Below are 57671 nucleotides of genomic sequence, written 5' to 3' on the forward strand. Positions count from 1 at the left end.
CGGGGGAGAGCACCGAATCGCCGTTGGCCACCGCGTGCACCGCCGCGATAATTTCCTGCGGTTTGGTGTCCTTCACGAGGTATCCGGAGGCACCGGCACGGAGCAGATCGACCACATAACGGTCCGTGGCAAAAGTGGTGAGTCCGAGAATGCGAATCTCGGGGTGACGGGTGTGGATGGCGGCCGTCGCCTGCACACCGTCGGCCCGCGGCATCTGCATATCCATCAAAATGACATCGGGGCTCAAAGCTGTTGCCTGTTTTGCTGCGGCAAGCCCATCGGCGGCCTCGCCCACCACTTCAATACTGGGGTCGGAACCGAGGTAGTCCTTGAGGATTTCTCGGGTCATCGGTTCATCATCTACGAGCAAAACACGGGTCATGAAATAGCTCCTTGATTGGCTGGGTCGAGTGATTGTTCCTTGAACGGCAGGGTGATGGCTACCGACCAAAAACCGTCCTCAGTGTTCGTGTTGAGGGTGCCGCCGAAGACCTTGCAGCGGGTGCGCATGGCCTCCAGCCCGGTGCCCGAGGAGGTCAGCCGACGTTCTTTCGATACGGCGTTGCGCGAACTCAAGGTGACTTGACCGCCACGTACCGTCAGCCGGAGCGAGACCTGCTCTGCAGGGTCGGCGTATTTGAGCACATTGGTGCCGATCTCTCGCACCGTGCGGCGCAATACCTGACACAGGCTGGTGGCAAGCACGGAAACCGGCCCCTCGACTTCCAGTAATACCTGATAACCGGAACGTTCGATGGCGTCCGCGACGTGGCGGACATCGTGGACCAACGCGGTGGCATTAGTTGTTTCGCCGGAGGGAGTGAAGTGCTGTTCCTCGTCGGTGCTGTCGAGAATGTCGTGTTGCTTATCGGATTCGTGCTCCTTGAGCAGGAGCACGAGGCTACGGAGATCTTGCAGTGTTTGCGACGCGGCATCCCCGATCTCCGAGAGGATTCGCGAGGTTTTCTCCGGGTCGTTCGTGAATTCTGCACGACGGGCCTGCATGGCGATGATGGTCACTTCGTGGGCGACGATGTCGTGCAATTCGTGGGCCAAGAGCGTGCGCTCTTGTTCACGCACCTTCAGTTGAGCCTCACGAAGCTCGCTCACGTGTTGTTCGCTACGTTCGGCCTTGGTCCAGAAAGCACCTAGCCCGAATCCTGCCGCAACGGCTAACACCGTCAGCAGTGCGAGCAGGGCGACCATCGGGGCAGTGTCTGGAGCAGTGAGTGTGCAGACCAAAAACAAGGCAAAGGTCAGCCCGGTGTAAAAAGCCCCCGCCGCCCTGGGCAACGTGGCTGTCGCGATGGCCGAGACGATCAACGTAGCGACTGCGAAAGCCGCGAGCACCGACATCGTTGCGCCCATGCCAATGATCACCAGGAATACAAGCAGCCACGAAATAATTCCGGGCAGTGTGCCAGCGATGAGCAAGAGCAATGGGAGATAGGGCAGGAAGAGTTCCACCCACCCGCGGGCCGTACCCAGGTTGACGGTTCCGAGAAAGAGATCGCTGATGAAAAAGAACAGGAACAGCACGACGATGAATGCCTTAAAGAAGGCACCGCCGGGTACGGGGCGGATTTGGTTGATCCAGCGGGTTCCTCGATCGCTCACTTCCACATCATAGGGTCAGGTTCGGTAGCTCTAGCAACTTATCGAGAGAGTATTTCTGCACTTTTGATCAAAGGCGAATTGAACTTAAGTACAGAAGTATTGATCCAACGATGCGACATTCTGAACTTGTTGGAAGTTGAAAAGGCAAAAAGCGCAAAGGAATTGGATCGTCAATGTTGAAATCAGTCGCAGCAATTTCTCTTAGTTTCTCAGCTCTGGCCGGTGTTGCTATGCCGGCGGCTACCCCTAGCGTGGAAACCGAAGCCATGGAGCAGATCTCGGTATCGAGCACGCATGTTGCTGGCGAGGTTGCCGATCCCGCGTTCCGAAATATCTGGTGCGGCCTCTTCAATAATTGCTGAGTCACGGCGCAGCGCACCACACGCCAAGCAGCGCAGGTTGCCTCAGATCCGCCCCGGGAGACCGCGCGGGGTCCGGGAGCAGCGGTTCAAAGAATATTTAGGTGGCACGAGTTCTGTTGGTGAGATTTAAGCGCAGAACTCGTGCTTAACCGTCTGGCGCGGCGGTCGCTGCGCCAACCTGCCCTAAGCGATCATTCGCCGTGATGACTGTTCGGGATCAGGGCACCGAGCGGCTTGTCCCTGCGCGACGTGCGACACGTGTAGTTGTGACTATTGACATCTTTGCCATCCTCGGGAACACTATGTAATCGATTCCATGGAATCGATTACATGTGAGCAAAGGGGCTGAGCGACGATGCATACCGTCACGATTAAAGATGTGGCTAAGGCCGCGGGAGTGTCTTCCGCGACGGCCTCGCGCGTCTTGTCCGGCCACCCCGCGACCTCGCCCGACTCACGGGCCAAGGTTGAAGCCGCCGCGCGCAGTCTCGGATTCTTCCCCAACGCGCAGGCCCGCTCGCTCCGTTCGACGAAAACCGACACGATCGCCTTGCTGATCTCGGATGTGCGCAACCCTTACTTTTCCGATCTGGCCCATGCCGTGGAACAACAGGCTCATGCCGCGGGCATGATGACGTTCATCGGCAACGCCAATGAGGATTCGGCGCAACAGGATGACTTCCTAGCCGCCATGCTCTCGCGGCGGGTCGATGGAATGATCATCGTCCCGCAGGGCCTTGGCGAGGACGCCGACCGACCCAGCGCCATGATGCAACGGCTCATAGCCTCGGGTACCCCCTTAGTGTTCGTCGACCGCACGCTCAAAGGCGTCAACGTTCCGTCGGTCACGGCCTCCAGCGCCCGGGCTATGGAGGAAGCCGTCACCGAACTCAAACGCCTTGGGCATGAGCGGATCGCCTTCATTGGGGGACCGGCGCATGCTTCGACTGCGCGCGAACGTCGCGCCGCCTTCGACCAGGCGCTGACCGCTAACGGCCTCACTATCAACCCTGGGCTGCATTTCACCGGTGACTTCAAACCGGCCTCCGGCGCCGAAGGTGCCCGCTGGCTCATGGCCCACCCCGACCAGCCAACCGCCGTGGTCATCGCTGATGCCCCCATGGCCATCGGTGCGCTCACCATCTGGCGCGAACGCGGAGTACGGGTTGGAACCGAACTCTCGGTGGTGACTTTCGATGAGGTCGATGCCTTGCTGATGCACGATCCGCCCATCGCCACCATCAGCCACGACCTCTCCCAGATGGGCCGAGCGGCGGTAGACGCACTCGAAGCCGTCACGGCCGGGCAGAACCCTAAGGTCGAGGAGTTCACAAGCCGATTTACACCCCGTGAATCACTCGCCCCGGCCCGCCCTGAAAAGTCGATGACGACGGAAGGAACACATCCATGAGTAGTGAGGCACTACTAGTTCTGGAGAAGGTCAGTAAGTCCTTCGGCCCGGTGAAGGTCATCGACGATGTCACGGTCGAAGTGCATGCCGGCAAGGTGGCTGTGCTCCTGGGTGAAAACGGGGCCGGCAAATCCACCCTGATTAAGATGGTCGCCGGGGTCCACCAGCCGGACTCCGGTCGCATCCTGTTGGACGGTGCCGAGGTGTCCATTGCGGATACGAAGGCCTCCGAAAAGCTGGGCATCGCCACGATCCACCAAGAATTGAACCTGGTGCCGTCAATGACCATCGCCGAGAACATCACCCTAGGGCGCGTCCCGCGCCGGTTCGGTGTTATCAACCGCCGCGCCATGCGTCAGATCGCCCGGGATGCACTGGACAAATTGGGGCTCAATCTCGATGTCAACACCCGGGTTGGCGACCTAGGGCTGGCGCAGCGACAGCTCGTTGAAATTGCGAAGGCCCTCTCGCTTGAGGCACGCGTGCTGATTCTGGATGAACCTACGGCGGCGCTGACCACAACCGAGATCGCCCACCTGTTTAACGTCGTCCGGCACCTGAAGAGCCAAGGGGTGGGGATGGTCTTCATCAGCCACCACCTGGACGAAATTGCTGAGATCGGCGATGAGGTCAACGTGCTGCGCGACGGAAAATTTATCGCCACGGTCCCGGCCAACACACCCGAGAACGAACTGGTGCGACTGATGGTGGGCCGGGACATTGATGCCCAGTTCCCACGAGTTATTCAACAACTAGGCAAGAGCCCGCTCTTGACGGTGCAAGGCCTGTCGCAGGGCATGCTCCAGGACATTTCGTTCTCCGTGCGCCCCGGTGAAGTCGTGGCTCTGGCGGGCCTGATGGGCGCCGGGCGGACCGAATTGATTCGTGCCATTGCAGGGGCCGATAAATACGCCCGAGGCACGGTCACGGTCGCCGGGAAGAAACTGCCCAGTTTTGACGTGGCTGCCGCGACCCGCGCGGGGATCGGACATGTGCCCGAAGATCGCAAAACCCAAGGGCTGGTGCTTGACGCTTCGGTGGCCGAGAACATCGGGTACGCAACGATGGCCAGCACAGCCAAGGGTGGACTGGTCGACCGCAAGGGTCAACGCGAACGAGCCGAACAAGTGGCCGCCCGGCTACGTATCCGAATGGGCAACATCGATCAAAGTATTCGTTCGCTGTCGGGAGGTAACCAGCAGAAAGCCGTATTTGGCCGTTGGTTCACCGCTGGGGCCAAGGTTTTGCTGCTGGACGAACCCACCCGAGGGGTCGACGTCGGTGCAAAGGTCGAAATCTACGAACTGATCAATGAAATCACCGCATCGGGAGGCTGCGTTGTCATGGCCTCCAGCGAATTGCCCGAGGTACTAGGGATGTCGGATCGGGTCTTGGTCATGAGCCAAGGACGGATTGCCGGAGAACTAGCAACCCGTGAGGCCACACAGGATTCCATCATGGCTTTGGCCGTAAGCAATGTGCACCGTGAGAACGAAATGGAAGCGAACTAATGAACAGCGTAGCTACTGCCCCGAACAAGGGCTTCGATATCAAGGCATTTCTGGCGAACAACGGCGCACTAGTTGGCCTTGTCGTCCTGTGTCTGGCCCTGTTCATCGCGACCCCACGATTCCTCACGGGGCCGAACCTGATGAATATCGGTATTCAGGTCTCGACCATCGCCGTCATGGCATTCGGCATGACCTTCGTTATCGTCGCGGCCGGCATTGACCTGTCGGTGGGCTCGGTGGCCGCACTCTCGGCCATGACGTCGTCCTATTGGGTGACGACCTCCGGTTTACCCGACGGTTTATCGATTCCCGTGGGCCTCTTCGTGGGTGCGCTGTGTGGCGCGGTGACCGGTGCCATGAGCGCCTATGGCAAGCTACCGACCTTTATTGCTTCCTTAGCCATGCTCACCGTCGTGCGTGGTTTGACCCTCGTTATTTCGGATGGACGCCCAATTTCTACCGGCACCTCGGTGTCCTGGCTCGGCGGAGATCTCGGTGTCATTCCGGTGCCGATTCTCATCCTTGTCCTCTCCGGGCTCATCGCCGCCTTTGTCCTGAACCGCACCGTGATCGGCAAAAATGCTTTCGCCGTGGGTGGTAACACCGAAGCGGCCCGACTCTCCGGAATTCCCGTGAAACGCGTTCTGGTAACCGTCTTCGTGATCTCCGGTGTTTTTGCCGCCCTTTCCGGCATGATCCTGGCCGGACGGCTCGATTCTGCCCAGCCGACCCTCGCATCGGGATACGAGCTGGACGCGATCGCCGCCGTGGTGATCGGTGGCGCGTCGCTCTCCGGTGGCGTGGGACGTATTTCCGGCACACTCATCGGCGCCCTGGTACTCGCCGTGATCCGCAACGGACTGAACCTTCTTTCGGTTTCCGCGTTTTGGCAGCAGGTCGTCATCGGCGCGGTTATCGCGATCGCCGTCGGCTTTGATGTGTTGCGACGCAAGAACGTCACCCACTGATATCCCTCAATCACCCGCACCTGAAAAACCAGTTCAAAGGAGAACCCAGATGAAAAACATCATTCGCAAAACGGCCGCCGTGTCACTATCGGTGGCACTAGTTGCCGGACTTGCCGCCTGCAACCGCGGTGAAGCGGCCGCCGATGGATCCTCGGTCACCTTGGCGGTGTCCACACTGAACAACCCATTCTTCGTCGACCTGCGCGACGGGGCTCAGGCCGAGGCAGATGCGCTGGGTCTGCAGCTGTCCGTCGTGGATGCGCAGAACGACTCGGCAACGCAGGCCAATCAGTTGGCCACCGCCGCCACCAATGGTTCGCAGGGTGTGATTATCAACGCCGTTGATACCGAAACCGCCGAGGCGGGGCTGGCACCGGTCACCGCTGCCGACTTGCCGATTGTTGCGGTGGACCGTTCCGTGGGAGAAACCAAGGTCGCTTCCTTCGTTGCCAGCGATAACGTGGCCGGTGGCGAGCAGGCGGCCAAGGCGCTGGCCGAATCGCTAAACGGTAAGGGTAAGGTCATTGTCCTCGAGGGTACCCCGGGTGCCTCGGCCACGAATGAACGTGGCGAGGGATTTACCAAGGGGCTCTCCGAGTACCCGGACATCAAGGTGGTATCGTCGCAGACGGCCAACTTTGATCGCGCCCAGGCCTTGGACGTGGTCAGCAATCTGATGCAGTCCAACCCGGACGCGGTCGGCGTGCTTGCCATGAATGATGAGATGGCCCTCGGTGCAATTCAGGCGCTTGGCTCGAAGGCCGGCAAGGAAGTCAAGGTCGTTGGCTTCGATGGGACCGCCGACGGTTTCAAGGCCGTGAGCGACGGGACCCTAGTGGCAACCATCGCACAGAACCCAGCCGAACTAGGCAAGCAGTCCGTACAGCTGATGGCCAAGGCCATTAAGTCCGAAGAGGTCGAGCCGACCGTTCAGGTTGCGGTGGATACCGTCGACAGCGACAACATCGCCGACTACCTCGGCAACTAATTACATAATCGATGAGGCCCGGAACGCCGGGCGCAAAGCATGAAGGAATTGCATATGCAGCAGCACAAGGTCACCGTCGTCGGTTCGAGCAACGTGGACATCACGGCCTTAATGGCACGCCTACCTGGCCCCGGCGAAACCGTGTTGGCTGAGTCCTACCAGCTTTCGCCCGGCGGTAAGGGAGCAAACCAGGCCCTTGCCGCACGGCTAGCCGGCGCCGACACCGAATTTATTGGCGCGGTCGGTCACGACTCCCACGCCGAGGTGGCGCTGAGCCAGTTGGCCGAGGCCGGAGTGGTCCTGGACCGCGTGCAACGCGTGCAGGCACCGACCGGCGTGGCCATCATCCAGGTGGATCAGGCCGCAGAGAACTCCATCGCGGTGGTTCCCGGGGCCAACGCCATGGTGACCGGTGAGGTTGTGGCCGAGGCGGGCGAGCTGCAGGGCATCGTGGTGCTTCAGGGGGAGATCCCGTCGTCGGGCATTGCCGCGGCAATGTCCGCGGCGACCTCCCGCGTGGTGCTAAATCTAGCCCCGGTGATTGAGCTGGATCGTGAATACCTGCTGGCCGCTAACCCGCTGGTCGTCAACGAGCACGAGGCGGCCTTGATTCTGGCGCAACTCGATGGGTCCGCCGAGCTCTCCACCGAACCTGAGACCGTGGTGGCCGCCAAGCTGCTTGAGCATGGTGTTTCTTCCGTGGTGATCACCCTCGGTGGCAAGGGATGCTTGGTTGCCGAGAACGGCACCGTCGAGCAGCTTGAGGCGGTTAAAGTGCAGGCGGTGGACACCACCGGAGCCGGCGACGCGTTCACCGGCGCGTTGGCCGCGCGGCTTGCGGCGGGCCGCACCTTGAGCGAGGCGGCACAGTTCGCCGGTCGTTTCGCGGCTCTGACCGTGCAGCACCACGGGGCCCAGTCTTCGTACCCGCGTAGCCTCGACGAGCTCTAAGGAAAGTACCGCTTTTTCGTGCTCAAAACAGAAATACTCAATGCGCCGCTTCTGGCGGGATTAGCGACCTTGGGGCATACGGATACGGTGATCATCGCAGACTATGGACTGCCGTTGCCGACCGGAACGCCCGTCGTTGATTTGGCCTTCGTGCCCGGTCAGTTGAGTTTCCCCGCCGTACTTGAGGTGCTGGCACGCCATCTAGTGATCGAGCGTAGCCTCCTGGCCAGCGAAGCCCGTGGCACCACCGTGGAAGGCTGGTGCCACGCGGTCGGGCTGACCCCGGGCTTTATCAGCCACGAACAGCTCAAGGCCGAGATCCCCAGAGCCAAGTTGGTGATTCGCACCGGGGAAGCGACGGCATATGCCAACGTGATCCTCGGTAGCGGCGTGCCCTTCTAGCGGCGTGCCCGAGCTACCGGTGCCGGAGGAGAATTCTGCGCGCCCGCCGGGCATATACTGAGGCCATCGTCCGGTCCACAGCGTGCCGGTGATCAACTCGGTGGCTGCGCGTCGCGTGGCGCAGGGAAATTGGAGGGCAGGGATGCCAGTGGTTCGGCTGTGGCTCAAGGTGTCACTGGTCTTGTTGGGGCTGCTTGCCTTGCTACTAACCGTGCCGGCGCTTCCGGCGATACTTCTTGACTTCGGGGGCGCCTTTGACGCCGCGCAGGACGCGCCCAGTTTCCTTGCGCTCACCCTGGCCAGTGGGCCGCGTTGGGTCGGTTCACTGCTCGTGCTTGTTTTGGTCGGCTGTGCCCTGAAGTTCAAGCCTCAGTCGCCGCTGCGGTGGGCGCTATACCTGTGGCTGTGTGGGCTGCTCTATGTGCTGCCGGTGTGGCAGGCCGCGATCGGCGGAGTATCGACCGCCGATGAATTCATGCTGTTGACCATACTTGACCTTGGCGTACTGCATGGCCCGCTGGCGGTGCTCCTCGCCGGCGGCGGTCTCTACTGGGGGCGCAGGGTGTTACGTCGGGCGGCTTTGGCGGCTTCAAGGAGCGAAAGCGAGCAGCTACTCGCCGCACGGTACGGTCGCTGAGTGATAGCCCGGAGCCCTTGGCCGTGACCGGTTTACCGGCCACTGCTAACCATTGGGCCCCGAGCGATGGAGCTAGCCTAGGATTTCGGAGAGTTCCAGCCAGCGCTCTTCGAGCTCATCGACCTGCGCCTGCAACTCGTTCAACTCGGCGGTGAACGTGGCCAAGCCTTCATAGTCGGACTGATCGTGTGCGGCCATTTTCTCGTGTACCGCTTCAATCTTTTCGGTCAGTTGCTTCAGCTTGCGCTCGTTGGCGTTCATTTCCTTCTGCGCGGCACGCAGTTCGGCTCCGGAGGGGCCAGCGGGCTTCGGGGCCGTTTCCGCAGCCATCGCCGCGGGCTGACGTTGGGCCGGGGTGGCGCTACGCAGCTTGAGGTATTCGTCCACCCCACCGGGCACGTGACGGAACGAGCCGTCGAGGATCGCATACTGTTGATCGGTGACGCGTTCGAGCAGGTAGCGGTCGTGCGACACCACGATCAGCGTGCCCGGCCACGAATCCAGGAGATCTTCAAGCGCCGCGAGCATGTCGGTATCCACGTCGTTGGTCGGCTCGTCGAGGATCATCACATTTGGCTCGTCCATGAGGATCATCAGCAACTGGAGCCGGCGGCGCTGGCCGCCGGAGAGCTCGCCGACCTTGGTTGAAAGGTGCGCACGCGAGAACCCGAGACGCTCGAGCAGCTGCGAGGGGGTCAGATCCTTGCCATCGACGTTGAAGGTCGTCTTAAAACGCGCCAATACCTCGCGGACACGATCTTCGCCGATTTGTTCCAAGGCGCTGAACTGCTGATCCAGCACCGCGAGCTTTACGGTCTTTCCGCGCTTAACCTGGCCGCCGGTGGGTTGCACGGTGCCAGCGATCAAACCCAGTAGCGTGGACTTTCCCGCGCCGTTGGCTCCGAGGAGGCCAGTACGCTCACCCGGTCCGATGCGCCAGGTAAAGGGCTTGAGTACTCGCTTAGCGCCGAAGCTCACCTCGGCGTCGATCAGATCCACCACGTCCTTGCCCAGCCGCGCGGTGGCCATCTTCTTCAGTTCCAGGGGATTACGCACCGGAGGCACATCGGCAATCAACTGGTTAGCCGCCTCGATACGGAATTTCGGCTTGGAAGTTCGGGCCGGAGCACCGCGCCGCAACCAGGCCAGTTCCTTTTTCATCATGTTCTGCCGCTTGGATTCGGTGACCGCAGCGATGCGATCACGTTCCACACGCTGCAGCACGTAGGCGGCGTAACCACCCTCAAAGGGCTCCACCAGGCGGTCATGCACTTCCCAAGTGCTCGTGCAGACCGCGTCAAGGAACCAGCGATCGTGGGTGACGACCATGAGGCCGCCGGTGTTCCGGGGCCAGCGGTTGTTCAGGTGCTCGGCGAGCCAGGAGATGCCCTCAACGTCTAGGTGGTTGGTTGGCTCGTCAAGGATGATGACATCCCAGTCCTGCACGAGCAGTGCGGCCAAAGCCACGCGTCGGCGCTGACCACCGGAGAGGGTACTGACTTTAGCTTCCCAATCCAAGTCGGCCACAAGCCCGGCGATAATGTCACGGATGCGGGCTTCACCGGCCCACTCATGGTCATCCATGGTGCCAACCACGCTGTAATGCACCGTGTTTTCGGGGTCCAGGGTGTCGGACTGATCCAGCACGCCCACCCGCAGCCCGCTGCGTCGGGTGACTCGACCGGAATGCGGCTCGATCGTACCGGCGAGCATGCCCAGCAGCGTGGACTTGCCTTCGCCGTTGCGTCCCACGAGACCGATGCGGTCTCCGTCGGAAATGCCGATGGTTACCGAGTCAAAGACGACATGGGTGGGATATTCCAGATGTAGGGATTCGCCCCCGAGTAAATGAGCCACGGTTCCATTTTACGAACGAGGGCAAATCGAGCACGCCGAACGAAGGTCAATTCGCACTGTTGGGGGCGGACGTGGCAGAATACTTAGCGTGTCGGATGACCCCATGCGGGTTTCAGGCACGATCCGCCCTGGTGTAATGGCAACACGCCGGCCTTTGGAGCCGTGCATTCTAGGTTCGAATCCTAGGGGCGGAACATTTCACAGCCCGCGCTACGGCGCGGGCTTTCTTGTACCCGGCAGTTTATGGCTGGGGGACCCGCGCGCTAGACTGTCACGAGGGGTTTTCTTCATCCATGAATTCCTCCTAGTCGATGTTGCAGGAGAACGCACTTGAGCAGTCAGGCCCAAGCACCAGTCGCCGTGATCGTCCTCGCCGCAGGAGCCGGCACCAGGATGAAATCTACGAAACCGAAGATCATGCATGAAATTGCAGGTCGTTCCATGGTTTCCCACGCTTTACACGCGGCTTCGGCCCTGGAACCAGGCAACTTGGTTGCCGTCGTTCGCCACCAGCGTGATCTGGTGGCCGAGCACATCCTCAACGAATTCCCACAGATCACCATCGCCGACCAGGACGAGATTCCGGGAACCGGTCGCGCCGTCGAGCAGGGCCTCGAAGCACTGGACGAGGGCCTAGAAGGAACCGTCGTGGTGACCTATGGCGATGTGCCGTTGCTCACTAGCGAAGTGCTCGGCGAGCTCGTAGCCACCCACGACGCGCAGGGCAACGCCGTCACCGTGCTCACCACCGAATTGGATGACCCGAGCGGCTACGGTCGTATTCTGCGCGACGAAGCCGGCGATGTCGTGGGCATCCGCGAGCAGAAGGACGCCAGCGAGGCCGAACTGGCCATCCGCGAAATCAACTCGGGGATCTATGCCTTCGACGCTGCCATGCTTCGCGCCGCGTTGAAGGAAGTGACCATTGAAAACGCGCAGCGCGAGAAGTACCTTACCGACGTGTTGGCCATCGCGCGCCGCAACGGAGGCCGCGTAGCGACCGCCCAGATCTCGGATCGCTGGCAGATCGAAGGCGCAAACGACCGGGTGCAGGTGTCGCGTCTGGCACGCGTCTACAACGAGCGCCGCTGCGAGTACTGGATGCGCGAAGGCGTGACCATTATCGACCCGTCCAGCACCTGGATCGATGCTGAGGTCGTGCTGAGCCAAGACGTCACCCTGAAGCCCGGTACGCAGCTTCACGGCCGTACCGCCGTCGGCACCGGTGCCATTATCGGCCCAGACTCGACGCTGACTAACGTCATGGTGGGCCAGAATGCCGTCGTGAAGCGCACCGACGCAACCGATGCACGCATTGGCGCGGCCGCCACCGTTGGACCGTTCACTTACCTACGCCCGGGCACCGAGCTGGGTGCCGATGGCAAGATCGGCGCCTTCTACGAAACCAAGAACGCGACGATCGGACGCGGATCGAAGCTATCGCACCTGGGATATGTCGGCGACGCCGAGGTTGGCGAATTCACCAACATCGGTTGCGGCAACATCACCGCCAACTATGACGGCGAGAAGAAGCACCGGACCAAGATCGGCTCGCATGTGCGCACCAGCTCGAACACCGTGTTCGTGGCACCGGTTGAAATTGGTGACGGTGCCTACACCGGCGCGGGTGCGGTAGTACGAAAGAACGTCCCGGCTGGCGCGTTGGCGCTATCCGTGGCTCCGCAGCGAAATTCGGAGGGCTGGACGCTGGCAAAACGCCCGGGTTCCTCCTCGGCGGACGCTGCTTTCAAGGCCTCGCTGGACTCCTCGGCCACCGAGTAATCCATCGAAGATCATACATTTCCTCAGAATCACCTCAACGTGACAGCGAAGCGAGCGAGAAAGCATAACCATGAGTGAAATCAGCCATAACGTCGATAAGAAGCTGGTCTTGGCCAGCGGGCGTGCCCACCCGGAACTTGCCGCCAAGGTGGCCAAGGAGCTGGAAACCGAGCTATTGCCGCTGAACGCGTACGACTTCGCCAACGGCGAGATCTACGTCCGTTCGGACGAATCCGTGCGCGGTAAGGACGTCTTTTTGATTCAGTCCTACCCGGCACCGATGAACAACTGGCTGATGGAACAGTTGATCATGATCGATTCGATGAAGCGTGCCTCGGCTCGTCGGATCACCGTGGTGGCTCCGTTCTACCCCTACGCTCGTCAGGACAAGAAGGGCCGCGGTCGCGAGCCGATCTCGGCCCGTCTGATCGCCGACCTGTACAAGACCGCCGGTGCCGACCGCATCATTTCGTGCGACCTGCACACCGCGCAGATCCAGGGCTTCTTCGACGGCCCGGTCGACCACCTCTTCGCTTTCCCGGTCTTGGCCGATTACATCCGTACGAAGGTTGATGTCGATGAGATCACCGTGGTGTCCCCGGACACCGGCCGCGTACGTGTAGCCGAGCAGTGGGCCGAGCGTCTGGGTGGTGCCCCGCTGGCCTTCGTGCACAAGTCACGCGATCTGACCGTACCGAACCAGGCCGAGTCCAAGACCGTTGTGGGCCAGGTTGAGGGTCGTACCTGCGTGCTGATCGATGACATGATCGATACCGGTGGAACCATTGCCGGTGCGGTGCGCGTGCTGAAGGAAGCCGGCGCCAAGGACGTGATCATCGCCGCAACTCACGCAGTGTTCTCGGATCCGGCCGCGCAGCGTCTGGCCGAGTGCGGCGCCCGCGAAGTTGTCGTTACCGACACCCTGCCGATTCCGGAAGAGAAGCGCTTCGAGAACCTCACCGTGCTCTCCATCGCTCCGGTCTTGGCTCGTGCGATCTCCGAGGTCTTCCACGATGGCTCCGTGACCAACCTGTTTGACGGTCGCGCCTAAACGTCGCTGGAATCGATGGCTGGTTTCCCTCTGCGCGGGGGAGGCCGGCCATCGGTTTTTAAGCTTCCGGCGACGGTGGTAGAATTATTGACTGTGCCCAGGCGAGGGAAACGCTTTTATGAGCGGGACCGTTATCGACAAGGCCGGAAAAGCTCTTTCATCCCTTGGATGTTGGATGCTTCCCGAGTCCACGCAAGGGCGTAACCGAAGCATTCATTACCTAAGGAGAATAACTATGGCATCTGTCAACCTTGACGCCGTTGTCCGCACCGATTTCGGTAAGGGCGCAGCCCGCCAGGCCCGTCGCGATGGCCAGATCCCGGCCGTTGTATACGGTGCAGGCACCGAGCCGCAGCACGTGCTGCTGCCGGCTCAGGAGACCACCCTGGCCGTTCGTGATCGCAGCGTCACCCTGGTGCTGAACATCGAGGGCAAGGAAGTTTCCACCTCGGTTCAGGATCTGCAGATCCACGCCCTGCACCGCACCGTCGATCACATCGACCTGGTCATCGCCAAGTAGGCAACGCGCGCAGCTTTCGCCAAAATTCATGAACAATGACACTTGGCTGGTAGCCGGGCTCGGGAATCCCGGGCCCGGCTACGCTGGCAATAGGCACAATGTCGGGCAGATGGTGCTCGATGAACTGGCGCAACGTGCCGGTTCCAAATTCAAAACCCACCCCTCGCGGGCCCAGATCATTCAAGGGCGGCTCGGCGTCGGCGGTCCCCGTGTGGTGTTGGCCAAGCCCATGACCTATATGAACGTCTCTGGGGCGCCGGTGGGCAAGCTGGCCAAATTTTTCAATATTGATGTGCAACACCTGATTGCGGTGCACGATGAGATCGATATCCCCTTCGACACCATCAAGCTCAAGCGCGGTGGGGGAGAAGGCGGGCACAATGGGTTGCGCGATATCTCCAAGGTTATGGGGTCCAAGGATTACCTGCGGGTGCGTACCGGGGTAGGACGTCCTCCTGGACGTATGGATACCGCGGACTGGGTGCTACAGGACTTTTCTAAGGCCGAACGGCAGACCCTGCCCATGCTGGTGGACTCTGCGGCCGACGCCGTGGAATTTCTTATCGCCCACGGCCTAGAAGCGGCGCAGGCCAAGTTCCACACCGGATCGTAGCCCGTCCTTACTAAGGACCTGCTTAGATGTCTCACGCGGTCAGCGGTGGAATAATTAGCATAAGAACGCATAGTCTAATCGTCGATTAGACGCTCGAAGCCGCTATGAGGGAGATACCAGTGACGTCGGTAACCGGTCACGCAGACACCCAGCACCCGCTGTCCAGCAGCGAGGTCGCCCGGATCAAAGCAGACTTTGAGATTCTCGAGCACCCGATTAACGGTACCGATCTCGTGTACCTGGATTCCGGCGCCACCAGTCAGAAACCGCGGTGCGTCTACGAGGCCGAACAACACTACTATGAGACGGCCAACGCGGCGGTACACCGCGGCGCTCACAGCTTAGCGGTGGAAGCTACCGAACTTTTCGAACAGGCCCGTGAAACGGTGGCCTCTTTCATCGGGGCCCGGTCGAACGAGGTCGTATGGACCTCGAACGCCACCGAGGCCCTGAACCTCATCAGCTATTCGCTGTCCAACGCCTCGGCCGGACTTGGCGGCAGCGCGGCAGAACGCTTTCGGCTAACCCGCGGTGATGAGATTCTCGTGACCGAACTGGAGCATCACGCGAACCTGATTCCTTGGCAGGAATTGGCCTTCCGCACCGGTGCCACACTACGGTACGTGCCGGTGACCGAAGACGGCGCACTACGCTATGACCTGCTCGACGAGCTGGTCACCGAGAGCACGAAACTCATCGCATTCACTCATGTGTCCAATGTGCTTGGCACAATCACCGACGTGGAGCGTTTCGTGCAGGCCGCTCGCCGCGTCGGTGCGCTGACCGTGCTCGATGGGTGCCAGTCGGTGCCGCACCTGCCTGTCGACGTCAAAGCGCTAGATATCGACTTCATGGCTTTCTCGGGACACAAGATGCTCGGCCCCACCGGCATCGGTGCTCTCTACGGCCGCGCCGAGCTCCTCGACGCGATGCCGCCATTCTTGACCGGCGGCTCCATGATCACCGTGGTGGATATGGAACACGCCGAATACTTGCCCTCGCCGCAGCGCTTCGAAGCCGGCACGCAACGCATTGCGCAGGCACACTCGCTGGCCACCGCGGCTAGCTACCTCGATGAGATCGGGATGGAGCGCATTGCCGCTTGGGAAGAGCACCTAGGAACCCTACTGCTCGAAGGGCTCTCGCAACTTGACGGTGTACGCGTCTTTGGCCCCACGGACGCCCCACGCATCGGTACCGTACCCTTCGAAGTCATGGGGGTGCACCCACACGATGTCGGGCAGTATCTAGACTCTCGCGGAATTGCGGTACGTGTAGGCCACCACTGCGCGCAGCCGCTGCACCGGGCGCTAGGCGTCACCGCCACGACACGTGCCAGTACCTACCTGTACAACACCGAAGAAGACGTCGCCGCGTTGATCGCCGCCGTCGGCTCGGTTCGTGAATATTTTGGAGTTTAAGTGAACGAGCTCGATCAGCTTTATCAGCAAGTGATCCTGGATCACGCAAAGCGCCGGGTGGGTTCGCCTCTGGTAGAACCCGCCGCGGTAGCTCAAGGTGAATCGCATCAGCACAACCCGATCTGCGGCGATCAGATCCGCGTGCGGGTTGGTCTGGATGAACAGAACGTGTTTACCTCCGTGAGCTGGGAGGGCGAGGGATGTTCGATCTCCATGGCCTCAGCCTCGGTACTGAGCGAAATGCTTCCGGGCATGGGACGCGATCAGTTCTTAACCACCCTTGACGCCTTTCGAGAGATGATGCGCTCGAAGGGAACCGCGACCCCGGATGAGGAAGTGCTCGAGGACGCAGCGGCCTTCGTTGGCGTCTCGAAGTTCCCGGCGCGAGTCAAATGCGCGATGTTGGCCTGGGTTGCGGCCGAAGCGGCCATGTTCGGCGCCAGCTCTTAGTTCGCCACGCTGATCCTCCACGCGATAAAGGCACCTCGAACCGAAACGATGTTCGGATCGAGGTGCCTTCGCTGTCGCTAGCCTCTGGTTAGCCCCGCGGTGTGGCGAGAGGATCAGGCTCAGAATCGACCGTGGCTGCTTGCAGGAACGGGGGCTCGTTCGGGTCGGTTGAGACCGCCGCACGAACCTTCGCGCCGCGCAGGTAACCAATGATGCCCAACAGGAGGATCGCCGCGAGGGTGCCGAGCGCGAAGACCTCGAAGGACAGCTGCGAAACGCCCCAGATCTCAACGAAGTCATACTCCACGTTGAACAGCGCCTCGAGGGTACCGGGGAAGATCGCTACCCATGAGCCCAACAAGATCCACGCGAAGCAGATGCCGCCGAGCAACTTGAAGACGCCATCGGAAACCGGGACTCGGAACGGGCGCACGGCATCCGGATACTTACTGCGCAATTTGGTCGCGGCCGGAATGGCAATGAGGTAGCTGAGCAAGAAAGTTGAGATCGAAATGGTCAGCACCACCGAGAAGACGGCGCCACTGGTACCCGAAAGCTGCATCGCGGCGAGCATGAATACGGTGGAGACGACTCCAGAGAGCGTATTGACTCTCACGGGTGTACCGAGCTTTTCGTGGAAGCGGCCGAAGAAGCCGCCGAAGAATGAACCATCGGCCGCGGCCATGGCCTGCATACGGTCTGAAATGATCATCCACGCCCCTCCCTGTGAGACAAGGACGAAGCAGAAGACCACCGCGCTGATCGCAAGTATCGCATCGGTTGCCGGACCGAAAATAGTGAACACGGTAGCCACGGCTCCAAAAAGCCCACCGATGCCGGTGATCTCATCCAGCGGCACCACCATCAAAATGGCCAGCACCGGCAGAAGATAGCTTCCGGCGGCCAAGAGCGAGGTGCGCATAATCGAGACCGGTACGTCCTTGGCAGGATTCTTCATTTCACCGGCCGCACTGTTCCCGGATTCGAAACCGAGGAAGGAGAACAGCAACAGCGGCGTCAGGCCCAAAAAGCCGCCCATGGTCGGGCTAAAGTCCCCAAGATTCAGCCCGTTGAAGCCGTGAATGAAACCGTAGATCACGGTGACAATTAGGAAGAATGCGAGGAAGGCCAGCTTGAGGATGGCACCGAGGGAGGGGAGCCACTTACCGTGTTTCAAGCTGACAATGGCCGAGCTGACCGTGATCCAAATGAATCCGAGTTTGAACAAGTAGTCGGTGAGCGACCCGGCAGCAATGGGGGAGACGAATTCCGACCAGGTTTCCACGGCCACGAAGGCCATGGCCCCGCCCACCCATACGGGCTGAGTCACCCAAGTCAGCAGCGACGCGATGGCCGCCACCACCCGACCGAAGGCCATTTTGGTCCAGATATAGACGCCGCCTTCTTCGGTGAATGCTCCGCCGGTCTCGGCAAAGATCAGCCCATAGGGGATCATGAAAGTGAAAGCTAATACCAGCGTCCAGGTAAAGGTTTCAGGGCCGTAGCCGGAGACTTGGCCGAGTACTTCGATGGATACAACCGCTGCAACGACGAGCAGAAGGATGTCCATCCTCCCCAGACTCTTTTGCAGATGCTTGGTTTGTTCTTGGGCCAGCTGCGTGGCCGATGATCTCGTTGACATCCTCAGTCCTTAAATGCGAGATTCCTGAAGTCCCGTGCGGGTGCTCCCTCGGGGGCTACTCTGGTCAGTTGCTCCGCCTTTGCGAGAGGCGAAGTATGTCCCGCGGTGCCCGCGGTGGATGCGTCGCGGACACTGGGGCCGTGCTGATTGCTCAAGCCTATGACGCGCGTTACATCGGGTAAACAGGTTTATTGAGATGATGATCATGCATTATTTTGATGAAGAGACTGCCGAGCCCACGATGAGCTGTCGCCGCCTGGAATGCCCGCGTAGTGACATGGCGCAGACGAGGGCCGCGCACAGGTCTAGTGCGATGAGCGCAAGCATCCAGTGGCCGTGCGTTGAGCTGTGGCTAAGGTTTCGGCTCGTCGCGGTGCCGTGGTGCCCTCCGTTGGAATACATGGCCGTGAGCAGTCCCATGTGAACGAGTGCCGAAGCGGCGCACATCAGCATGGTTTCCCGTGCCCTCTTCTCTTCCGCGCATCGCGTCAGTCGCATATGCACGGTGCAGATTAGGCAGATGATCCCGGTGATCAACATGCTAATTCGCATGGAACCCTGACTTGCCAAGGCCGCCACTAAGTGCAGTGTGAGGGTGCTGTATCCGGCCGCGCTAACCATGCGCAGTGACGGGCCGGGTGGTCGCCATGAAGCAATTCGGGGGTGGTCGGCATATGCGGCCATGTTTTCTCCCTCGTGAAGTTTTTGAGTGATGCTCTTTACGGATCCGCGTGACTCCTGTAACAATCTTTATTGAACACTTGTATCACCAAAACTTCTTCGGAGGAATACCATGACGGTCCAAGATCAGGCTCTGCGCACCACGATCGACCATCCGCTGAACCAGATCACCGCGGAGGAAATTCGCCTCACCCGCACGATCCTCGATAGGGCAGGCTTGTTGCGTGAGACCTCGCGCTTCGCCTATGTGGGTTTGGTCGATCCAAGTAAGGAAGAGCTGTACGCCGCCGCACCGCAGCCCGTCGATCGCAAGGTCCGTGTGATGCTCTATGACCCCAGCATTCCCGAATCTCTAGATCTCACGCTGTCCCTGAGCGAAGAGCGCGTGGAGACGCAGCGTGAAATTGATCCGGCGAACGACGGCCAAGTGCCGGTGTTGCTCGAGGAATTCGAGACCGTCGAGGAGATCCTCGCGAACGATGAAGGATGGATCAAGGCGCTGGCCGATCGTGGCTTGAGCCCTCAGCAGGTACGCGTTGCTCCACTCTCCGCGGGTGTCTTCGACTATGAGAACGAAGAGGGCAAGCGTCTGCTACGTGGGTTGGGCTTTGTCCAATACGATGCGCAAGATCATGCGTGGGCTCACCCGATCGACCGTTTAGTTGCCTTTGTTGACCTTGAAAACCGATGTGTCGATCGGCTGATCGATGACGGCCCGGTACCGGTACCTGAGGTCAACGGCAACTACACCGACCCACAGGTGAGCGGCCCCGTTCGCACGGACCTGAAGCCCATCGAGATCATCCAGCCCGAGGGGCCCAGCTTCACCTTGGACGGTAATCACCTGTCGTGGCTGGGCTGGGATCTTCGCGTGGGATTCGACGCGCGCGAAGGGCTGGTGCTGTACCAGATCCACCACACGCACGGTCAGCGTCGTCGTCCGGTGATCCACCGTGCCTCGATCTCCGAAATGGTCGTACCCTACGGCGACCCCGCCCCCTACCGCAGCTGGCAGAACTACTTCGACACCGGCGAGTATCTGGTCGGCCGGGATGCCAACTCCCTGCGTCTTGGCTGCGACTGCCTAGGCGACATCACCTACATGTCGCCGGTAGTCGCCGATGACTTCGGCAACCCACGCGTTATCGACAACGGCATCTGCATCCACGAAGAGGACACCGGTATCGCCTGGAAACACACCGACGAGTGGGCCGGATCCAACGAAGTGCGCCGCAATCGCCGTCTGGTGATCTCCTTCTTCACCACCGTGGGCAACTACGACTACGGCTTTTACTGGTACCTCTACCTCGATGGCACCATCGAATTCGAGGCCAAGGCCACCGGCATCGTCTTCACCGCCGCACTGCCGGATAACAGCTACCCCTACGCCTCGGAAATCGCCCCGGGACTGGGCGCTCCCTTCCACCAGCACCTGTTTGGCGCACGCCTGGACATGATGCTCGACGGCGCGACCAACTCGGTCGAAGAACTCGAAGTGGTCCGCCTGCCCAAGTCCGACGGTAACCCACACGGCAACGCCTTCACCCAGCGCCGAACCCTGCTCGCTCGCGAGAGCGAAGCCGTGCGCGACGCTAACGCCGCCGCCGGACGCGTTTGGCATGTCAGCAACCCGAATTCGCTCAACAAGCTGGGACAACCGGTTGGCTACACGCTGTACCCGGAGAACAACCCAACCCTGGCAATGGCCGACGATTCGTCAATTGCCGCCCGCGCCGGATTCACCCGGCACGACCTCTGGGTGACTCGCTACGCAGCCGAAGAACTGTATGCAGCCGGAGACTTGGTCAACCGCCATCCCGGGGGAGCCGGCCTACCAAGCTATGTGGCCCAGGACCGTGAACTTGACGGAGAGGACATCGTGCTGTGGCACAGTTTCGGGCTGACGCACTTCCCGCGCCCCGAAGACTGGCCGATCATGCCGGTGGACACCGTGGGTTTCACTCTCAAACCGCATGGCTTCTTTGATGAGAACCCAACACTTAACCTCCCGGCCAGCGTCAGCTCGCACTGCGCCAGCGAAACACAGAGCGGCGGATGCCACTAGGTTTTGGCCCTCGCTGAATACACCGGTTACCGGTTACCGGTGACTAGAACTATGGGTGGTGGCGCCGGTGCGACGCCGCCACCCATAGTGCTGCGTGGGCTGCACGTATGATCGGACAGAGTTGTGTACACGCAGTGAAAGGACGGGTGCCGATGCCCAAATTGGTTGATCACGACGAGCGACGTACCACAATCATCGAGACCACCTGGGAAATTATCGCCTCGCAAGGCATGGAGAACGCCACTATGCGGGACATCGCTGCCGCCTGCGGCTATGCCGGCCCCGGGGTTATCGGCCACTATTTTCCGAATAAGGACGCGCTGCTACTGGCCTCATATGAGCTAATCTGCCAGCGCACCAACGAGCGGATCGATCGTGCGGTGATGCAGAAAACCGGGCTTCGGGCGCTTCTTGCCATGTGTCTTGAAATCATTCCCGCCGAGGAACTGACCCGCACCGAGGCCAGGGTGGCCGTGGCCTTTTGGCAACGCGCGCAGACGGATTCCAAGCTACGCGCCGTCGGTGCCGCCACGCTGGGGCAGTGGAGGGCACGAATGCTCAGCTACCTCTCCCAAGCGCAGGTAGCGGGAGAGGCGGCCGATTCGATACGCGTTGACCAGGTGGTCGATGAGCTACTCAACGTGATGATGGGCCTGCACATCACCTCGATGCTAGACCCACAGCAGATGAGCGAAAGTGGCCAGCGACGCCTGCTGCGCGCCATGATCGACGCGCTGCAGGTGCCCTAAGGCGTAGTTTCAGCCGGGCCGGTGCCGTGTCCCTCGGCAATTTGGGCTCGAATGGCTTGCGCAACCACACGCATTCGCGCAGTCGGACGTTGGGTGCGTAATCGGGCGAGCACGGTGCGCAACGAAGGCACCTCATTGGAAATCTGCACGGTGGCAATTGAGCTGCCGTCATAGGTCAATTGATGCGCTGGCCGCTGGTGCAGAATCGAGTACCCATGGGCATGGGCGACAAAGGTGCGAACCGTCTCATAGCTGGCCGATTGAAAACGAATCTCTGGTTGCACCCCGGCCTCGTGCAAAATCGACAGCATGAGTTCTTTGGAGTGCGGCATATCGAGCAAGATAAAGGGTTCATCGGCGAGCTGGCGCAAATCAATCTCTTGCTTGCCAGCGAGCCGGTGCTCGGCCGGGAGCGCCACATAGGGGCGTACCGAATTCACCGGGGAGGCCAGCACCGTTGGTGGGATCCCCAAGTCATAACTTAGGGCCAAATCGGCTCGGCCCTCGAGCAGTGCCTGGGAGCAGCCGGCGGCGTCGGCTTCGAGCACCTCCAGGCGCAACTTGGGGTGGGTGTCTTGGAGCCGGGAGACGAGATCCGGAATATGGAAGGGTGCCAGCGTCGTGAAGCAGACGAGGCGCACGGTGCCCGAAACGCTGCTTTGGTCACCCTTGGCGTTCTCAACCACTTCTTCCATATGTGCCAGTACCGAGTTTGCGTCCCGGAGAAACAGCTCACCGGCCTGCGTGAGCACCAGACCTTTGGAACGCTGGCGGATGAACAGCTGGGAACCGATGTGTTTCTCCAACTGGGCCACCGCGCTGGAGACCGCCGATTGTGCCACGTTCAGTCGCTCGGCCGCGGCCGTCATTGAAAGACGGGCGGCGGCCTCAGAGAAGTAGCGCAACTGGGTAAGCGTCACATCCATGGTCAAAGTCTCGCATTCTCCTCGCCTCGTGGCCCCATCGGACCGTCCGGTCAATTGGGCGATTACACACAGTTAAACGCACGATGGCCCACCGACCGGTGTGCCACCGCGCGTCTACTGCTAGAAACCTTAGCCGAATTGAATCCAGGTTGTTTTCAGCGCGGAATAGTTATCGAGGGCGTGCACCGAAAGGTCCTTGCCGAAACCCGATTGCTTGAAGCCGCCGAAGGGAGTGGTCAGCCCCAATGCATCGACGGTATTGACGGATACCGTACCGGCGACCAGCCGCTGCGAGACCCGGTGGGCCCGAGCCAGATCGGCGGTGAACACCGAGGCGGCCAACCCGAACTCGGTCCCATTGGCCAGGGCAATGGCCTCATCTTCGCTGTCAAAGGCCTGCACGGTGGCCACCGGTCCGAAAACTTCAACGTGGTGCAGCTCGTGATCGTCCGGAAGGCCGGTAATCACCGTGGGCTGGATGTACGCGGTCGAACCGTGAAAGCTCAGGCGTTTTCCGCCGCAACGCACCACACCTTCTTCGGCCGCCCGGCCGATGAAACCCTGCACGGTGTCGGCGTGTGCCTCATCGACCAGCGCTCCGGCGCCCGCATTCTCCGGGTCCAAGGGGTCTCCCACTGCGTAAGCACCGGCTTCCTCGATGAGCAACTGCACGAATGGCTCGAAGACCGAGCGTTCGACGAGTATTCGAGAATTGGCCGAACAGACTTCGCCCTGGTTGTAGAAGGCACCAAAGGCCGCCTTGGCGGCGGCGACACGTAACTCGGCGGTATCGGCGAATATGAGGTTCGCGCTCTTGCCTCCGGCCTCGAGGCATAGACGTTTCATATTGGACTGCCCGGCAGCCACCTGCAGGGACTTAGCTACCTGCGTCGAGCCGGTGAAGGTTAGTGCATCAACGTCCCGGTGGCGGGCCAGCCGGTCACCGACCACCGACCCACGCCCGGTCACAACATTCAGTACGCCAGCTGGGATCCCGGCCTGCTGAGCGAGATCGGCAAGCCGAAGCGCGGTCAACGAGGACTGTGTTGCGGGTTTGAGCACCACACTATTGCCCAGCATGAGAGCCGGGGCCAATTTCCAGGCCGCGATTTCCAACGGATAGTTCCACGGAGTGATGGCGGCGATGACACCCAGCGGCTCGCGGGTGACCAGCGCGGTGGACCCCGGCGGGGTGACCGGAATTTCGTCATGCGTCTTATCGGCCAGCTCCGCGTACCACCTAAAGGTGGCCGCGGCCCCGGGAATATCGACCGCAAGGCTCTGCGCGATGGGCTTGCCCATGTCGCGCGTTTCGAGTTCGGCCAGCTCTGCGGCGTTCTCCTCGAGGAGTTCGGCCAGTCTCAGGAGCGCTTTCCGTCGGTCATCGGCCGAAATCCGGGACCAAACACCGGACTCAAAGGTGCTGCGGGCCAGGGCGACCGCCTGATCGACCTCGCGATCGGTGCAGTCCGAGATCCGCGCGATGAGTGAGCCATCGACCGGTGAGATATCGTCGATGTAGGCCTGTTGCTCTTGGCGCTCGCCGATGACGGCGCGTCCATCGAACACGGCTGTATTGACCTGACTCATGATGAGACTCCTAGGGATTGGGCAGGGCGTGTGCCGAGGCGGCTGAGGGCCACATCGATCACCGTGTGAGCCAACGCGATGGCCCCGTCGCGTAGGGCCCGTTCGGCGCCTTCGCCCACACAGGCGGCGGCGAATGCCGGTTGGTGGTTACTGGCCGTGCCACCGACCCCGATATAGGGGTGAATGGCGTTGACGAGCTGGGACACATTTCCCATGTCGGTCGAGGCGCGATTCATGGTCGCCGCGGCGGGATCCACGGAAAAGTCCCGTCCCAGCGCCTGCGCGTTGGCCCGGTAGAAATCCAGCGCCTGCTCATCGGTGCGCATCTCGGCGTAGCGCTGGCTTTCTTCGGTGATTTCCAGTGTTGCGCCGGTGGCCAGCGCACCGGCTTCGAAGCAGCGGCGCACCCGCTGTTCAAGTTCGAGTAGTTCCGCGGTGGTTTCGGCACGCACGTACCAGCGTCCCTCCGTGCGTTCGGGGATGGCATTCGGTGCCTGACCACCGTTGGTCTGCACTCCGTGAACACGAACCGTGGAGGGCAGCTGTTGCCGTAACAGACCCAGGGCTACCTGGGCGATGAGGAAGGCGTCGTTGGCGTTGATACCGCGTTGCGGGTACGCAGCTGCATGTGCCGCTCGTCCGGTGTAGGTCACGTGCCAGTGCGTCACGGCGAAGGGCCGCGCCTCGGCCACGTCCACGGGCGCCGGATGTGCCATCAGCGCAAAATCAAGATCGCGGAAGGCGCCACGATCCATGAGTTCGATCTTTCCGCCGCCACCTTCTTCGGCCGGCGTGCCGATGACCTGTACTTCGAGTCCCAGCCGATTGGCGACCCGGGCTAGGCCCAGGGCGGCGCCGGTGGACATCGCGGAGATGAGATTATGACCGCAGGCGTGGCCAAGACCCGGCAAGGCGTCGTACTCGGCCATGAGCCCAACGGTGAATCGGGTGTCGCCGGTGGGCGTGTAGCGTGCCCGGAAGGAGGTTTCGAGCCCTAGATAGGGTTGTTCGATTGTGAAGCCGTGGTCGGCGAGTACTCCGGCAACGTCGGCGCTCGATCGGTGTTCTTGCCAGCCCAGTTCGGGATGGGCATGTAACCGGTTGGATAGGCCGATGAGCTCACCGAGAAGTTCGCTGATGCGCTCGTGCGCTGCCGCCTTGACGTCGTTATTCATCGCCGGGCACCCCGTAGGAAGGGGCAAGGAGCGGATCAAGGCCACGGTTAATGTAGTCCTGGCGCTGCGGTAGCCAAATCTCCAGCAGCTCGGCCAGTTTGCCAATGGGGTCGGTTTCGTCCCAGTCCACGCGGAGATCGGTCACGCGCCAGCCGGCGTTCCCCACCACGCTGAGCCCGGCCGAATGCACCGGACCGGCTTCGCCGCCGGCATCCATTGCTGCCCGGAGCCCTGCCAGGAGCCGTTCTTCGATGGTTCCGGTGTCCTGCAGCGCTGCTTGCACCATGGCGTCGAGCACCTCGAGGCTGGAGAGCATATTACCGGCGGCGACCGCATTGGGGCGCTGCACCGAGCCATAAATCCCCAGTGCCTGGGCCCCGGAGTGCACGGCGGTATCACCGTGGGCATCGAGGACCAGCAGCTGCCGGTAGTCAATGGACTGGTCATCGGCGTCGGCGAGGACGGCGTCGAGGGCCTGTTGTGCCGTCGCTCCGGCCTGCAACTGGGCAAGCAACTGCTGGCCGAGCCGGGGATCGGTGACATTCTGCGAATGTGCCGCTCCGATCCCGTCGGCCAGGTTCAGGCAACGGGCGGCCACGGCCGGGGAGGAAGAGGAGATCGCCGAGCCGATTTCTCCGGTGCGTTCGTCGCGCAGAATCAGTGAGAAGGTCATCGTTAGGCTCCGTCCTGGCTCAGTACCGCGGTGGCATCGATTTCGACCAGCCATTCGGGCCGGGCTAATGCTTGCACGACGATGCCGGTCGAAACCGGGTAGACACCCTTGAGCCAGCGCCCCATGGTGCGGTATACGTCCTCGCGATAACGCGGGTCGATGATGTAGACGGTGACTTTGACAATGTCGGCGAGGCTGCTGCCCGCTTCCTTGAGCAACATGTCGATATTGGCCATGGCTTGCTCGGTCTGTGCCAAAACGTCGCCGATCCCGACCGATTCGCGGGTGTCGAGGTCCTGACCAATCTGGCCGCGCAGGTACACGACCCCATTGGCCACTACCGCTTGGCACAGGTCGTTATCGAGATTCTGTTCGGGGTAGGTCTCTTTGGTATTGAATGGTCGCAACCGGGTATGTGTCGGCATGGTCATGGCTCCTTAGGATGAGAGGTGAGGCGGTGCCTGTGACCATTCTTGATGCACGCCATGTATCTGTAAAATAGTCAAAATCTACGAACTGCATCACTTTTTCTGATTTACCCGGTACGACGGGTTTGTGACGGAACGCGTGGCCCACGCGTAGGCGGCTCCGGGGGTGATAGCCGCGGTTCATTGGCTTTCTTGATGACAAGTAGAGTAAGTGATCTAATTTTCTGATGAACTGGAACACATAAGACTGTTGGACAGCTACCTCCGCTCGACGGTTTGCTTGGTGTTATCACCAATCAAAAACCTTCCCTTCTGGATGTACGAGACCAGGGCTCCCCGCGAGCCCCGGCCTCGTGTGCGAAGCCTTCACCGAGCGGAGTGAAACCTATGGCTGAAGAAGTCATCGAAACGACCGAAGTTCTCGTGGTGGGTGCCGGGCAAGCCGGTATCGCCATGAGCGAGCATCTAAGCTCGATGCAGATCCCGCATCTTGTGCTTGAGCGCTATGCCATCGCCGAACGCTGGCGCAATGAACGTTGGGACTCCCTCGTGGCCAACGGCCCGGCCTGGCACGATCGGTTCCCCGGGCTCGAATTCGAGTCCGTGCAGCCCGACGAGTTCGCCACCAAGGATCAGGTGGCCGACTACTTAGCCGCCTACGCGCAAAAATTCCAGGCGCCGATTCGGTGCGGGGTGGAGGTCACCAAGGTGACCAAGAAGCCAGGGGCGCAAGGATTTATTGTGCAGACCTCGGCCGGTACCATCGAGGCCCGCTTCGTGGTCGCCGCCACCGGTGCCTTCCAGCAGCCGGTGATACCGGAGCTCATTCCGGAATCTGCCGGGTTGGAGCAATTGCATTCAAGTTCCTACCGCAATCCGGAACAGCTGCCCGCAGGCGCGGTTCTCGTGGTCGGGGCCGGCTCCTCGGGCGTACAGATTGCCGATGAAATCCAGCGCTCGGGGCGACAGGTCTACCTAGCCGTGGGCCCGCACGATCGTCCACCGCGTAGCTACCGCTCCCGCGACTTCGTCTGGTGGCTTGGCGTACTGAATAAATGGGAAGCCTCGGCCCCGGCCGCTGGTGCCGAACACGTCACCATCGCCGTCAGCGGAGCACACGGCGGACGCACCGTCGATTTCCGTGAGCTCGCAAAGTCCGGAATCACCCTGGTGGGTCGGGCCAATGAGTATGTCGATGGCGTGATGAAGTTCGGCGACGACCTCGTAACCAACGTGAACCGAGGCGACGATAATTACCTCTCGCTGCTCGCCGAAGCCGACGAATACATCGAGCGCAATGGGCTGGACCTACCCGAGGAGCCCGAGGCCAAGGTCATCGGGCCCGATCCCGAATGCATGGTTAATCCACTGCGCGAGCTCGATCTTAAGCAGGCCGAGGTCAACTCGGTGCTGTGGGCTACCGGCTTTAGCTCCGACTACTCCTGGTTGGACGTCGACGCCTTCGATGAGCGTGGGCGACCGGTGCAGGCTCGCGGGGTCTCGCGTGAACCGGGCATCTACTTCCTGGGGCTACCGTGGCAGTCCCGCCGTGGTTCGAGCTTCATCTGGGGTGTCTGGCACGATGCGAAGTACCTCGCCGATCACATCGGTATCCAGCGAAGCTACCAGCAGTATGAACTGAGCGAGCTAGCACAGGCGTAGATCGCGGGTCGGTAGCGTCCGCCGGAAATGGCGGGCGCTACCGCGCTGAGATCCTCTGGAAAGGAACTTCGGGTGATGACTACCCGCGAAGAAAGCGATTCTCTTGGTAGCCGCCGGATTCCGGCCGATGCGTACTATGGGATCCATACCGTACGGGCCTGCGAGAACTTTCCCATTTCCGCCCGCCCCATCAACATTTATCCCACCCTCATCCGCGCACTGGCCAGCATCAAACAGGCCGCGGCCCGCGCCAATGCCCGGATTGGGGTACTAGAGGCCGGCCGCGCGAGGTTGATCGAGGCCGCGTGCCAAGAGGTGATTGACGGGCAGTTACATGATCAGTTCATCGTCGACGTCATTCAGGGCGGCGCAGGCACCTCAACGAATATGAACACCAACGAGGTGATTACCAACCGTGCGCTGGAGCTTGCCGGTCGGCAAAAGGGCGACTACGCCTGGTTGCATCCCAACGACCACACCAACTGCAGCCAGTCCACCAACGATGTTTATCCCACCGCGGTAAAACTCGCGCTGGCCTTTGCTCTCGACGGCCTGTTGAGTGAACTCGAAGCGTTAGCCGATGGCTTTGGCGCCAAGGCCGAGGAGTTTTCCGGCATTCTCAAAATTGGCCGCACGCAGCTACAGGACGCCGTGCCGATGACACTGGGACAGGAGTTTCAGGCCTTCTCGGTGACACTGAACGAAGACGTGCAACGCTTACGCGAGGCCGTGGCACTATTGCACGAAGTCAATATGGGCGCCACGGCGATTGGGACCGGGATCAACGCCCCGGAAGGGTACCGGCAGGAGGTAATCCGGCAACTGCGCGCGGTGACCGGGCTTGCGGTGGTCAGCTCCGGCGATTTGATCGAATCCACGAGCGATACCGGGGTTTTCGTTACCTTCTCCGGGGCGCTGAAACGCACCGCGTTGAAGCTATCGAAGATTTGCAATGACCTGCGGCTGCTTTCTTCCGGACCGCAAGCGGGCTTGGCCGAGATCAATTTGCCCGCACGTCAGGCCGGCTCTTCGATCATGCCGGGCAAGGTGAATCCGGTAATCCCGGAGGCGGTGAACCAGGTGGCCTTCGCCGTGGCCGGTGCGGATGTGACGGTGTCCATGGCGGTCGAGTCCGGTCAGTTGCAACTCAACGCCTTCGAGCCGGTGATCGCCCACTCGCTGCTGCAGTCCATGACGTGGCTTCAGCAGGCCTGCGGCACTCTGCACCGTCACTGTGTCCAAGGAATCACCGCCAATGAGCAGCGCCTGCGGGATTCCGTGGCACGCTCCGCCACGGTCATTACCGCGCTGGCACCGGTCCTTGGCTATGCGCGAGCGGCGCAATTAGCCAAGCTGGCGTTGAGCTCCCAGCAGCCGGTGACGCAACTGGTGGGCGAAACCGAGTTGCTCGAGCCGGCGGAGCTGGCCCGGTTGCTCGACCCCGGGACGCTCACTGGCACCGTGCACGCAACCCCTGCTCAGGCCGTGCGGCGTTAACGCGGTGCTCGGGCCGCCGCGATCACGGCGGCCCGACAGCGCGGGTGGCCTAGAGGCGAACCAGCATCTTGCCGGTGTTAGCCCCGCGCATCATCTGAATGAAGGCATCCACGGTGTTCTCCAGACCGTCGACGATGGTCTCGTCGTAGGCGATCTTTCCTTCGGAGAACCAGCGGCCCATATCTGCATAGAAGGCTTCGGCGTGCTGCAGGTAACTACCGAGGGTAAAGCCCTGAAGCTTCAGTCCGCGGGTGATCAAGTGCGACATGTTGCGTGGGCCCTTGGCGGTGTCGGTGCTGTTGTAGCTGGAGATCGCACCACACAGTGCGGCGCGGCCGCCATTGTTGAATGACTCCAGGGCCGCCTCAAGCTGCTCCCCACCCACGTTGTCGAAGAAGACATCAATGCCTTCCGGGGCTACCTCGGCGAGCAATTCGATGGCTGGTCCGTTCTTGTAATTGAAGGCGGCATCGTAGCCGTACTTGCTGGTGAGTAGTTCCACCTTCTCGTCGCTGCCAGCCGAGCCGACCACGCGCTTGGCGCCCATGAGCTTGGCAATTTGCCCTGCGGCGCTTCCCACAGCCCCGGCGGCACCGGAGATGAAGACGGTCTCGCCTTCCTTCAGGCCGGCCACTTCCTTTAGGCCGACATAGGCGGTCATTCCGGTCATCCCCAGCATGTGCAGGTTCAGCGAGGACGGCAGGTCTTCGCGATCGGGAACCTGGCGAAAGGTCTCGGCCGGGGCCTGAACGGTGTCGCTCCAGCCGTGCTGGTGCAGCACGAGCGCGCCGACCGGCAGATTCTCGGCATTCGATTCGACGACGCGGCCCACGGCACCGCCGGTGATCTGCTCACCGATTTCGTAGGGAGCCACATAGCTGCGTGCATCGCTCATGCGGCCACGCATGTAGGGGTCCACGGAGAGGAATTCGTTGCGCACGCGCACCTGTCCTGCAGGGAGTTCTGCATAGGTGACGGTGCGGGTTTCGAAGTTCTCTTCGGTGGGCCAACCGGTGGGGCGTGCGGCCAGAAGAATCTGCGTGCTGGTGAACTCGGTCATGAGTACTCTCCCTTTCTGTAACGGTCATTCCAATATATACTGGAAAGGTCGTTACAGAAAAGGAGAGTTATGCCACGCGTGCAGGAATTCGAGCGAGACGCCGTGGTGCGAGCGGCCCGAGGCGTCTTTTGGGAACAGGGCTTCGAGAACGCCTCGATCCCAGCCCTGGAGCGGGCCACGGGGCTGAGCCGGTCAAGTCTCTACAACGAATTCGGGTCCAAGCGCGGCCTGTTCGATGCCGCGGTGCAGAGCTACCTTGAAGAGGTTTTGCGTCCGCGCCTGGCAGCGTTGCAGACCGATCCGGTCAACGCCGGTTCGCTGGGGGACTACCTGGAATCGCTGGAGGAGCTGTTTGCAGACCCCGACTCGCTGCCTACGGCTAACGGCTGCCTGTTGATCAACACCGCCGGGGCTCCCATGGGGCACGATGAGCACATCGCGGAGGTCATCGGTGGCTACCGTGATGAACTCTACGCCGCCGTGCTGCGCGGGGTACGCGCCAGCCGTCCGGAGGCCGAGGAGCGTTGCAGCGTACGAATGGCCGAAGCGATCACCGGGTTGATCATCGCCGCCTATGCGCTGATACGAATAACTCCCGCGCAGGCGCAGGCATTGCTGCGCACCGCACGGGAGCTATTAGTCGAGCTTTCGGGGCGTTAGGAGTTCTTTTCTTCCTGCTCGTAGACGTCCGGAATGCCGTCGCGGTTCTCGTCGGCGGTTTCCCGGGCGAGTAGGACCTTGTAGCGGCGGTTACGCGGCACCAGCCAGAGCGCACCGAGGATTGCTGCGAGGAAGGATCCGGTCAAAATCGCGACCTTCGCGTGCTCGTAGTGCTCGGACTCCAAACCGAAGGACAGCTCGGAAACCAACAAGGACACGGTGAAACCGATACCTGCCAAGAAGGTGACGCCCAGCAGGTCGCCCCACTTGACGTCCTTATCCAGGTTCGCCTTGGTGAACTTGGTCAGAATCCAGGTGAAGGCCATAATGCCGATCGGCTTACCGAGCACCAAACCGAGAATAATGCCCCACAGCACCGGATCCGTGAACAGGCCGTTGCTGCCTCCGCCGGGAGTAAAGACCGTCACACCGGCCGAGAAGAAGGCGAAAACCGGAATACAGAAGCCCGAGGACAGTGGGCGGAAACGATGCTCGAACTCTTCGGCCAGCCCGTGGCCGGGGAGGCCATCCTTGCGTCGAACCGGGACGCAGAAGCCGAGCACCACACCGGCGATCGTGGCGTGGATGCCGGAGCCGAAGAAGAAGATCCAGGTAATAATGCCCAGTGGCAAGAGGATGACCCAGGCCGCCCATGGGTGGTATCCGAAGAGTTTGCGGGCCTTATGCGAAAGCAAGGCAAAGAGCGCCACCGGAATGATTGCCAGCGCAAGGTAGCCCCACTGCACCTCATCGGTGAAGACAAAGGCGATAATGATGATCGCGATCAGGTCATCGACCACGGCCAAGGTCAGCAAGAAGATGCGCAGCGCGGCCGGCAGCGCCGAGCCAATGACGGCCAGCACGGCCACGGCAAAGGCGATATCGGTGGCGGTGGGGATGGCCCAGCCCTTGAGGGTTTCTGGACCATTAGCCAGGTTCATCACCACGAAGATCAACGCGGGGACGATCACACCGCCGAAGGCAGCAGCCACCGGAACGGCGGCGGTCTTCATATCCTTCAAGTCGCCGACGACGAATTCTTTCTTCAGTTCCAAGCCGGTGAGGAAGAAGAATACCGCCAGCAGTGCGTCGGCGGCCCAGTGGCCCAGCGAAAGATCGAGGTGCAGTCCGATGCTTTCGAAGTCGACTCCCAGGTGGAAGTCGCGCAACGCGAAATAGGACTCACGTAGCGGGGTGTTGGCCCAGATCAGTGCGATGATGGCGCCAGCGATCAGCACCATACCGCCGACGGTTTCCTTGCGCAGGATATCGCCGATGCGGACGGATTCTCCGTAGCTGGGCCGGGAGAAAAGCTTGCGTGGTGAACCCGGAGATGGGTTTGGAGTCATAAGTGAACTCACCTAATGTCGTTGAACTGTCTTACACGCCGACCAGACTTCCCGGCACACCTAAGTCTTAACCCTATCGCGTCGTGCGTCACAGGCGGGAAAACTCCCGGACTATGGCGCGCTAGGCACCCATCGTCCGGGAGCTGACTAACCGGGAAAGCTGACTACTTGGACAGCCAGGCGCTGACCTGCGAGGCCTGCAGGTTCAGGGCCTTGCCCAGGTAGGGTTCGGCCGCCGAGGCCAGCTTGCCACCGATGAAAGGGATGGAGGAAGAAACCTGAGCGTCGATGGCGAACTCGGTGGAATCACCGGCCGCGATCAGGCGTTCGGTGCCATTGACGTTCACCGGCACACCCGCCACCGAAATTTTGACCTCGGCGCTACGGTTGCCCTGTGCATCCGGGGCGCTCCAGCTCTCCACCTGCGTTACGTTAATGGATTCTCCGACGAACTTCCGGGCAATGTCCGGAACGCGGTCGGTTGGCATGGCGCGTACCGAAGTTAGCGTGAAGGCACCGTTCAGGTCGCCCTCCACGGTGAAGTTACTCAACGTCCCCTGGGCCAGCGAAGTTAGGTGCTCGGCGAAATCGCGGTTGGCGAGCGTTGCGATAACCTGCTCAGCCGGATGCGCGATCTGGGTGCTTGCGTTAAGAGCCATGGATGTCGTGTCCCAATCTTCAAAATGGCGTCATTCGAAACATGTTAAAACTCGAAGTTCCGAACGAATGGTCACTTCTAGCCTAGCCGTTCAGGTGCTTTAGGTAGGCTAGGAAGACACCGACAAACACAATACTTCCACCAAGCCGACCCCGCCCGCTGGCAAGGTCGGCCGCAGTAGCGTGAGCGGTTGAGAACTGACCTAAGCGAGGGGACCTAAAGAGCATGAGTCTGGTTGGACTTCACGAATTCCTGCGCGAGGAGCCGTCCTTCCGGCGGGTGGCAGGTAGCGCCTCCCGGGGATACGCCGAGCGTAGCGAGGAACTGGAAATCGCGGCTCCGGCTGGGCTACGTGGATTACTCAGTGCACATGTCAGTTCCGCGCTCGAGACAGTTAACGGGCACCCAGTGACGTTGGTGGTCACCGCGACCGGACGCGAGGCCGAAGAGGTGTCATCGGCGTTAGGTGCGTACCTGCCGGCCGAACAGATTGCCGAATTCCCCTCCTGGGAGACTCTGCCGCATGAGCGGCTGTCTCCACGCAGCGACACCGTGGGACGCCGACTGGAGGTTTTGCGCCGCCTGCATGAAGGCGACGAGCAGTTGAAGGTCATCATCGCGCCAATTCGTGCGGTCTTGCAGCCCCTGGTCGATGGTTTGGGACAGCTGCGCCCGGTCGTGTTGGCCATTGATGAGGAACCCGGTTTTGACGCAGTGATTAAGTCCCTGTCCGAGGCCGCTTACGCTCGGGTGGAGATGGTGACCCACCGCGGCGAATACGCGGTCCGCGGTGGCATCATCGATGTTTTCCCCCCAACGCTGGATCACCCGGTGCGTGTGGACTTCTTCGGCGACCAGATTGATTCCATCCGCTACTTCGCGGTGGCGGACCAGCGCTCCATGGAGGGAAAGGGCCCGCAGCGGGTCGTGGCAATGCCCTGCCGCGAAATGCTGATCACCCCCAAGGTCATGTCCCGGGCGGCGAACCTGCAGGACAAATTCCCCGCAGCCCGCGAAATGTTGACCAAAATTGCCGGTGGCATCGCCGTCGAAGGCATGGAATCCCTCGCCCCGCTGCTGGTCGACTCCATGGTTCCGTTCCTCTCCCTGCTGCCCGAATCGTCAATCGCTCTGGTCATGGAACCGGAGCGGGTGCGCGCTCGAGCCCACGATTTGAACGAGACGAACGCGGAGTTTTTGGCCGCCGCGTGGGCCTCGGCCTCCGATGGCGCGGCCGCGCCCTTGGATTTGAGCACTGCAGAGAGCACCCGGAAACTCGAATCCGGCGACTTTGCCACGCTGGCCGATACGGTCGAGCAAGCGACTAAGGCCAAGGTGTCGTGGTGGTCGGTGACCTCGCTGGGCGCCGACGAGGAGCTCGAAGTCGGGGCCTCAACCATCCGCATCCAGGCCCGCGAACCACGCGGCTACCAGGGCGATGTGGACGCGATGATGGAGTTCATCTCGGGGCGAGTCAAGGACAAATGGCGAGTAGTGGTGGCCACCGAAGGCCCCGGCCCTGCCGCCCGTCTTTCCGAGCTGTTCGCCGAATACCAGATCCCGGCGCACCGAGTGCCCAGCATTGAGGCCGAACCAACCCCCGGTCTTATCGAAATTACCCAAGCCAGCGCCGGACGAGGCTTCGTCTTCGAGGACCTGAAATTTGGTCTACTCACCGAGGCGGACCTACTGGGGCGTTCGAGCGCCTACGCAGCACGTGGCACCCGCAAACTCAGCGCCAAACGGAAGCGCAACGCGGTAGACCCGTTGACGCTCCAGGCCGGGGACTACGTCGTGCATGAACAGCATGGCATCGGTAAATTCGTGGAGCTCATTGCGCGTAAGGTCAACGGTTCCTCGCAGGACGCCAAGCGGGAATATCTGGTCGTGGAGTATGCCGCCAGCAAGCGTGGGGCGCCCGGCGACCGGCTCTTTGTGCCGATGGATCAGCTCGATCAAATCACCCGCTATGTTGGCGGTGAAGCCCCGACGCTGTCCAAGATGGGCGGCGCGGACTGGTCGAATACTAAGAAGAAGGCCCGCAAAGCGGTCAAGGAGATCGCCGCAGATCTCATCAAGTTGTACTCCGCGCGCATGGCCAGCCGTGGGCATGCCTTTGCCGAGGACACCCCGTGGCAACACGAACTAGAAGAAGCCTTCGCATACATCGAAACCCCCGATCAGCTCACCGCGATCAACGAGGTCAAGGCCGATATGGAACGCGAAGTGCCGATGGACCGGCTGATTTCCGGTGACGTGGGTTTCGGTAAAACCGAGATCGCGGTACGGGCTGCCTTCAAGGCGGTGCAGGATTCGCGTCAGGTGGCCGTGCTGGTACCCACCACCCTGCTGGCCTCGCAGCACTATCAGACGTTCACGGAACGATACTCGGGCTTCCCAGTTCGGGTGAAAACCCTGTCGCGTTTCCAGACGGCTAAAGAAGCCAAGGAAATCATCGCCGGGCTCAAGGACGGCAGCGTCGATATTGTGATCGGCACGCACCGGCTACTTTCGAAGAATGTTGAGTTTAAGAACCTCGGACTGATTATCGTCGACGAGGAGCAGCGCTTCGGCGTTGAACACAAGGAAGAGCTCAAGAAGCTGCGCACCAACGTCGATGTACTGGCCATGAGCGCCACCCCGATCCCGCGTACCTTGGAGATGAGCCTGACTGGGATCCGCGAAACCTCGACCTTGGCCACCCCACCGGAAGAACGTCACCCGGTGCTGACCTATGTTGGGCCGCGGAGCGAGAAGCAAATTTCGGCGGCGGTGCGCCGTGAGCTGATGCGCGATGGACAGGTGTTCTTCGTGCACAACCGCGTTTCCTCCATCGAGCGGGTGGCTGCCGAGCTGCGTGAACTGATCCCCGAAGCTCGGGTGGAAGTCGCGCACGGCAAGATGAGCGAATCCCGGCTTGAACGCATCATCCAAGATTTCTGGGAAAAGAAATTCGATGTGCTGGTCTCCACCACCATTATCGAAACCGGTTTGGATATTTCGAATGCGAACACCCTGATTGTGGATCGGGCGAATAACTACGGCCTTTCGCAGCTGCATCAGCTGCGTGGGCGCGTGGGCCGCGGCCGCGAGCGGGCCTACGCCTACTTCCTCTGGGATTCGGATAAGCCACTTGGCGAGGTGGCGCTCGAACGCTTGAAGGCGGTCGCGGCGCACAACGAGCTGGGTTCGGGCTACCAGCTGGCGATGAAGGATCTGGAGTTGCGCGGGGCCGGTAACCTGCTCGGCGGCGAACAATCTGGGCATATCGCCGGGGTCGGATTCGATCTGTACCTGCGACTCGTTGGCGAAGCCGTCGCAGACTACAAGGGCGAGGGCGAAACCGAATCCACCGAAATGAAGATCGAGTTGCCGGTGAACGCACACCTGCCTCATGAGTACATACCGGGCGAGCGCTTGCGGCTAGAGGCTTACCGGAATATCGCGGCGGCAGAAACCGACGAGGCCTTGGCCGAGGTGCGGGCCGAGCTCGAGGACCGCTACGGTGCCCTGCCACAGCCGGTGGAGTACTTGCTGCGGGTGGCGGCACTACGCATTCGGGCCCGGGCCGTGGGGCTACGCGATATTCAGCAGATCGGTAACCACATCAAGGTCTCGCCGGCCAAGATCGAGGATCTGCCGGCCTCACGTCAGGTGCGTTTGGAGCGGCTCTACCCGGGGTCGGCTAATAAACCAGCACTGGGAGCGATCTTCATCCCGAAGCCACGGACCAGCCCGGTCGGCGGGCGGGATTTGGCCGACGGCGACATCCTCGAGTGGGCCGAACGCTTGCTCTACGGCATTTTTGAACCGACCCCAGCCAAGGCCGAGTCCTCGACGCAAGCCTAGCTATCGAGCTCGTGCGCATAGTCGATAATCGAGCGCCGGTAGGCCGGCAGGTGCGGGGCCAAGGTGAGCAGGGCCGTACGTAACGCCTCCGCCGGTTGTCCATCATCGTAAAGTGCCAACGCGAGGAATGCTTGCGCGCCGGGCAGCAGCTGATGTGGGGTGTCCTCCATGGAGCGCAAAAGGTCGATCGCTTGGTCGGCCTGCCCGAGGTTGCGTAGCGTACTGGCTAGTTGGATGCGTGCGTTGTGGTGGTGCGGCGCCTCGAGTCCGGTGGCAAGCGCTCGCCGGTAGCCCTCCACCGCGAGGGCTTCGTGGCCAAGGAAGTCGTGCACCGAGGCCTGCTCAAAGGCCAGCCGTGCCGCAGGTACGTCCCACTGGTGGCAGAGCGTGGTGACCTCATCGGCGAGCCGCTGCGGATCCCGCGTTTCGGCCTGTTCCCAGAATGCGTCGATGGCTTGTTCAAAGGTGTTGTGCATGGCCCCAGCCTAGGGCAGGGGTACGGGGCGAGGGGTGAAGCGCAGCAAACGGTCATCGGTGTCGCGTGGTGTGCCGCGACCGTCGGTGTTATTGGTCAAGATCAGCAGTGAGCCGTCCGCCGCGCACTGTACCTCGCGGAGCCGGCCGTATTGCTCGGTCAGTAGCGCCTGGGATTGCTCTGGGTCGGCGAGCGGGGCCCGGTAGAGCCGTTCGCCGCGCAGGGCCGCTAGATAGATGGCGTCCTTGCCGACACACAGGCCGCTGGGGCTGGCCTCGGCCGGTGCGAATACCTGTAGCGGATCACGGAAGTCTGCATCCGCGCCGAACCCTTCGATTTGGGGCCAGCCGTAGTTCCCGGCCGGTCGGATTTCATTGAGTTCATCCCAGGTGTTCTGCCCGAACTCGCTGGCGTAGAGGGTGCCGTCGTCGGCCCAATCGAAACCCTGGACGTTGCGGTGGCCCAGAGAGTACACCGGCGAATCCGGCCAAGGGTTATCCTCGGGGACCTGCCCATCGGCGTCCACGCGCAAGATCTTGCCGCCCAGGGACTTCAGGTCCTGAGCATTGGCCGGTTCTCCGGCGTCCCCGGTGCTCACATACAACAGGTCATCGGGGCCGACGGCCATGCGGCCACCATTATGGATGCGTCCGGCGGGAATGCCGCTGAGGATGACCGTGGAATGGCCAAGCGCTAGTTCCCCGGGGTCGCCCTCCAAGCTAAAGCGCAGGACGCGGTTGTCTTTCGCCGTGGTGTAGTAGGCGAAAAGCGAATCCTGCTGCACCGCCAGGCCCAGTAGTCCGCCTTCTCCGGCCGGTTCGAGGTCCGGGACAGTCCCGATGACACGGGTGCTCCCATCGCTCAGTAGTTCACTGATCTTTCCGGTGTCACGCTCGCTGACCAACAGGGCACCACGGTAGCTGGCCAGCGACCAGGGAGCCTGCAACCCTTCGGCGAGTACTTCCACCGCTGGCTCCGGGGCGGGGGATTCGCGCTGAGCTTCTGGAGGTGTCTGGCATGCCCCAAGTAGCAGGAGCAGTCCGACCAGCGGGACAATCCGGGTAGCTCGTGGTCCATGGCGCATGGTGACTCCTTGGCCCTTAGCGCACGCAAGTGGAGGGGGTAACGCAGACAGGGAGCCACCCCGGTGGGGCGGCTCCCTGTGGATGCGTCATTGGCACTTACTTCTGTGCGGAGACCTCGTGCGAATCGCCGCGGCCCATGAAGGTCATCGGTACTGCGAAGGCCAACAGGGTCAGCACGAAGCAGGCGATGGTAGGCAGCCACGCGTTCTCGAGAGTCCAGAAGGACAGCGAGTAGATGGCACCGACGAACAACACAAAGAAGACCGCGAAGGTAATCAGGTTGCCAGCCAGGCGACCTGAACCGGAGTGGGTGACGTTCTTGCCGTTCGAGTACACGTGATCTCCTTGGAAGTTATGTAGGTGCGTGTGGCTTAGTAGCCGCTTCCGCCTTGCTCTCCCTCTAGAATAGCAACTCCGGAGCTGGACCCGAGACGCGTGGCGCCCGCGGCGATCATGGCTCGTGCGGTTTCTGCGCTACGCACGCCGCCGGAAGCCTTCACGCCGAGCTCTTCGCCCACGGTACGGCGCATCAGCGCTACGTCCTCGACGGTGGCACCGCCGGTGGAGAACCCGGTGGAGGTCTTCACGAAATCGGCGCCGGCAGCCTTGGCCGCCTCGCAGGCCAGCACCTTAGCTTCCTCGGTGAGCAGGCAGGTCTCGATGATGACCTTCAAGATAGCGCCGCCGTCATGTGCGGCCTGCGCGATTGCGAAGATCTCGTTGACCAGGGCATCGCGATCGCCGCGCAGCGCCGCGGCGATGTTGATGACCATATCGATTTCGTTGGCACCGTCTTCGATGGCGCCACGGGTTTCGGCCACCTTGATCGCGGTGGTCGAGGCGCCCAGCGGGAACCCGATCACCGAGCAGGTCAGCACGTCGGAGTCCGTCAGCTCGCGGGCCACGGCAGCGACCCATACCGGGTTCACGCACACCGACTTGAAGTGGTACTGCTTGGCCTCTTCGCAGACCTGAACGATCTGCTCAAGCGACGCGTTCGGGGCCAGCAAGGTGTGGTCAATGTAGCCGGCGATCTGCTGGACACTGAGTTCGGTCATAGGTGGTCCTCACACAATAAGTTGAATAGGGCTTCGGGGCGTCAGCCTAGTCTGTTGCCAGAAAATCGGCCAATTCGTCCTTGATCTTCAGGCAACGGGCCCGGGCGCGGTCGCGTGCTTCCGGAACGGCATCGAGGGATGCGGCCGGCTCGATGCTTTCCAAGTAGCACTTCAACTTCGGCTCGGTACCGGAGGGCCGAATGATGACTCGGGTGCCGTCGGTGCAGAACAGCATGAGCGCATCGGTGGCCGGCAGCTCATCCGAACCGGTAGACAGGTCCCGAATCTCGTTGACCTGCTGCCCGGCGAGAGTCTTCGGAGGCTGCGTACGCAGTCGATCCATCAAAGCCGGAATCAGTGAAAGCTCGGTGAATCGCAGCGAAAGCTGGTCGGTGACATGCACCCCATGAGCCGCGGCCAGCTCGTCGAGGCGGGCGACCGGCGAGGAGCCGGCGGCCTTGAGCGTGGCTGCGATATCGGCCAACACCAAGGCTGCGCTGATGCCGTCCTTATCGCGAACCATATCGGGGGCCACACAGTAGCCCAGCGCCTCTTCGTACCCGAATCCGAGCGAGGGAACCCGAGAAATCCACTTGAACCCGGTGAGCGTCTCCCGGTGCTCCAACGAATGCTCCTTGGCAATCGCGGCAAGCATCCGCGAGGAGACGATGGAATTAGCCAGACGCCGGTCCTTGGGCAGCGAGGCGGCCACATGATCACCGAGCAACCACCCAACCTCATCGCCGCGCAACATGCGCCAGCGCCCCTGATCCAGTACGGCCGCGGCACAGCGATCCGCATCCGGGTCGTTGGCGATGACCAGATCCGCTTCGACCTTATCGGCCAAGGCCAACGCGAGATCCATGGCCCCGGGTTCTTCGGGATTCGGGAAGTCCACGGTGGGGAAGAGCGGATCCGGCTCGAACTGCTCCGCGACCAGGTGCAGGTCGGTGAACCCGGTGTTGCGTAGTGCGCGGGCCATCGTCTGTCCGCCAACCCCGTGCATCGCGGTCAACACGATGCGTAGTGATGCTCGTGCGGTCGAGGTGTGGCCCTCGGCGGCGGGTATGACCGGCTGGGTATCGCGCAGGTAGTGCGCCGCGATGTCTTCGGGTAGGACCTGCCAGCCGGACTCCGCGCGGGCAATGTCGCCGACCGGCTGCGTGTGGTCAATGAGTTCGGCAATCTGTGCGTCCACGGGGGAGACAATCTGCGCTCCGCGTCCAGCTTCGTCGGTGACACGGCCGCCGGTGTAGACCTTATAGCCGTTATCCCGCGGTGGGTTGTGGCTTGCGGTGACCATGATTCCGGCCTCCGCCTCGAAGTGCCGCACCGCCCACGCCAAGACCGGGGTCGGTAGCGCCGAAGGCATAAGCAACACCTCGAACCCGGCGGCGGTGAATACCGCCGCCGAATCTTCGGCGAAGACATCGGAATTCGTGCGCGCATCGAAGCCGATCACCACCTTCGGGGTGTACGCCCCGGCTGCCTGCCCGGCCAAATAGCGGGCGATGCCCGCCGCGGTGCGCAAGACAACGACCCGGTTCATGCGCATCGGCCCGGCCCCCAGTTCGGCCCGTAAGCCCGCGGTGCCAAAGGCCAAGACTCCGCCGAAACGGTCGGCCAGGTCGGCGAGGGCCGCTGGATCGTCGGCTCGGGCCGACTCGAGCAACTCGGTCAGTTCGTGACGGGTGTGCTCATCCGGGTCCTGGGCGGCCCAGTCGCTGGCGGCGGCCAGCAGGTCTACGGTCTGTTCCATACTCTTCTTCTCTGGAGGTTTGGTCTCGAAACGGCGCGAGCTATGTTTAGAAGCGGGCGACGATCTGCGCCAGAAGCTTCGAAATTCGCGGACCGGCGGCCTGCCCGGCTTCGATCACTTCTTCGTGGCTCAGCGGGGTTTCGCTGATGCCCGCGGCCAAGTTGGTGACCAGCGAGATGCCGAAGATTTCCATCCCGGCATGACGCGCGGCAATGGCTTCGAGCGCGGTAGACATGCCCACGAGGTCGCCGCCGATACGCTTAGCCATCTGCACCTCGGCCGGGGTCTCGTAGTGCGGGCCGGTGAACTGGCAATACACGCCCTCGTCGAGGCTCGGATCGATCTCTCGTGCGATATCGCGAAGGCGCTGCGAGTACAGGTCGGTGAGGTCGACGAAGGTTGCTCCCTCGAGCGGGGACGTGGCCGTCAAATTGATGTGATCGGAGATCATCACCGGGGTGCCCGGGCCCCATGCGGGATTCAGCCCGCCACAGCCATTGGTGAGCACCAACTTGGCGCAGCCGGCCGCAGCGGCGGTACGGATCGGGTGCACCACGGCACGGACCCCGCGACCCTCGTAGAAATGGGTACGGGCGCCGAGGACCAGCACGCGCTTGCCCTCTGGGGTCAGGATCGAGGAAATATGCCCCTTATGTCCGGGTACGGCGGAGGCATGAAAACCAGGGATATCGGTGGCGTCGAGCACATGGGTGCGCTCACCGATGAGGTCGGCTGCCTGTCCCCAGCCGGAGCCCAGCACGACGGCGATGTCGTGGGAGGCGACGCCGGTCTGTTCGGCGATGTAGCGTGCGGCCTGGTCGGCAAGAATCTGCGGGTCAACTTGAGTATCAGTCACGAGCAATACGGTACTCGCGCCCGGGGGCTTTGTCAGGTGACCGAGCGTGTGATTGCTTGCTTTTCCCGCTCAGGATGTGCGCAATCACAACCCCATGGTAGAGAATGGTGGGGTGAGCGCAGATCGTACGAATGAAGCAACCCGTTTAGTGATTCTCGGTGGCGGCCCCGGCGGCTATGAAGCCGCCATGGGAGCAGCCCAGCTGGGAGCCCAGGTAACCATCGTGGAACGTGCCGGTATGGGTGGTTCGGCGGTGCTGACCGACGTGGTGCCCTCGAAGACCCTGATCGCCACCGCCGACGCGGTGCGCCGGGTCAAGCACGCTGAGTCTTTCGGCGTCATTACCGAAGGGCTGGACACCGCGGTCACCGATTTCTCGGTGGTTAACCGCCGCCTGTTGGCGCTGGCCAAGGAACAGTCCGCGGATATTCGCACCGGTTTGGAACGTGCCGGGGTGCAGATCGTGATCGGCGAGGGCCGCCTGATCGATCGCCACCACGTTGAGGTCACCGCCGCCGATGGATCCACCCGCGTGCTGGAAGCCGACGCGGTGCTTCTGTCCGTTGGTGCTCACCCTCGCGAGCTGTCCACCGCCAAGCCCGATGGCGAGCGCATTTTCAATTGGACCCAGATTTACAACATGAATGAGGTGCCCGAGCACCTGATCGTGATCGGTTCCGGTGTGACCGGTGCCGAGTTCGCTTCGGCATATAACCTCCTCGGGGCCAAGGTCACCCTCGTCTCCTCGCGTGATCGCGTGCTTCCCGGTGAGGACGCCGACGCGGCGGCCGTACTCGAGGATGTGTTCAAGCGCAACGGCGTGAACGTCGTCGCCCAGGCTCGTGCCGAGGCCGTGGATCGCAAGGGCGATCGCGTTTTCGTGACCCTGGCCGATGGTCGCGTGCTCGAAGGAAGCCACTGCTTGGTGGCCGTGGGTTCGATCCCGAACACCGAGGGAATCGGCCTGGAAGAAGCCGGCGTGCATTTGACCGATTCCGGTCACATCAAGGTCGATGGCGTTTCGCGCACGACCGCCAACAACGTTTACGCGGCCGGCGACTGCACCGGTGTCTTCGCGCTGGCCTCGGTAGCCGCCATGCAGGGTCGCATTGCCGTGGCGCACCTGCTGGGTGACTCGGTGAAGCCGATTAACCTAGAGGAAGTTTCCTCGAACATCTTCACGAGCCCGGAAATCGCTACCGTCGGTGTGTCCCAGCGTGCGGTGGCCGAAGGCAAGTACCAGGCCAATATCGTCAAGGTGGATCTGGGCAGCAACGCCCGCGCCAAGATGATGAACATGGAAGAGGGGTTCGTCAAGATCCTCTCGCGCAAGGGTTCGGGCACCGTGATTGGCGGCGTGGTCGTTGCACCGCGCGCCAGTGAACTGATCTTCTCGCTGGCGTTGGCCGTGCAGAACGGTTTGCACGTCGACGATGTCGCCGAGACCTTCACGGTCTACCCTTCCTTGGCCGGTTCGCTGTCGGAGGCCGCGCGCCGTTTGCACAGGCACCGCTAGATGCCGGTATTCCACGGGGCGGGCCCGACGCGTTAAGCGTTGGACCCGCCCCGTGGGCGTTAACCCGCCTCGGGCGCGTTAGAACAGGTCAGGTGGAAGTATCGTCGATTGCGTGTTGGCTGTCGATCATGATGTGAGATAGATCCCGCCGAATTTGTCTCATACTATGGACACTAGTGTCCACGATATGACCGGCCGGGTCTAGGATGAAATCGTTCATCACCCGACCGCAACCCAAGGGGCTTACGAATATGTCTCAGCCAAGCCAGGTGGCGGCGCCCAAGGAAAACACCCGTGGACGCGTGCTCTTTGCCAGCATGATCGGCACCACCGTCGAGTTCTTCGACTTCTATGCCTATGCCACCGCATCGGTGTTGGTTTTCCCGGCGCTGTTTTTCCCCAACGCGTCCACCATTAACGCGATTCTCTCCTCCTTTGCCATCTTCGGTGTGGCCTTCCTGGCCCGGCCGCTGGGCTCCATCGTCTTCGGCCACTATGGCGACAAGCTGGGCCGCAAGGGGACCTTGGTTGCCTCGTTGCTGACCATGGGTATTGCGACCTTCCTCATCGGCTTCCTGCCTCCGGCACAGGGTTTCTGGGTCATCCTCGCACCGCTAGCGCTGGTGCTGTTGCGCTTTGCCCAGGGCCTGGCGCTGGGTGGCGAGTGGTCGGGTGCCGCCCTGCTGGCCACCGAAAATGCGCCGAAAAACCGTCGCGCCGTCTACGGCACCTTCCCGCAGCTTGGGGCTCCCGCCGGCTTCATCATCGCTAACCTGATGTTCGTGGGCCTGCAGACCGGCCTGAGCCCGGAGCAGTTCCTCGCCTGGGGCTGGCGCGTTCCCTTCTGGTTCTCGGCCGTTATGGTTCTGATCGGCCTGTGGGTGCGTCTGAAACTTGTTGAGTCGAATTCCTTCCAGAAGGTCGTGGCACAAGACAAGGTCGTGAAGTCGCCGTTCAAGGTCACCATGCAAAAGCATTGGCGTCCGGTGCTGGCCGGTACCTTCATCATGTTGGCCACCTATGTGCTCTTCTACCTGATGACCTCCTTTACCCTGACCTACGGCACCGCCCCGGCAACGGCTGAGGCCGCACGAGCTGCCGCCGAAGCCAAGGGCAAGGTCTTCGACGCCGCAAGCTTCGTGCCAGGTCTTGGTATCGAGCGTCCGGTCTTCTTGACCATGCTGATCATTGGCGTGGTGTTCTTCGGGATCTTCACCGTCGTCTCCGGGCCATTGGCCGAGAAGTACGGCCGCCGCAAGTTCCTGATCTGGGTCACCACCGGCATCTTGGTATTCGGCGCCGCGTGGAGCCTGTTCTTCGGTCCTGGCCAGGCTGCGGCCATGGTCGGCTTGATCGTTGGCTTCGCACTGATGGGCCTGACCTTTGGTCCGATGGCCGCCTACCTGCCCGAACTGTTCCCCTCGAATGTGCGCTACACGGGCTCGGCCGTTGCCTACAACCTGTCCTCGGTCATCGGCGCCGCCCCAGCGTCCTTCGTGGCCATCGCACTGTGGAACGCCGGAAGCGGTAGCACGGTCGGCGTGGGTATCTACCTCGCCATCGCCGCATTGCTGACCCTCGGCGCTTTGGTCTTGACCCGTGACACCAAGGATGTCGACATCGAGAACTTCGTCGACTAAGCCAGTCATTCTCAACGACCGCGGGCACCGGAGATCACTCCGGTGCCCGCGGTCGCTTTCTGCTAGTTAGCGGTCCACCGAGTAGCGCAGGTGTAAGACGCCGGTACCTTGAACGATGGTGCTGGGCCCTCGCAGCTTCTGCTGCTGCTTCAGCGGCCCAAAGTAGGGTTTGCCGGTACCAAAGATCACCGGCACGACATCCATCCGCACCTCATCGACGAGCCCGGCAGCGAGAATCTGACCGCCCGCCTGGCCGGCCGCAACCTCGACTATGCGGTCGCCTGCGAGTTCCTGAGCACGCGACATGGCTTCGTGGACCGACCCGACGAAATGGAATGGGGCCTGCGGATCCCACCCTGTGGGTGGTGGCCGATGGGTGAGCACCACTACGTGCTCGACACCGCTGGGTGGTATCCCCGACCAGCCGTTGGTGAGGTCAAAGACGTGGCGCCCGACGATCGTCACCGAGATGCGGTCCCAATAGGGGCGAGTGTAGTCATATGAGGCCTTCGAAACGCGTAGCTGACCTTCATCGTCCAACGCGGTATCACCGGAGGCCAACCATTCGAAGAGAACGCCGGGCTGGTCGCTAGCATCCGCAATGAAACCATCGACCGACACCGACCCGTACATCACTACTGTTCCCATTGCTGTGCTCCGTTCGGAGAATTGGTGCCGCCATGCTAGCAGACGCCGTCGACGTGCCAGTGGCCGTTCAATAATCTTGCCTGCGTACTTGCAACAGGCGAGCGAGGCGTAAGGGGCTCGGCGGCGCTTAGCCCACGGGTCGTGTGCTTGCCAGTGCGGCGATAAGTTCTTGCTCTTCCTCCGGCTGGAGACCTGAGCGCCACGGGTCGGAAGCCAGCCGGGTCAGGCGCTCGGTTGCGGCATCACGCAGAGTTTCAAGGAGCGGTCGAGTGCAGAGTCCTGCCGCCACCGCCCGTGAGTTATCCATAGCGTTCATGCCTTGCATATGTTTTTCGGTGAGCCAGAGCGGCAAGGACCGCGCCCCGGCCCACTGTTGTACGCCGTGCTCGTGTAGCCAGGTCTCCGGAGCGCGGCACAGCGCCGGGGCATGCTCGGCCATGGACCGCGCTACATGGAGATGTTCGGCGAAAGAATGCCGCTCTCCGGCGGCGTTATAGATGCCGCTGGTCTGCGTTTCCAGTAAATCGATGGCCCAAGCCGCTAGGTCTCGCACATCAATCATTGAAACATCCTGCCCGAGTGCATCGGGTACGAGCACGGGGGTGCGGCGGTGTGGATCGAGCATGCGGGTGGGCCAATAGCTGGTACGGTCGGTCGGGTCCGCGGGGCCCGCGATAAGCCCGGCACGCAGGATAGTGGCCCGTTGTTCGGTGAACTGGTCGAGTATGGCCTCTTCGCAGGCGACCTTGGCCGAGCCGTAGTCATCCATGCTCCGCATAATGTCCGCTTCCAGAGGCGGCAATAGCGAAGCCTTCTCGGTGGTTCCAGCCACCGAGAGGTCACGATAGACGTTTCCCGAGGAGATGAACAAGTAGTGGCGGGCGTAGGGTTCGAGATAGCGGGCCGCACGGCGCACTTGGCCGGGCTGCCGGGAAACATCGAGGACCGCATCCCACTGCGCGGTGCCCAGCGCATTCAGCGCGTCTGCCTGGTCCCGATCGAGCCTTACGAGTTCTGCGCCCTCGGGAATGGAGCTACCTCGCGCCGCACAGGTGACGTGATGACCCCGTGCGAGTGCCGTTTGAACCAATTGGGAACCGAGCCAGGCGGTACCGCCAAGTACGAGGAGTCGCATGAGCCCATCCTTGTTGCTGGTCGCCCCGGGCGCTAGAGCGGTTCGCCACGGATGAACTCTGAACCTTCGTGCAGATACAGGTTGGGCCGGGCCGCTTGAAGCGGCCCGGCCCAACCTGGCTGGTACTTGCTAGGAAGCGTCGGCGATCGTCGCGATGACCGCGCCGGCGGACAGCGTCTCGCCGGGGGAGACCTCAAGGCCTTCGACGACGCCCGCGCGATGCGCGGTGATCGGCTGTTCCATCTTCATGGCCTCCAACACCACAATCAGATCACCTTCGGCAACCTCATCGCCATTGGCGACACCGACCTTAACGATGGTGCCCTGCATTGGCGAGAGCAGCTCATTACCGCCACCGGCCGCGGCCCCTGCCTTGCGGGTGTTCTTGCGCTTCTTCTTGGACCCGTTCTTCGCCGCCGGAGCTTCAGAAATCTGGCCGAGGGATGCTGGCAAGGTCACCTCGAGGCGCTTGCCGCCGACCTCAACGGTGATCGCGGTGCGTTCGGTTTCTTCGGCGTCCGCTGCGCCGGTCGGGGTGAACGGTGCGATATCGGCGGAGAATTCGGTTTCGATCCAGCGGGTGTGTACCGAGAACGGACCCTCTTCAGGGATGAACGCCGGGTCGCTCATCACGGCGCGGTGGAAGGGCAGCACGGTGGGCATACCCTCGATAGTGAACTCCTCCAGCGCGCGGCGGGCACGCTGGGCGGCTACCTCGCGGGTGGGGCCGGTGATGATGAGCTTGGAGATCATCGAGTCGAAGTTACCGGAGACGGTTTCACCGGCTTCAATCCCCGAATCGATGCGCACGCCTGGGCCCGAAGGAGTGTTCATGGCCGTGATGGTGCCCGGGGTGGGCATGAATCCACGGCCGGCATCTTCGCCGTTGATGCGGAATTCGAAGGAATGCCCACGGATCTCCGGGTCGTCGTACCCCAGCTGCTCACCACGGGCCAGGCGGAACTGTTCACGCACCAGATCCAGTCCGGTCACTTCTTCGGAAACCGGGTGCTCAACCTGCAGGCGCGTGTTGACCTCTAGGAACGAGATAACCCCATCCTGACCAACGAGGAATTCGCAGGTGCCCGCCCCGACGTACTTCGCTTCCTTCAAGATGGCCTTGGATGCCTCGTAGAGACGTGCGACCTGCTCGTCGCTCAAGTACGGGGCGGGTGCTTCTTCAACGAGTTTCTGGTTGCGGCGCTGCAGGGAGCAGTCGCGGGTGGAGACCACCACGACGTTACCGGCCGAATCGGCCAAGCACTGGGTTTCCACGTGGCGTGGTGCGTCCAAGAAACGCTCGATGAAGCACTCGCCACGGCCGAAAGCCGCCGTGGCTTCGCGTACGGCGGACTCGTAGAGTTCTCCGATTTCGGCGCGGTCGCGGACAACCTTGATACCGCGGCCGCCGCCACCGTAGGCGGCCTTGATCGCGATCGGGAGGCCGTGCTCATCGGCGAAGGCGTAGACCTCGTCGGCGGAGGCCACCGGATCCTTGGTGCCGGGCACCAGTGGGGCGCCGACCTTCTCAGCAATGTGGCGAGCCTGCACCTTGTCGCCGAGCTTGTCGATGGCCTCTGGGGAGGGGCCGATCCAGGTGAGGCCGGCGTCGATCACACGCTGGGCGAACTCGGCATTTTCGGCGAGGAAGCCGTAGCCGGGGTGCACCGCATCGGCACCGGAGCGTTCGGCAATATCGAGGATCTTTTCGATACGGAGATAGGACTCACCGGCGGTGGTGCCGCCGAGGGCGTACGCCTCGTCGGCTAGACGCACATGCAGGGCCTCGCGGTCGGAGTCTGCGTAGATTGCCACGGACTCGATGCCTTCGTCGCGTGCCGCACGGATGATTCGTACTGCGATCTCGCCGCGGTTGGCGACCAGCACCTTCGTCAATGGATTCATCGGAACCTTGCCTTCGAAAAATTACGGACAGCTATCCCTGAGCCTATCGTTTTTGTGGGATATCAATGTACAAACGGGCCCTTTTCGGGCTAACGGGTGTAAAACTTTGGAGGTTTCCTACAAAATACGGACAACCGGAGGGGGACGGTTTTGTGACTGGCCCGACAGAATCAGTCGCGTGCCCGATGTCGGCGCACCGCTGCACGGTTGGCACAACGAACCGAGCAGAAACGTTGGCGACCGTTGCGTGTCACATCGACGACCACATGTGTGCAGGGTTCGGCCGCGCAACGTCGTAGTCGATGCATGCCGCGTGTGGTGAGGTGCAGTGCCGTGCCGACACTGATGACCGAGCGTAATACCTGGGGCAAAGGCTGTCCGTTGTCGCGGTAATGCAAATGCCAACCCTCCTGGTCGTGGTCAACTAGTCGCGGATAGGCAGCGGCGCGAGCCATCTGGATATTGAGTAGCTCGGCACGCGCAGTATCCGAGGTGGCATCCACTATGTGCAACCAGTCGTCAATGACCTTGCGTGTCTCAGCATGATCCTCGGCGCGTCGTGGGAAGGGCATGGTCATGCCGACCTCGCGGGTGCGAGCCTCGATGCCGTCCCGATCGGCGGGCCAGTCGTTAGCTAGTGATGCAGCGAGTAACACAGCGTACTCACCGTAAGGGTTGAGATGCATAAGGCCATTACATCATGCTGAATTCATGACATGTGAAACCAGCATCCAGCCCACCGATCCCTCTGAGCACCCCCGGGAAGTTGCTCACCAGTGGATGATCGAATCTCGACACGGTACCGCGGACGGAATTGTCGAGTACCTTCGCTGTGCCGACTGTCGGGTCCGCCGAGTACGCCTGCGCGCATTCTCCGAACAACTTCCGCTACAGAGCCACGATCTTGGACACTCCGAGCCGATTTCACTGGATGGCGAGAGATGACGCCTGATTGCGCTATTCCGAGCTGTAATCCGCCTCGTCATGAAAGGTGTCCAGCGCGTGGCAGCCCGTCGGTAAATGCGAGCGTGTACGTTAGCGGCACTTACTGGTGCGACTGAGAAGGCGTGGCCCGTCGAGACTTCTTTGAAATCTTAGCCGCTTGCCGTGAAGCGGTGGCCATGAGTAATCTGTCCGGGCCATTGTCGCTACTGGGTCAGGTCTTGGACACCGGAGCCGGTCGGTCAAATATTGCTTAGCTCAGACCTTCTGAGTGTTACTTCCACAGCTCGGTAATGGCGGTGCCATTTTGAGCCAGTAGCTTGCGCAGCACCGAGACATCGAGTCCCACCACATTTTGGTAGTTGCCCTCAATTGAGTGAATGAAGGCCGAAGCGAGGCCGTCAATGGTGAATGCCCCCGCGCAGGGCAGCGGCTCACCGCTGGCCACATAGGCCTCGATCTCGGCCGGGGAGACCGTGGCAAAGTGCACGATCGTTGAGGAGACCTCTCCACGGGCTTCCTGCGGGTTGTTAGCGTCAATCAGCCAGTGCCCGGAGTGCAGGATCCCGGTGGCGCCCGAGAGCTGATGCCAGCGTTCACGTGCGACCGCCGTGGTGTGCGGCTTGCCGTAAGCCATCCCATTGAGCTCAAATACCGAATCACACCCGAGCACCAGGGTTCCGGCCGGATGCTCGTGGGACGCGACGTTCTCGGCCTTCGCCCGGGCGAGTAGCAGCGCGGTTTGTGCGGGGCTTTGTGGCCCGTGTGTCGCTTCTGCCTCGGCCAGTACCAGATCTTCGTCCACACTTGACACCTGTGTGTCGAACTCCAAGCCGGCCTCGGAGAGGATCTTCTTCCGGCCCCAGGAGGCCGAGGCCAAAAGCAATCGCGGTGCAGTAGTCATGGCCCTAGACTCCCACGTTGGCACGATCCTGACCAAGTTCATCCGGCGCATCGTCGGCATCCGCTGGCTGCGGTAGATTGCGTTCGAGCTTGGCGCCTTCCACATCGACATCGGGCAGGATCTTGTCCAGCCAGCGCGGCAGGTACCAGGCCTTGTCACCGAGCAGGTGCATGAGTGCTGGAATCAGCGTCATGCGCACCACGAACGCGTCGAAGAGCACGCCGAAGGCCAAGGCGAAGCCCAACGGGCGGATCATCGACAGGTGGGAGAAGATGAAGCCGGCGAAGACCGAGATCATGATCAGCGCCGCGGCGGTGACCACCGGGGCTGCCATGACGAAACCGGATCGGACCGCATCGCGGGAGGGCTCTCCGTGGGCATAGCGTTCACGCATGGCCGAGACCAGGAAGACTTGATAGTCCATGGCCAGCCCGAAGAGGATGCCGGTAAGCAAGATGGGCAGGAAGCTAAGCAGTGGGCCGGGGACCGCAACATCGAAGACCGGGGCAAACCAGCCCCACTGGTAGACCATGACGCTCGCGCCGAAGGCCGCGGCCAGCGACAGCAGGAAGCCGCCGGTGGCCATTAGCGGCACCACGATCGACCGGAAGACCAAGAGCAAGAGAACCAGGGACAGTCCCACCACGATCGCGAGGTATGGGGGTAGCGCCTCGGTGACCTTCTGCGACACGTCGATCTGGGCGGCGACCTGACCGGTCACCGCGATCTGCGTGGCCTCGGTGGCCCCGACGATCTGAGCGGCATCGGCGCGCAGTTGATGAACGAGCGCCTCGGTTCCCGCCGAAGCCGGCCCGTCGGCAGGCAGTACCTGAATGGCCGCCAGCGCGCGATCCTCGGTCAGCGTTACCGGGATGGCGGTAATCACTCCGTCGTAGCCCCGCAGACGTTCGGCGACGTCCAGCGCTGCGGAGTCGGCCTGCCGCTGGTCGAGACCGGATGGCAGATCGGCCAGAACCAATAGCGGGCCGTTGTATCCGGCGCCGAACTTGTCGCTGGTCTGCTGGTAGGCCTGGAAAGCCTGTGAATCGACCGGCTCGGCACTACCATCGGGCAGGGCGGTGCGCATCTGCGCGGCGGGAAGGGCAATGGCGCCCAATGCGGCAATGACCACTAGGGTGGCCGGAATTGCCACCTTCGTTACGATCCGTGCCCAGCGTGAGGCAAAGGGGTCACGGATGACCGGGTTTGCCGCCCGGGCCCGGGCTCGCTTGGAGACCAAGCGTGGGCCGGCTATGGCCAGCAGGGCCGGAAGCAGGGTGACGGCCAGCAGGACGGCCACGAAGACGGTGAAGGCCGCCGAGAGTCCAAGTACGGTCAGGAACGGCAGCCCCGGTACGGCCAGGGCCGCGAGCGCGATGATGACGGTCAGGCCCGCGAAGACCACCGCGTTGCCGCTGGTGCCCACGGCACGGGCGATGGACTCGCCGACCTCCATGCCGGCCAGCAGCTGGCTACGGTGTCGATGAATGATGAACAACGCATAGTCGATCCCCACGGCGAGCCCTAGCATCATGGCCAATGCCGGGGTAATAGAGGCCATATCGACCAGCGAAGAAAACGCCAGTGTGGTGCCCACACCCGCGCCGACGCCCAAGATTGCCAAGAGCAGGGGCAGGCCGGCCGCGACAAGCGTGCCCAGCATGGCGAGCAGCACCACGGCCGCGACAATAACGCCAATGATCTCTGCCGCGCCGAAGACCGAAGAGAGGTCCTGCAAGATCTCCTTGGAGAAGAGCACCTCGACTCCGGTGGCCTGAGCCGTGGCGGCGGTGGCAGTGATCGCTTCGCGATCGGCGGCCGTCAGCGCGTCGGTCTGACCCTTGAAGCTGACTTGGGCCACGGCGGTGGTGCCGTCCTCGGAGACAAAGCGCATACCCTCGCTGGCTCCGACCTGCCGCGAGGCGAATTCCATCTCGGCGCGTCCGGACTCTAGGTCCTTGGCTCCCTGCTCCAGATCCTTTTCAGCCTGGGCGAGTTCGGCCTTCTTCTCGCTGAGCTGTTGCTCTCCCTCACGTAGCTCGCGTTCGGCCGCGTCGAGTTTGGCCTTGCCGGCTTCGAACTCTGCCTTCTTGGCCGTCAGCTGCTGCTGACCGGCCTGCAACTTAGCTCGTGAATCCTTCAGCTGACTGGAGGCGGCGTCCAGCTTGGCCTTGTTCGTGTCGATTTCCTGCTTCGCGGCATCCAGTTTGGCCTTCGCGGATTTCAGCGTCGCTGAGGCCTTGTCCAGTTCGCCACGCTTGGATTCCAGCTGATCGCGCCCGTCGCTGAGCTTCTCCTCTGCCTTCTGCAGTTTGGTGCGAGAGGCGTCCAGGGCGGCCAATCCGTCTTCTCCAGCCTTGATTTGCGCCAGAGCCTCGATGAGCTGGGTGCGACCAGCGAGCGCCTGCGACTGCTGCTCCTTGAGCTGGTTAAGCGCCTGATCCAATGTGGAAATGGTGGCTTCGAGTTCGGCAATGGCCTCCGCGTCCTCGGAACCTTCCAGCGCGGCGAGCTGATCTGCGGCGGCTTGTCGTTGCGCCGTGAGTTTCTCTTGCTGATCCGCCAGTTCGGTCAGTCCCTGCTCAACCTGATCCAGTTGAGCCTGTGCATCTGATTTGCCTTGCGCCAGCTCGGCACGGAACTCCTTGCGGCTCTTGTCCCCGAGTAGCTGTGCTTCGCCCTGTTCGTACTGCTTGTGGCCTTCCTTGAGTTGCGCAGCAGCCTTCTCGAGGTCGGCTTCACCGGCGGCGAACTGCTTGCGCCCGGCATCGTATTTGGCTTTGCCCTCACGGTACTCGGCGAGGCCATCGGCGTACTGGCGCTCACCGTCGGCGAGCTTACTGCGGCCCTCGGCGAGACGGAATTCTCCGCGGCGTAGCTGGTCCCAGCCATCGGCTAGTTCGCGTTCGGCCGCGGCAAGTTGCGGTGCACCCGCTTCGAGTTGTTTACGCCCGTCAAAGAGCTTGGTCCAGCCCTCGGTGATTTTTTTCTGCGCGTCCTCTAGCTGTTTCTTCCCGTCGGCAACCTTCTGCTTGCCGTCATCGAGTTTGCGCTGCCCGTCCTCGAGTTCACGTTGCGCCTTGCTGAGTTCGGGGGTGGCCCGGTCCAGCTCGCGTTGCAGTTCGAAGGGGCTTTTGACGTCCACGACTTCGGGGTGCAACTTCAGCTGCTCGAGGCTGTCGTTGATCGCCTCGCGTTGGGTCGCCGAGAGGGCCTTATTGCTGCTCTCGCGGAATACGATCGATCCGGAGCCGCCTGCCAATTCGGGCAGTTCGGCCTTCAGCCGGTCCATGGTGCGCTGCGTTTCGGTACCCGGCAGCGAGAAGGTATTGGATAGTTGCCCCATAAAGAGGCTGGCGCAGACGCCGATGGCGATAAATGCGGCCAGCCACATGGCCAGCATGCGGTAACGGTGACGGTGCGCCCAGGAGGCGAGACGATAGAGCAGCGTAGCCATAGCCTAGTTCTCCTCGGCGCTGGAATTGGTGGTTTGAAGGGTGGCGAAACCGTCGCCGAGTTCGGTCATGGCTTCATTCAGCAGTTCATGAAGCAAAGCAACATGTTGGGCCGAGGGAGCGAAGCTCGGGGTGGAAATCGCATCCCCTTCGGCCACCAGGCGGTCGACCCATTCGTCGAAGGCGGCCTGGCCGGCGCCGAGCACGGCATGGGCGAAGACCCTGACCACGAAGTCGCTGGCCTGCGGGTGGCGTGCCGCCACCTCGGAGATGACCGCGGTGGCCGATTGCTGCCAGGCGGCTTCCGAGACGGTGAGTAGACCGTCGTCGGCGTGTTTGGCATAGACGGCAATTTGCGCCACCGGGGCCAGTAGCTCGGTAACGGCAGGAGACTTCATCGCCCAGGCGACCGACTTGATCAGCGGTTGATCGGTCGGGGCGCCATTGAGCGAATCGACCAGGCCATTGAGCAGGCTCTGAAGTGGTTCGCAGAGGACCGCATCGACGCTGGGGAAATAGTTGAACAAGGTGCGCCGTGAGATGCCCGCCTTTTCGGCGATGCCGGTGGCGGTCAGGCCTCCGGTATCGGGTTGCCGCAGGATCTCTAGGGCGGCGGTGACGATGGCCTGCCGGGTGGCCTGCTTGTTCAGGGTGCGCCGATTCTCGGCTACGGAAGAAGTCACAAAATTACACTACGTGCAACTTTGCACGATGTGCAAATATTTGAGGTGTGAGGTTTAGCGGCCTCATGCAGGTGGTGCCTTTAAACGCCGCTGGGCCCGTGCAACGCGGGTGCGTTGCACGGGCCCAGCGGACTTCGACCGGTATCGCCGCGGTCGAGCGTTCCTACTTGGCGTCGGCCAGCTCGCCGGCCTCTGCGGCCGCGGCGGGCTGGTCCTCGGAGAAAGGATCCCCGCTGCGGCGTGCGTTGTACAGATTCTCGTCGAGAATGCCTTCCCGCTTGGCCACGATGGTTGGAACCAAAGCCTGGCCGGCCACGTTCACCGCGGTGCGGCCCATGTCCAAGATCGGATCCACGGCCATCAGCAACCCGACGCCGGCCAGTGGCAGACCAAGGGTGCTCAAGGTCAGGGTCAGCATCACCACGGCGCCGGTGGTGCCGGCGGTCGCGGCCGAGCCGAGCACGGATACCAAAGCGATGAGCAGGTAATCGGTCAGGCTCAGGTCAATGTTGAAGAACTGAGCCACGAATATCGCGGAGATCGCCGGGTAGATCGCGGCGCAACCATCCATTTTGGTGGTGGCGCCCAGCGGGACCGCGAAGGAAGCATAGCCCGAAGGAACACCCAGATTGCGTTCGGTCACGCGCTGGGTCAATGGCAAGGTTCCCACCGAGGAGCGGGAAACGAAAGCAAGCTGCACCGCCGGCCAAACGCCGGAGAAGTACTGCTTGATGCTCAGTCCGTGGCTGCGAATGAGCACCGGGTAGAGTGCGAACAGCACAAGGGCAAGACCAACGTAGATGGCCAGCGAGAACTTGCCCAGGGCGCCGATGGTGTCCCAGCCGTAGGTGGCCACGGCGTTGCCGATCAGGCCGATGGTGCCGATCGGGGCGATGCGAATGATCCACCACAGGACCTTCTGAATAATTGCCAGCAGCGAGGCGGAGAAGGCCAAGAATGGCTTGGCGGCCTCGCCAACCTTGAGTGCGGCGATGCCCACGACCACGGCGATGACCAGAATCTGCAACACGTTGAAGCTGATCGAGGTGCTCGCGGCGCCGTCAACCATCTTGGTATTAGCGCCCAAACCGAGGTAGTTCGAGGGGATGAGGCCGGTGAGGAACGCCAGCCAGTCGCCGGTGCGGCCGGCGTATTCTGCCGGCTGCTCCTGCCCGGTGTTCACTCCGGGCTGGAAGATCAAGCCCAAGCCCATGCCGATGATCACGGAGATGAAGGCGGTGATGGCGAACCAGAGCAGGGTCTGCCAGGCCAGGCGTGCGGCGTTGGTGACCTGAGAAAGATTGGCAATGGAAGCTACCACTGCGAAGAACACCAGCGGGATGACGGCGGTGCGAAGCAGCGCCACGTAGCTGGAGCCGATGATGTCCAGCGTCTGCCCCAGAGCGGTGGGGGCCTCCGCGGTGGAGCCGGAGTACTTGGCGACGAGGCCGAGAATCAGGCCAAGAATAAGGGCGGCGATAACCTGCACGCCGAAGTTCGTGCTCCACTTTGGCAAGCGGCGAGTGGGTGATGTCGAAGTCATGCACTCAACGGTAGAGGTGGAAATATAGCGAATCACAGCGGATATTGCGCACTATGACAAAAATCGTCCCAGTGATACTTACGTCACATGAATCGCGTGTCTAGGCTCACGAAATGCGTCGCAAAAGCGGGAATAACTTCGCTATGTGACGCCAAGGGACGGTGTCCCCGCACCCGTGTTGCGTAGGGCGGGGACATCGTTTGGCTTGTGCCGCGCTTAGGAGAGCAGTGCTCGCTTGAGCGTGTCGAGACCTACGGACCCAATGCGCAGCGCGCGGGTGTGGAACTCCTTGGCATCGAACTGCTCGCCGGCTCGCTGAGCTAGTTCATCGCGGATCTGTTCCCAAAGTCGTTGCCCCACCTTGTAGGCCGGGGCTTGGCCGGGCCAGCCGAGGTAGCGGTTGAACTCGAAGTCCAGCTGCCCGGGGGAGATATCCAGGTTCGCTTCGAGGAAAGCGAATCCCTTCTCTGCGGTCCACTGTCCTTCGCCCCACTGCTCGGGCATCGGCAGTTCGCAGTGCACGCCAATATCGAAGACCACGCGCGCGGCGCGCAACCGTTGAGCATCGAGCATCCCCATATAGTCACCAGGATCGGAGAGGTAGCCCAGTTGGTGCATGAGGCGCTCCGAATACAGTGCCCATCCCTCGCCGTGACCACTGGTCCAGCACATGTAGCGGCGCCACTTATTCAGCGTCTCGTGCTGCAACTGACTTGTAGCGATCTGCAGGTGATGGCCCGGCACGCCCTCGTGATAGACCGTGGTCAGCTCCGCCCAGGTGGTGAAGCTGTCCTCTCCTGGCGGCACCGACCACCACATGCGACCCGGCCGGGAAAAGTCCTCGGATGGGCCGGTGTAATAG

At 61.9% G+C, this 57671-nt stretch carries 48 protein-coding genes, 1 tRNA gene and 1 pseudogene (2 of these 50 cut by a window edge); 23 read left to right on the forward strand and 27 right to left on the reverse strand.

All coding sequences use genetic code 11. The annotated features are described in order from the left end of the window. Together ACYU0X_RS04240 and ACYU0X_RS04245 are read right to left on the reverse strand one after the other, a co-directional pair. On the reverse strand, positions 1–382 hold the 5' portion of the coding sequence (locus ACYU0X_RS04240) for a response regulator (protein WP_418908566.1). 296 nt of this gene lie to the left of the window's left edge; the window shows 382 of its 678 coding nt (coding positions 1–382); the start codon lies at positions 380–382; its stop codon lies beyond the left edge, outside the window. Continuing rightward, complete coding sequence (locus ACYU0X_RS04245) at positions 379–1617, reverse strand: sensor histidine kinase (protein ID WP_461902189.1); 1239 nt, start codon at positions 1615–1617, stop codon at positions 379–381. Before ACYU0X_RS04245 ends, ACYU0X_RS04240 begins: the two co-directional genes overlap by 4 nt. A 173-nt stretch (positions 1618–1790) precedes the next feature. On the opposite strand from ACYU0X_RS04245, the gene ACYU0X_RS04250 reads away from it, so the two are divergent. From ACYU0X_RS04250 to ACYU0X_RS04285, 8 genes are all read left to right on the forward strand, one after another. Beyond that, positions 1791–1979 (forward strand): hypothetical protein, encoded by a 189-nt coding sequence (locus tag ACYU0X_RS04250; RefSeq protein ID WP_461902190.1) that lies wholly within the window; start codon positions 1791–1793, stop codon positions 1977–1979. 355 nt (positions 1980–2334) lie between these two features. Beyond that, positions 2335–3390 (forward strand): LacI family DNA-binding transcriptional regulator, encoded by a 1056-nt coding sequence (locus ACYU0X_RS04255; RefSeq protein WP_461902191.1) that lies wholly within the window; start codon positions 2335–2337, stop codon positions 3388–3390. Next, entirely contained in the window at positions 3387–4901 is a 1515-nt protein-coding gene (locus ACYU0X_RS04260) for a sugar ABC transporter ATP-binding protein (protein ID WP_461902192.1), read from the forward strand. Before ACYU0X_RS04255 ends, ACYU0X_RS04260 begins: the two co-directional genes overlap by 4 nt. Then, a complete protein-coding gene (locus tag ACYU0X_RS04265) occupies positions 4901–5869 on the forward strand; it encodes an ABC transporter permease (protein WP_418908571.1) in 969 nt (322 codons plus the stop codon). Before ACYU0X_RS04260 ends, ACYU0X_RS04265 begins: the two co-directional genes overlap by 1 nt. Positions 5870–5918: 49 nt before the next feature. After that, positions 5919–6857 carry a substrate-binding domain-containing protein gene (locus ACYU0X_RS04270; RefSeq protein WP_418908572.1) on the forward strand — a complete coding sequence of 313 codons (939 nt, stop codon included), beginning with the start codon at positions 5919–5921 and terminating at the stop codon, positions 6855–6857. Positions 6858–6911: 54 nt separating this feature from the next. Next, positions 6912–7808 (forward strand): ribokinase, encoded by an 897-nt coding sequence (locus ACYU0X_RS04275; protein ID WP_418908573.1) that lies wholly within the window; start codon positions 6912–6914, stop codon positions 7806–7808. 18 nt (positions 7809–7826) lie between these two features. Then, on the forward strand, positions 7827–8210 hold the full coding sequence (rbsD, locus tag ACYU0X_RS04280; protein WP_418908574.1) for a D-ribose pyranase: 384 nt from the start codon (positions 7827–7829) through the stop codon (positions 8208–8210). Between the two features lie 142 nt (positions 8211–8352). Further along, positions 8353–8847 carry a hypothetical protein gene (locus tag ACYU0X_RS04285; protein ID WP_418908575.1) on the forward strand — a complete coding sequence of 165 codons (495 nt, stop codon included), beginning with the start codon at positions 8353–8355 and terminating at the stop codon, positions 8845–8847. 72 nt (positions 8848–8919) lie between these two features. On the opposite strand, the gene ACYU0X_RS04290 is transcribed toward ACYU0X_RS04285, so the two are convergent. Next, on the reverse strand, positions 8920–10704 hold the full coding sequence (locus ACYU0X_RS04290; protein WP_418908576.1) for an ABC-F family ATP-binding cassette domain-containing protein: 1785 nt from the start codon (positions 10702–10704) through the stop codon (positions 8920–8922). Positions 10705–10826: 122 nt separating this feature from the next. Between ACYU0X_RS04290 and ACYU0X_RS04295 the strand changes: the two genes are divergently transcribed. From ACYU0X_RS04295 to sufU, 7 genes and pseudogenes are all read left to right on the forward strand, one after another. Further along, positions 10827–10898 (forward strand) — tRNA-Gln (locus ACYU0X_RS04295). A 136-nt stretch (positions 10899–11034) separates the two neighbouring features. Next, positions 11035–12486: a bifunctional UDP-N-acetylglucosamine diphosphorylase/glucosamine-1-phosphate N-acetyltransferase GlmU gene (gene glmU, locus ACYU0X_RS04300; RefSeq protein ID WP_418908577.1), complete on the forward strand. Its 1452-nt coding sequence runs from the start codon at positions 11035–11037 to the stop codon at positions 12484–12486. Between the two features lie 70 nt (positions 12487–12556). Then, entirely contained in the window at positions 12557–13537 is a 981-nt protein-coding gene (locus ACYU0X_RS04305) for a ribose-phosphate diphosphokinase (protein ID WP_309408472.1), read from the forward strand. A gap of 235 nt (positions 13538–13772) precedes the next feature. Then, positions 13773–14045: pseudogene (locus ACYU0X_RS04310) on the forward strand (50S ribosomal protein L25); the annotation flags it as partial. 40 nt (positions 14046–14085) lie between these two features. Next, positions 14086–14670 carry an aminoacyl-tRNA hydrolase gene (pth, locus tag ACYU0X_RS04315; protein WP_461902193.1) on the forward strand — a complete coding sequence of 195 codons (585 nt, stop codon included), beginning with the start codon at positions 14086–14088 and terminating at the stop codon, positions 14668–14670. A 104-nt stretch (positions 14671–14774) separates the two neighbouring features. After that, positions 14775–16091, forward strand: a complete 1317-nt coding sequence (locus tag ACYU0X_RS04320; RefSeq protein ID WP_396275257.1) for an aminotransferase class V-fold PLP-dependent enzyme — start codon at positions 14775–14777, stop codon at positions 16089–16091. Next, entirely contained in the window at positions 16092–16541 is a 450-nt protein-coding gene (gene sufU / locus ACYU0X_RS04325; RefSeq protein WP_459274827.1) for a Fe-S cluster assembly sulfur transfer protein SufU, read from the forward strand. It abuts the gene before it with no gap. Between the two features lie 88 nt (positions 16542–16629). Here the strand turns inward: sufU and ACYU0X_RS04330 are convergent, their stop codons facing one another. Next, entirely contained in the window at positions 16630–18183 is a 1554-nt protein-coding gene (locus ACYU0X_RS04330) for an APC family permease (RefSeq protein WP_459274825.1), read from the reverse strand. Positions 18184–18976: 793 nt separating this feature from the next. Between ACYU0X_RS04330 and ACYU0X_RS04335 the strand changes: the two genes are divergently transcribed. Together ACYU0X_RS04335 and ACYU0X_RS04340 are read left to right on the forward strand one after the other, a co-directional pair. Then, positions 18977–20929, forward strand: a complete 1953-nt coding sequence (locus tag ACYU0X_RS04335) for a primary-amine oxidase (RefSeq protein WP_461902194.1) — start codon at positions 18977–18979, stop codon at positions 20927–20929. A gap of 152 nt (positions 20930–21081) precedes the next feature. After that, positions 21082–21678, forward strand: a complete 597-nt coding sequence (locus ACYU0X_RS04340; protein ID WP_461902195.1) for a TetR/AcrR family transcriptional regulator — start codon at positions 21082–21084, stop codon at positions 21676–21678. On the opposite strand, the gene ACYU0X_RS04345 is transcribed toward ACYU0X_RS04340, so the two are convergent. The 5 genes from ACYU0X_RS04345 to ACYU0X_RS04365 form a co-directional block, all read right to left on the reverse strand. After that, positions 21675–22604, reverse strand: a complete 930-nt coding sequence (locus ACYU0X_RS04345) for a LysR family transcriptional regulator (protein WP_461902196.1) — start codon at positions 22602–22604, stop codon at positions 21675–21677. The genes ACYU0X_RS04340 and ACYU0X_RS04345 overlap by 4 nt on opposite strands. Before the next feature lie 129 nt (positions 22605–22733). Next, positions 22734–24194, reverse strand: coding sequence for an aldehyde dehydrogenase family protein (locus ACYU0X_RS04350; RefSeq protein ID WP_461902197.1), 1461 nt, complete (start codon positions 24192–24194; stop codon positions 22734–22736). Next, positions 24191–25369 (reverse strand): M20 family metallopeptidase, encoded by a 1179-nt coding sequence (locus ACYU0X_RS04355; RefSeq protein WP_461902198.1) that lies wholly within the window; start codon positions 25367–25369, stop codon positions 24191–24193. Before ACYU0X_RS04355 ends, ACYU0X_RS04350 begins: the two co-directional genes overlap by 4 nt. Continuing rightward, positions 25362–26042 (reverse strand): DUF1028 domain-containing protein, encoded by a 681-nt coding sequence (locus tag ACYU0X_RS04360; RefSeq protein WP_461902199.1) that lies wholly within the window; start codon positions 26040–26042, stop codon positions 25362–25364. Before ACYU0X_RS04360 ends, ACYU0X_RS04355 begins: the two co-directional genes overlap by 8 nt. A 2-nt stretch (positions 26043–26044) precedes the next feature. Further along, positions 26045–26473 (reverse strand): RidA family protein, encoded by a 429-nt coding sequence (locus ACYU0X_RS04365; RefSeq protein WP_461902200.1) that lies wholly within the window; start codon positions 26471–26473, stop codon positions 26045–26047. Between the two features lie 384 nt (positions 26474–26857). On the opposite strand from ACYU0X_RS04365, the gene ACYU0X_RS04370 reads away from it, so the two are divergent. Together ACYU0X_RS04370 and ACYU0X_RS04375 are read left to right on the forward strand one after the other, a co-directional pair. After that, on the forward strand, positions 26858–28132 hold the full coding sequence (locus ACYU0X_RS04370) for a flavin-containing monooxygenase (RefSeq protein WP_461902201.1): 1275 nt from the start codon (positions 26858–26860) through the stop codon (positions 28130–28132). Positions 28133–28207: 75 nt separating this feature from the next. Continuing rightward, positions 28208–29629, forward strand: coding sequence for an aspartate ammonia-lyase (locus ACYU0X_RS04375; protein ID WP_461902202.1), 1422 nt, complete (start codon positions 28208–28210; stop codon positions 29627–29629). A 49-nt stretch (positions 29630–29678) separates the two neighbouring features. On the opposite strand, the gene ACYU0X_RS04380 is transcribed toward ACYU0X_RS04375, so the two are convergent. Further along, on the reverse strand, positions 29679–30689 hold the full coding sequence (locus tag ACYU0X_RS04380; protein ID WP_461902203.1) for an NADP-dependent oxidoreductase: 1011 nt from the start codon (positions 30687–30689) through the stop codon (positions 29679–29681). A gap of 69 nt (positions 30690–30758) precedes the next feature. Here ACYU0X_RS04380 and ACYU0X_RS04385 point away from each other — a divergent pair, with 69 nt between their 5' ends. Beyond that, a complete protein-coding gene (locus ACYU0X_RS04385) occupies positions 30759–31349 on the forward strand; it encodes a TetR/AcrR family transcriptional regulator (RefSeq protein WP_461902204.1) in 591 nt (196 codons plus the stop codon). On the opposite strand, the gene nhaA is transcribed toward ACYU0X_RS04385, so the two are convergent. Together nhaA and ACYU0X_RS04395 are read right to left on the reverse strand one after the other, a co-directional pair. After that, the gene (gene nhaA, locus ACYU0X_RS04390) at positions 31346–32698 is read right to left on the reverse strand and encodes a Na+/H+ antiporter NhaA (RefSeq protein WP_461902205.1); all 1353 of its coding nucleotides are present in this window, start codon (positions 32696–32698) and stop codon (positions 31346–31348) included. The genes ACYU0X_RS04385 and nhaA overlap by 4 nt on opposite strands. 164 nt (positions 32699–32862) lie before the next feature. After that, positions 32863–33357 carry a DUF2505 domain-containing protein gene (locus ACYU0X_RS04395; protein WP_309408438.1) on the reverse strand — a complete coding sequence of 165 codons (495 nt, stop codon included), beginning with the start codon at positions 33355–33357 and terminating at the stop codon, positions 32863–32865. A gap of 224 nt (positions 33358–33581) precedes the next feature. On the opposite strand from ACYU0X_RS04395, the gene mfd reads away from it, so the two are divergent. Next, positions 33582–37205 carry a transcription-repair coupling factor gene (gene mfd / locus ACYU0X_RS04400; protein WP_461902206.1) on the forward strand — a complete coding sequence of 1208 codons (3624 nt, stop codon included), beginning with the start codon at positions 33582–33584 and terminating at the stop codon, positions 37203–37205. On the opposite strand, the gene ACYU0X_RS04405 is transcribed toward mfd, so the two are convergent. The 6 genes from ACYU0X_RS04405 to ACYU0X_RS04430 form a co-directional block, all read right to left on the reverse strand. Then, positions 37202–37681 carry a tetratricopeptide repeat protein gene (locus ACYU0X_RS04405; RefSeq protein ID WP_461902207.1) on the reverse strand — a complete coding sequence of 160 codons (480 nt, stop codon included), beginning with the start codon at positions 37679–37681 and terminating at the stop codon, positions 37202–37204. The genes mfd and ACYU0X_RS04405 overlap by 4 nt on opposite strands. A 9-nt stretch (positions 37682–37690) precedes the next feature. After that, positions 37691–38764, reverse strand: a complete 1074-nt coding sequence (locus ACYU0X_RS04410) for a PQQ-dependent sugar dehydrogenase (protein WP_461902208.1) — start codon at positions 38762–38764, stop codon at positions 37691–37693. Between the two features lie 97 nt (positions 38765–38861). Beyond that, positions 38862–39101 carry a hypothetical protein gene (locus ACYU0X_RS04415; RefSeq protein WP_309408430.1) on the reverse strand — a complete coding sequence of 80 codons (240 nt, stop codon included), beginning with the start codon at positions 39099–39101 and terminating at the stop codon, positions 38862–38864. A 35-nt stretch (positions 39102–39136) separates the two neighbouring features. Continuing rightward, positions 39137–39823, reverse strand: a complete 687-nt coding sequence (gene deoC / locus ACYU0X_RS04420) for a deoxyribose-phosphate aldolase (RefSeq protein ID WP_461902209.1) — start codon at positions 39821–39823, stop codon at positions 39137–39139. Positions 39824–39869: 46 nt separating this feature from the next. After that, complete coding sequence (locus ACYU0X_RS04425; protein WP_461902210.1) at positions 39870–41582, reverse strand: phospho-sugar mutase; 1713 nt, start codon at positions 41580–41582, stop codon at positions 39870–39872. Positions 41583–41628: 46 nt separating this feature from the next. Beyond that, positions 41629–42438 (reverse strand): purine-nucleoside phosphorylase, encoded by an 810-nt coding sequence (locus tag ACYU0X_RS04430; protein WP_461902211.1) that lies wholly within the window; start codon positions 42436–42438, stop codon positions 41629–41631. Between the two features lie 94 nt (positions 42439–42532). On the opposite strand from ACYU0X_RS04430, the gene ACYU0X_RS04435 reads away from it, so the two are divergent. Both ACYU0X_RS04435 and ACYU0X_RS04440 read left to right on the forward strand, forming a co-directional pair. After that, positions 42533–43954 carry an NAD(P)H-quinone dehydrogenase gene (locus tag ACYU0X_RS04435; RefSeq protein WP_461902212.1) on the forward strand — a complete coding sequence of 474 codons (1422 nt, stop codon included), beginning with the start codon at positions 42533–42535 and terminating at the stop codon, positions 43952–43954. Between the two features lie 251 nt (positions 43955–44205). Further along, positions 44206–45594 carry an MFS transporter gene (locus ACYU0X_RS04440; protein WP_461902213.1) on the forward strand — a complete coding sequence of 463 codons (1389 nt, stop codon included), beginning with the start codon at positions 44206–44208 and terminating at the stop codon, positions 45592–45594. 66 nt (positions 45595–45660) lie between these two features. Here the strand turns inward: ACYU0X_RS04440 and ACYU0X_RS04445 are convergent, their stop codons facing one another. The 9 genes from ACYU0X_RS04445 to ACYU0X_RS04485 all read right to left on the reverse strand — a co-directional run. After that, complete coding sequence (locus tag ACYU0X_RS04445) at positions 45661–46242, reverse strand: dihydrofolate reductase family protein (protein ID WP_461902214.1); 582 nt, start codon at positions 46240–46242, stop codon at positions 45661–45663. A gap of 127 nt (positions 46243–46369) precedes the next feature. Then, complete coding sequence (locus tag ACYU0X_RS04450; RefSeq protein WP_461902215.1) at positions 46370–47377, reverse strand: NAD-dependent epimerase/dehydratase family protein; 1008 nt, start codon at positions 47375–47377, stop codon at positions 46370–46372. Positions 47378–47506: 129 nt separating this feature from the next. After that, positions 47507–49282: an acetyl/propionyl/methylcrotonyl-CoA carboxylase subunit alpha gene (locus ACYU0X_RS04455; RefSeq protein WP_461902216.1), complete on the reverse strand. Its 1776-nt coding sequence runs from the start codon at positions 49280–49282 to the stop codon at positions 47507–47509. 170 nt (positions 49283–49452) lie between these two features. Further along, positions 49453–49968, reverse strand: a complete 516-nt coding sequence (locus ACYU0X_RS04460) for a CGNR zinc finger domain-containing protein (protein WP_461902217.1) — start codon at positions 49966–49968, stop codon at positions 49453–49455. A 530-nt stretch (positions 49969–50498) separates the two neighbouring features. Continuing rightward, positions 50499–51128 carry a Maf family protein gene (locus ACYU0X_RS04465; protein WP_461902218.1) on the reverse strand — a complete coding sequence of 210 codons (630 nt, stop codon included), beginning with the start codon at positions 51126–51128 and terminating at the stop codon, positions 50499–50501. Between the two features lie 4 nt (positions 51129–51132). After that, positions 51133–54585, reverse strand: a complete 3453-nt coding sequence (locus ACYU0X_RS04470) for an MMPL family transporter (protein WP_461902219.1) — start codon at positions 54583–54585, stop codon at positions 51133–51135. A 3-nt stretch (positions 54586–54588) separates the two neighbouring features. Continuing rightward, positions 54589–55266 (reverse strand): TetR family transcriptional regulator, encoded by a 678-nt coding sequence (locus tag ACYU0X_RS04475; RefSeq protein WP_461902220.1) that lies wholly within the window; start codon positions 55264–55266, stop codon positions 54589–54591. Between the two features lie 163 nt (positions 55267–55429). Beyond that, the gene (locus ACYU0X_RS04480; RefSeq protein ID WP_461902221.1) at positions 55430–56809 is read right to left on the reverse strand and encodes a dicarboxylate/amino acid:cation symporter; all 1380 of its coding nucleotides are present in this window, start codon (positions 56807–56809) and stop codon (positions 55430–55432) included. A 216-nt stretch (positions 56810–57025) separates the two neighbouring features. Continuing rightward, a protein-coding gene (locus ACYU0X_RS04485; protein WP_461902222.1) for a DUF885 domain-containing protein crosses the window boundary here: on the reverse strand, positions 57026–57671 show its 3' end. Its footprint extends 1022 nt past the window's final position; 646 of the gene's 1668 nt are visible here — the last part of the coding sequence; its start codon lies beyond the right edge, outside the window; it ends in the stop codon at positions 57026–57028.

This window comes from Glutamicibacter sp. X7 (genome assembly GCF_054889245.1).

Excerpts from the sequence above, each read along its gene's own strand:
- ACYU0X_RS04250 (WP_461902190.1), top strand. The coding sequence starts at position 1,791 with ATGTTGAAATCAGTCGCAGCAATTTCTCTTAGTTTCTCAGCTCTGGCC.
- ACYU0X_RS04255 (WP_461902191.1), top strand. The coding sequence starts at position 2,335 with ATGCATACCGTCACGATTAAAGATGTGGCTAAGGCCGCGGGAGTGTCT.
- ACYU0X_RS04260 (WP_461902192.1), top strand. The coding sequence starts at position 3,387 with ATGAGTAGTGAGGCACTACTAGTTCTGGAGAAGGTCAGTAAGTCCTTC.
- ACYU0X_RS04265 (WP_418908571.1), top strand. The coding sequence starts at position 4,901 with ATGAACAGCGTAGCTACTGCCCCGAACAAGGGCTTCGATATCAAGGCA.
- ACYU0X_RS04270 (WP_418908572.1), top strand. The coding sequence starts at position 5,919 with ATGAAAAACATCATTCGCAAAACGGCCGCCGTGTCACTATCGGTGGCA.
- ACYU0X_RS04275 (WP_418908573.1), top strand. The coding sequence starts at position 6,912 with ATGCAGCAGCACAAGGTCACCGTCGTCGGTTCGAGCAACGTGGACATC.
- ACYU0X_RS04285 (WP_418908575.1), top strand. The coding sequence starts at position 8,353 with ATGCCAGTGGTTCGGCTGTGGCTCAAGGTGTCACTGGTCTTGTTGGGG.
- ACYU0X_RS04305 (WP_309408472.1), top strand. The coding sequence starts at position 12,557 with ATGAGTGAAATCAGCCATAACGTCGATAAGAAGCTGGTCTTGGCCAGC.
- pth (WP_461902193.1), top strand. The coding sequence starts at position 14,086 with ATGAACAATGACACTTGGCTGGTAGCCGGGCTCGGGAATCCCGGGCCC.
- ACYU0X_RS04320 (WP_396275257.1), top strand. The coding sequence starts at position 14,775 with ATGAGGGAGATACCAGTGACGTCGGTAACCGGTCACGCAGACACCCAG.
- ACYU0X_RS04330 (WP_459274825.1), bottom strand. The coding sequence starts at position 18,183 with ATGTCAACGAGATCATCGGCCACGCAGCTGGCCCAAGAACAAACCAAG.
- ACYU0X_RS04335 (WP_461902194.1), top strand. The coding sequence starts at position 18,977 with ATGACGGTCCAAGATCAGGCTCTGCGCACCACGATCGACCATCCGCTG.
- ACYU0X_RS04340 (WP_461902195.1), top strand. The coding sequence starts at position 21,082 with ATGCCCAAATTGGTTGATCACGACGAGCGACGTACCACAATCATCGAG.
- ACYU0X_RS04345 (WP_461902196.1), bottom strand. The coding sequence starts at position 22,604 with ATGGATGTGACGCTTACCCAGTTGCGCTACTTCTCTGAGGCCGCCGCC.
- ACYU0X_RS04350 (WP_461902197.1), bottom strand. The coding sequence starts at position 24,194 with ATGAGTCAGGTCAATACAGCCGTGTTCGATGGACGCGCCGTCATCGGC.
- ACYU0X_RS04355 (WP_461902198.1), bottom strand. The coding sequence starts at position 25,369 with ATGAATAACGACGTCAAGGCGGCAGCGCACGAGCGCATCAGCGAACTT.
- ACYU0X_RS04360 (WP_461902199.1), bottom strand. The coding sequence starts at position 26,042 with ATGACCTTCTCACTGATTCTGCGCGACGAACGCACCGGAGAAATCGGC.
- ACYU0X_RS04365 (WP_461902200.1), bottom strand. The coding sequence starts at position 26,473 with ATGACCATGCCGACACATACCCGGTTGCGACCATTCAATACCAAAGAG.
- ACYU0X_RS04370 (WP_461902201.1), top strand. The coding sequence starts at position 26,858 with ATGGCTGAAGAAGTCATCGAAACGACCGAAGTTCTCGTGGTGGGTGCC.
- ACYU0X_RS04375 (WP_461902202.1), top strand. The coding sequence starts at position 28,208 with ATGACTACCCGCGAAGAAAGCGATTCTCTTGGTAGCCGCCGGATTCCG.
- ACYU0X_RS04380 (WP_461902203.1), bottom strand. The coding sequence starts at position 30,689 with ATGACCGAGTTCACCAGCACGCAGATTCTTCTGGCCGCACGCCCCACC.
- ACYU0X_RS04385 (WP_461902204.1), top strand. The coding sequence starts at position 30,759 with ATGCCACGCGTGCAGGAATTCGAGCGAGACGCCGTGGTGCGAGCGGCC.
- nhaA (WP_461902205.1), bottom strand. The coding sequence starts at position 32,698 with ATGACTCCAAACCCATCTCCGGGTTCACCACGCAAGCTTTTCTCCCGG.
- ACYU0X_RS04395 (WP_309408438.1), bottom strand. The coding sequence starts at position 33,357 with ATGGCTCTTAACGCAAGCACCCAGATCGCGCATCCGGCTGAGCAGGTT.
- mfd (WP_461902206.1), top strand. The coding sequence starts at position 33,582 with ATGAGTCTGGTTGGACTTCACGAATTCCTGCGCGAGGAGCCGTCCTTC.
- ACYU0X_RS04405 (WP_461902207.1), bottom strand. The coding sequence starts at position 37,681 with ATGCACAACACCTTTGAACAAGCCATCGACGCATTCTGGGAACAGGCC.
- ACYU0X_RS04410 (WP_461902208.1), bottom strand. The coding sequence starts at position 38,764 with ATGCGCCATGGACCACGAGCTACCCGGATTGTCCCGCTGGTCGGACTG.
- deoC (WP_461902209.1), bottom strand. The coding sequence starts at position 39,823 with ATGACCGAACTCAGTGTCCAGCAGATCGCCGGCTACATTGACCACACC.
- ACYU0X_RS04425 (WP_461902210.1), bottom strand. The coding sequence starts at position 41,582 with ATGGAACAGACCGTAGACCTGCTGGCCGCCGCCAGCGACTGGGCCGCC.
- ACYU0X_RS04435 (WP_461902212.1), top strand. The coding sequence starts at position 42,533 with ATGGTAGAGAATGGTGGGGTGAGCGCAGATCGTACGAATGAAGCAACC.
- ACYU0X_RS04440 (WP_461902213.1), top strand. The coding sequence starts at position 44,206 with ATGTCTCAGCCAAGCCAGGTGGCGGCGCCCAAGGAAAACACCCGTGGA.
- ACYU0X_RS04445 (WP_461902214.1), bottom strand. The coding sequence starts at position 46,242 with ATGGGAACAGTAGTGATGTACGGGTCGGTGTCGGTCGATGGTTTCATT.
- ACYU0X_RS04450 (WP_461902215.1), bottom strand. The coding sequence starts at position 47,377 with ATGCGACTCCTCGTACTTGGCGGTACCGCCTGGCTCGGTTCCCAATTG.
- ACYU0X_RS04455 (WP_461902216.1), bottom strand. The coding sequence starts at position 49,282 with ATGAATCCATTGACGAAGGTGCTGGTCGCCAACCGCGGCGAGATCGCA.
- ACYU0X_RS04460 (WP_461902217.1), bottom strand. The coding sequence starts at position 49,968 with ATGCATCTCAACCCTTACGGTGAGTACGCTGTGTTACTCGCTGCATCA.
- ACYU0X_RS04465 (WP_461902218.1), bottom strand. The coding sequence starts at position 51,128 with ATGACTACTGCACCGCGATTGCTTTTGGCCTCGGCCTCCTGGGGCCGG.
- ACYU0X_RS04470 (WP_461902219.1), bottom strand. The coding sequence starts at position 54,585 with ATGGCTACGCTGCTCTATCGTCTCGCCTCCTGGGCGCACCGTCACCGT.
- ACYU0X_RS04480 (WP_461902221.1), bottom strand. The coding sequence starts at position 56,809 with ATGACTTCGACATCACCCACTCGCCGCTTGCCAAAGTGGAGCACGAAC.